The sequence below is a fragment of the Roseovarius sp. 217 genome (assembly GCF_000152845.1).
In the GTDB taxonomy this organism is placed as follows: Bacteria; Pseudomonadota; Alphaproteobacteria; order Rhodobacterales; family Rhodobacteraceae; genus Roseovarius.
Genome location: NZ_CH902586.1, coordinates 126,291 through 183,483 on the forward strand (window position 1 = coordinate 126,291; position 57,193 = coordinate 183,483).

General features: G+C 60.9%; 54 protein-coding genes and 2 pseudogenes (2 of these 56 only partly in view). 21 read left to right on the forward strand and 35 right to left on the reverse strand.

What is annotated here, in order from left to right; all coding sequences use genetic code 11:
- The 7 genes from ROS217_RS21725 to ROS217_RS21755 form a co-directional block, all read right to left on the reverse strand.
- A protein-coding gene (locus ROS217_RS21725; RefSeq protein ID WP_009819995.1) for an acyl-CoA dehydrogenase family protein crosses the window boundary here: on the reverse strand, positions 1–931 show its 5' portion. 191 nt of this gene lie to the left of the window's left edge; the window shows 931 of its 1,122 coding nt (coding positions 1–931); its start codon is at positions 929–931; its stop codon lies beyond the left edge, outside the window.
- Positions 918–1,367, reverse strand: coding sequence for a MaoC family dehydratase (locus ROS217_RS21730; protein ID WP_009819996.1), 450 nt, complete (start codon positions 1,365–1,367; stop codon positions 918–920). The genes ROS217_RS21725 and ROS217_RS21730 overlap by 14 nt, the downstream gene beginning before the upstream one ends.
- A complete protein-coding gene (locus ROS217_RS21735) occupies positions 1,364–2,083 on the reverse strand; it encodes a transglutaminase-like domain-containing protein (protein WP_009819997.1) in 720 nt (239 codons plus the stop codon). The genes ROS217_RS21730 and ROS217_RS21735 overlap by 4 nt, the downstream gene beginning before the upstream one ends.
- A gap of 66 nt (positions 2,084–2,149) precedes the next feature.
- Positions 2,150–3,286: a CaiB/BaiF CoA transferase family protein gene (locus ROS217_RS21740; RefSeq protein WP_009819998.1), complete on the reverse strand. Its 1,137-nt coding sequence runs from the start codon at positions 3,284–3,286 to the stop codon at positions 2,150–2,152.
- A gap of 10 nt (positions 3,287–3,296) precedes the next feature.
- Positions 3,297–4,154, reverse strand: a complete 858-nt coding sequence (locus tag ROS217_RS21745; RefSeq protein ID WP_009819999.1) for a MaoC/PaaZ C-terminal domain-containing protein — start codon at positions 4,152–4,154, stop codon at positions 3,297–3,299.
- Positions 4,155–4,177: 23 nt separating this feature from the next.
- Positions 4,178–5,329, reverse strand: a complete 1,152-nt coding sequence (locus ROS217_RS21750) for a thiolase (RefSeq protein ID WP_009820000.1) — start codon at positions 5,327–5,329, stop codon at positions 4,178–4,180.
- 3 nt (positions 5,330–5,332) lie between these two features.
- Positions 5,333–5,716: a Zn-ribbon domain-containing OB-fold protein gene (locus ROS217_RS21755; RefSeq protein ID WP_009820001.1), complete on the reverse strand. Its 384-nt coding sequence runs from the start codon at positions 5,714–5,716 to the stop codon at positions 5,333–5,335.
- A 96-nt stretch (positions 5,717–5,812) separates the two neighbouring features.
- On the opposite strand from ROS217_RS21755, the gene ROS217_RS21760 reads away from it, so the two are divergent.
- Positions 5,813–6,958: a CaiB/BaiF CoA transferase family protein gene (locus ROS217_RS21760; RefSeq protein ID WP_009820002.1), complete on the forward strand. Its 1,146-nt coding sequence runs from the start codon at positions 5,813–5,815 to the stop codon at positions 6,956–6,958.
- A gap of 18 nt (positions 6,959–6,976) precedes the next feature.
- Complete coding sequence (locus tag ROS217_RS21765; protein ID WP_009820003.1) at positions 6,977–8,140, forward strand: CaiB/BaiF CoA transferase family protein; 1,164 nt, start codon at positions 6,977–6,979, stop codon at positions 8,138–8,140.
- Between the two features lie 50 nt (positions 8,141–8,190).
- On the opposite strand, the gene ROS217_RS21770 is transcribed toward ROS217_RS21765, so the two are convergent.
- The 15 genes from ROS217_RS21770 to ROS217_RS21840 all read right to left on the reverse strand — a co-directional run bounded on the left by ROS217_RS21770 (position 8,191) and on the right by ROS217_RS21840 (position 24,259).
- Entirely contained in the window at positions 8,191–9,117 is a 927-nt protein-coding gene (locus tag ROS217_RS21770; protein ID WP_040652192.1) for an electron transfer flavoprotein subunit alpha/FixB family protein, read from the reverse strand.
- Complete coding sequence (locus tag ROS217_RS21775) at positions 9,117–9,875, reverse strand: electron transfer flavoprotein subunit beta/FixA family protein (protein ID WP_009820005.1); 759 nt, start codon at positions 9,873–9,875, stop codon at positions 9,117–9,119. Before ROS217_RS21775 ends, ROS217_RS21770 begins: the two co-directional genes overlap by 1 nt.
- A gap of 41 nt (positions 9,876–9,916) precedes the next feature.
- Positions 9,917–10,663, reverse strand: a complete 747-nt coding sequence (locus tag ROS217_RS21780) for an enoyl-CoA hydratase/isomerase family protein (RefSeq protein ID WP_254656515.1) — start codon at positions 10,661–10,663, stop codon at positions 9,917–9,919.
- Positions 10,664–10,710: 47 nt separating this feature from the next.
- A complete protein-coding gene (locus ROS217_RS21785; RefSeq protein ID WP_009820007.1) occupies positions 10,711–11,487 on the reverse strand; it encodes an enoyl-CoA hydratase/isomerase family protein in 777 nt (258 codons plus the stop codon).
- An 87-nt stretch (positions 11,488–11,574) separates the two neighbouring features.
- Complete coding sequence (locus ROS217_RS21790) at positions 11,575–12,825, reverse strand: ABC transporter substrate-binding protein (RefSeq protein WP_009820008.1); 1,251 nt, start codon at positions 12,823–12,825, stop codon at positions 11,575–11,577.
- 126 nt (positions 12,826–12,951) lie between these two features.
- The gene (locus ROS217_RS21795; RefSeq protein ID WP_040652107.1) at positions 12,952–13,347 is read right to left on the reverse strand and encodes a hypothetical protein; all 396 of its coding nucleotides are present in this window, start codon (positions 13,345–13,347) and stop codon (positions 12,952–12,954) included.
- Positions 13,348–13,380: 33 nt separating this feature from the next.
- Positions 13,381–14,193 carry an ABC transporter ATP-binding protein gene (locus tag ROS217_RS21800; protein ID WP_009820010.1) on the reverse strand — a complete coding sequence of 271 codons (813 nt, stop codon included), beginning with the start codon at positions 14,191–14,193 and terminating at the stop codon, positions 13,381–13,383.
- A gap of 12 nt (positions 14,194–14,205) precedes the next feature.
- Positions 14,206–15,279: a branched-chain amino acid ABC transporter permease gene (locus ROS217_RS21805; RefSeq protein WP_040652109.1), complete on the reverse strand. Its 1,074-nt coding sequence runs from the start codon at positions 15,277–15,279 to the stop codon at positions 14,206–14,208.
- 2 nt (positions 15,280–15,281) lie between these two features.
- A complete protein-coding gene (locus tag ROS217_RS21810) occupies positions 15,282–16,169 on the reverse strand; it encodes a branched-chain amino acid ABC transporter permease (protein ID WP_009820012.1) in 888 nt (295 codons plus the stop codon).
- Positions 16,170–18,089: an AMP-dependent synthetase/ligase gene (locus tag ROS217_RS21815; protein WP_009820013.1), complete on the reverse strand. Its 1,920-nt coding sequence runs from the start codon at positions 18,087–18,089 to the stop codon at positions 16,170–16,172.
- Positions 18,082–18,888, reverse strand: a complete 807-nt coding sequence (locus ROS217_RS21820; RefSeq protein ID WP_009820014.1) for an ABC transporter ATP-binding protein — start codon at positions 18,886–18,888, stop codon at positions 18,082–18,084. The genes ROS217_RS21815 and ROS217_RS21820 overlap by 8 nt, the downstream gene beginning before the upstream one ends.
- A gap of 36 nt (positions 18,889–18,924) precedes the next feature.
- On the reverse strand, positions 18,925–19,779 hold the full coding sequence (locus tag ROS217_RS21825) for an SDR family oxidoreductase (protein WP_040652112.1): 855 nt from the start codon (positions 19,777–19,779) through the stop codon (positions 18,925–18,927).
- 106 nt (positions 19,780–19,885) lie between these two features.
- Positions 19,886–21,040, reverse strand: a complete 1,155-nt coding sequence (locus tag ROS217_RS21830) for an acyl-CoA dehydrogenase family protein (RefSeq protein WP_009820016.1) — start codon at positions 21,038–21,040, stop codon at positions 19,886–19,888.
- Positions 21,041–21,048: 8 nt separating this feature from the next.
- Positions 21,049–22,263: a CaiB/BaiF CoA transferase family protein gene (locus ROS217_RS21835; protein WP_009820017.1), complete on the reverse strand. Its 1,215-nt coding sequence runs from the start codon at positions 22,261–22,263 to the stop codon at positions 21,049–21,051.
- A 652-nt stretch (positions 22,264–22,915) separates the two neighbouring features.
- Positions 22,916–24,259 (reverse strand): IS1380-like element ISRssp8 family transposase, encoded by a 1,344-nt coding sequence (locus ROS217_RS21840; protein WP_009820019.1) that lies wholly within the window; start codon positions 24,257–24,259, stop codon positions 22,916–22,918.
- Positions 24,260–24,451: 192 nt separating this feature from the next.
- Here ROS217_RS21840 and ROS217_RS21845 point away from each other — a divergent pair, with 192 nt between their 5' ends.
- The 3 genes from ROS217_RS21845 to dctP are packed head-to-tail and all read left to right on the forward strand — an operon-like array spanning position 24,452 to position 27,372.
- Positions 24,452–24,952, forward strand: a complete 501-nt coding sequence (locus tag ROS217_RS21845) for a TRAP transporter small permease subunit (RefSeq protein WP_009820020.1) — start codon at positions 24,452–24,454, stop codon at positions 24,950–24,952.
- Positions 24,942–26,264 carry a TRAP transporter large permease gene (locus tag ROS217_RS21850; protein ID WP_198134953.1) on the forward strand — a complete coding sequence of 441 codons (1,323 nt, stop codon included), beginning with the start codon at positions 24,942–24,944 and terminating at the stop codon, positions 26,262–26,264. The genes ROS217_RS21845 and ROS217_RS21850 overlap by 11 nt, the downstream gene beginning before the upstream one ends.
- A 16-nt stretch (positions 26,265–26,280) precedes the next feature.
- A complete protein-coding gene (dctP, locus tag ROS217_RS21855; RefSeq protein ID WP_009820022.1) occupies positions 26,281–27,372 on the forward strand; it encodes a TRAP transporter substrate-binding protein DctP in 1,092 nt (363 codons plus the stop codon).
- Between the two features lie 237 nt (positions 27,373–27,609).
- Here dctP and ROS217_RS21860 read toward each other — a convergent pair whose 3' ends face one another.
- From ROS217_RS21860 to ROS217_RS21880, 5 genes are all read right to left on the reverse strand, one after another.
- On the reverse strand, positions 27,610–30,693 hold the full coding sequence (locus ROS217_RS21860) for an efflux RND transporter permease subunit (RefSeq protein ID WP_009820023.1): 3,084 nt from the start codon (positions 30,691–30,693) through the stop codon (positions 27,610–27,612).
- Positions 30,694–30,725: 32 nt separating this feature from the next.
- Complete coding sequence (locus ROS217_RS21865; RefSeq protein WP_009820024.1) at positions 30,726–31,874, reverse strand: efflux RND transporter periplasmic adaptor subunit; 1,149 nt, start codon at positions 31,872–31,874, stop codon at positions 30,726–30,728.
- Positions 31,861–32,415 (reverse strand): TetR family transcriptional regulator, encoded by a 555-nt coding sequence (locus tag ROS217_RS21870; RefSeq protein WP_009820025.1) that lies wholly within the window; start codon positions 32,413–32,415, stop codon positions 31,861–31,863. Before ROS217_RS21870 ends, ROS217_RS21865 begins: the two co-directional genes overlap by 14 nt.
- A gap of 143 nt (positions 32,416–32,558) precedes the next feature.
- On the reverse strand, positions 32,559–33,155 hold the full coding sequence (locus ROS217_RS21875; protein WP_050766491.1) for a TetR/AcrR family transcriptional regulator: 597 nt from the start codon (positions 33,153–33,155) through the stop codon (positions 32,559–32,561).
- A 92-nt stretch (positions 33,156–33,247) separates the two neighbouring features.
- Positions 33,248–33,619 (reverse strand): winged helix-turn-helix transcriptional regulator, encoded by a 372-nt coding sequence (locus ROS217_RS21880; RefSeq protein WP_254656516.1) that lies wholly within the window; start codon positions 33,617–33,619, stop codon positions 33,248–33,250.
- 126 nt (positions 33,620–33,745) lie between these two features.
- On the opposite strand from ROS217_RS21880, the gene ROS217_RS21885 reads away from it, so the two are divergent.
- The 7 genes from ROS217_RS21885 to ROS217_RS21910 all read left to right on the forward strand — a co-directional run bounded on the left by ROS217_RS21885 (position 33,746) and on the right by ROS217_RS21910 (position 41,328).
- A complete protein-coding gene (locus ROS217_RS21885; RefSeq protein WP_254656517.1) occupies positions 33,746–34,510 on the forward strand; it encodes a DODA-type extradiol aromatic ring-opening family dioxygenase in 765 nt (254 codons plus the stop codon).
- Positions 34,511–34,589: 79 nt separating this feature from the next.
- Positions 34,590–34,727, forward strand: coding sequence for a hypothetical protein (locus ROS217_RS24235; protein WP_009820029.1), 138 nt, complete (start codon positions 34,590–34,592; stop codon positions 34,725–34,727).
- A complete protein-coding gene (locus ROS217_RS21890) occupies positions 34,721–35,209 on the forward strand; it encodes a luciferase domain-containing protein (protein ID WP_036050122.1) in 489 nt (162 codons plus the stop codon). Before ROS217_RS24235 ends, ROS217_RS21890 begins: the two co-directional genes overlap by 7 nt.
- Before the next feature lie 200 nt (positions 35,210–35,409).
- A complete protein-coding gene (locus ROS217_RS21895) occupies positions 35,410–36,387 on the forward strand; it encodes an HlyD family secretion protein (protein WP_009820031.1) in 978 nt (325 codons plus the stop codon).
- Entirely contained in the window at positions 36,384–39,125 is a 2,742-nt protein-coding gene (gene rbbA / locus ROS217_RS21900) for a ribosome-associated ATPase/putative transporter RbbA (protein WP_009820032.1), read from the forward strand. The genes ROS217_RS21895 and rbbA overlap by 4 nt, the downstream gene beginning before the upstream one ends.
- 3 nt (positions 39,126–39,128) lie before the next feature.
- The gene (locus ROS217_RS21905) at positions 39,129–40,241 is read left to right on the forward strand and encodes an ABC transporter permease (protein ID WP_009820033.1); all 1,113 of its coding nucleotides are present in this window, start codon (positions 39,129–39,131) and stop codon (positions 40,239–40,241) included.
- Positions 40,242–40,245: 4 nt separating this feature from the next.
- Positions 40,246–41,328: an alpha/beta hydrolase gene (locus ROS217_RS21910; protein ID WP_050766493.1), complete on the forward strand. Its 1,083-nt coding sequence runs from the start codon at positions 40,246–40,248 to the stop codon at positions 41,326–41,328.
- Positions 41,329–41,475: 147 nt separating this feature from the next.
- On the opposite strand, the gene ROS217_RS21915 is transcribed toward ROS217_RS21910, so the two are convergent.
- Complete coding sequence (locus ROS217_RS21915; protein WP_009820035.1) at positions 41,476–41,943, reverse strand: universal stress protein; 468 nt, start codon at positions 41,941–41,943, stop codon at positions 41,476–41,478.
- Between the two features lie 96 nt (positions 41,944–42,039).
- Here ROS217_RS21915 and ROS217_RS21920 point away from each other — a divergent pair, with 96 nt between their 5' ends.
- The 3 genes from ROS217_RS21920 to ROS217_RS21930 are packed head-to-tail and all read left to right on the forward strand — an operon-like array spanning position 42,040 to position 45,194.
- Complete coding sequence (locus ROS217_RS21920; RefSeq protein ID WP_009820036.1) at positions 42,040–42,504, forward strand: MarR family transcriptional regulator; 465 nt, start codon at positions 42,040–42,042, stop codon at positions 42,502–42,504.
- A complete protein-coding gene (locus ROS217_RS21925; protein ID WP_009820037.1) occupies positions 42,497–43,657 on the forward strand; it encodes an HlyD family secretion protein in 1,161 nt (386 codons plus the stop codon). Before ROS217_RS21920 ends, ROS217_RS21925 begins: the two co-directional genes overlap by 8 nt.
- On the forward strand, positions 43,644–45,194 hold the full coding sequence (locus ROS217_RS21930; RefSeq protein WP_009820038.1) for a DHA2 family efflux MFS transporter permease subunit: 1,551 nt from the start codon (positions 43,644–43,646) through the stop codon (positions 45,192–45,194). The genes ROS217_RS21925 and ROS217_RS21930 overlap by 14 nt, the downstream gene beginning before the upstream one ends.
- Positions 45,195–45,303: 109 nt before the next feature.
- Here the strand turns inward: ROS217_RS21930 and ROS217_RS21935 are convergent, their stop codons facing one another.
- The 4 genes from ROS217_RS21935 to ROS217_RS24935 are packed head-to-tail and all read right to left on the reverse strand — an operon-like array spanning position 45,304 to position 49,130.
- Positions 45,304–47,481 carry a xanthine dehydrogenase family protein molybdopterin-binding subunit gene (locus ROS217_RS21935; protein ID WP_009820039.1) on the reverse strand — a complete coding sequence of 726 codons (2,178 nt, stop codon included), beginning with the start codon at positions 47,479–47,481 and terminating at the stop codon, positions 45,304–45,306.
- 1 nt (position 47,482) lies between these two features.
- Positions 47,483–47,941 carry a (2Fe-2S)-binding protein gene (locus ROS217_RS21940; RefSeq protein ID WP_009820040.1) on the reverse strand — a complete coding sequence of 153 codons (459 nt, stop codon included), beginning with the start codon at positions 47,939–47,941 and terminating at the stop codon, positions 47,483–47,485.
- Positions 47,942–47,961: 20 nt separating this feature from the next.
- Positions 47,962–48,597, reverse strand: coding sequence for a glutathione S-transferase family protein (locus tag ROS217_RS21945; RefSeq protein WP_009820041.1), 636 nt, complete (start codon positions 48,595–48,597; stop codon positions 47,962–47,964).
- Between the two features lie 14 nt (positions 48,598–48,611).
- The gene (locus ROS217_RS24935) at positions 48,612–49,130 is read right to left on the reverse strand and encodes a MarR family winged helix-turn-helix transcriptional regulator (protein ID WP_009820042.1); all 519 of its coding nucleotides are present in this window, start codon (positions 49,128–49,130) and stop codon (positions 48,612–48,614) included.
- A 398-nt stretch (positions 49,131–49,528) separates the two neighbouring features.
- Here ROS217_RS24935 and ROS217_RS21955 point away from each other — a divergent pair, with 398 nt between their 5' ends.
- From ROS217_RS21955 to ROS217_RS21965, 3 genes are read left to right on the forward strand one after another with little or no spacing between them, the layout of a single operon-like run.
- Positions 49,529–50,197 carry a cupin domain-containing protein gene (locus tag ROS217_RS21955; protein ID WP_009820043.1) on the forward strand — a complete coding sequence of 223 codons (669 nt, stop codon included), beginning with the start codon at positions 49,529–49,531 and terminating at the stop codon, positions 50,195–50,197.
- A gap of 26 nt (positions 50,198–50,223) precedes the next feature.
- Positions 50,224–51,273 carry a flavin monoamine oxidase family protein gene (locus ROS217_RS21960; protein WP_009820044.1) on the forward strand — a complete coding sequence of 350 codons (1,050 nt, stop codon included), beginning with the start codon at positions 50,224–50,226 and terminating at the stop codon, positions 51,271–51,273.
- 5 nt (positions 51,274–51,278) lie between these two features.
- Entirely contained in the window at positions 51,279–51,845 is a 567-nt protein-coding gene (locus tag ROS217_RS21965) for a TetR/AcrR family transcriptional regulator (RefSeq protein WP_009820045.1), read from the forward strand.
- 458 nt (positions 51,846–52,303) lie between these two features.
- Here the strand turns inward: ROS217_RS21965 and ROS217_RS25150 are convergent.
- Positions 52,304–52,668: pseudogene (locus tag ROS217_RS25150) on the reverse strand (ATP-binding protein); the annotation flags it as partial.
- A gap of 291 nt (positions 52,669–52,959) precedes the next feature.
- Between ROS217_RS25150 and ROS217_RS21970 the strand changes: the two are divergent.
- The 3 genes from ROS217_RS21970 (at position 52,960) to ROS217_RS21980 (ending at position 55,799) form a co-directional block, all read left to right on the forward strand.
- A complete protein-coding gene (locus tag ROS217_RS21970) occupies positions 52,960–54,129 on the forward strand; it encodes a helix-turn-helix transcriptional regulator (protein ID WP_009820046.1) in 1,170 nt (389 codons plus the stop codon).
- Positions 54,130–54,254: 125 nt separating this feature from the next.
- A complete protein-coding gene (locus ROS217_RS21975) occupies positions 54,255–55,106 on the forward strand; it encodes a hypothetical protein (RefSeq protein ID WP_197060304.1) in 852 nt (283 codons plus the stop codon).
- 12 nt (positions 55,107–55,118) lie between these two features.
- The gene (locus ROS217_RS21980) at positions 55,119–55,799 is read left to right on the forward strand and encodes a hypothetical protein (protein ID WP_009820048.1); all 681 of its coding nucleotides are present in this window, start codon (positions 55,119–55,121) and stop codon (positions 55,797–55,799) included.
- 27 nt (positions 55,800–55,826) lie between these two features.
- Here ROS217_RS21980 and ROS217_RS23805 read toward each other — a convergent pair.
- Both ROS217_RS23805 and ROS217_RS21995 read right to left on the reverse strand, forming a co-directional pair.
- Positions 55,827–56,769: pseudogene (locus tag ROS217_RS23805) on the reverse strand (IS630 family transposase).
- A 416-nt stretch (positions 56,770–57,185) separates the two neighbouring features.
- Positions 57,186–57,193, reverse strand: partial view of an IS91 family transposase gene (locus ROS217_RS21995; RefSeq protein ID WP_009820053.1) — the 3' portion only. Its footprint extends 1,174 nt past the window's final position; the window shows 8 of its 1,182 coding nt (coding positions 1,175–1,182); its start codon lies off the right edge, out of view; the stop codon is at positions 57,186–57,188.

Sequence of the window (57,193 nt, forward strand, 5' to 3'; positions counted from 1 at the left end):
CCTTGGCACGGCTGGCAAGCCGCGTGCGGATCTTTTGGTCGGTTTCGCAGTCCATCTGCGCGAGAACTTCGCGCACGGTCGCCTGTGCAACCTCACGCATGATGTGCAGGTCCACGGCGCGGTGCTGAAGAACCTGAAACGTCCCGATGGGCTTGCCGAATTGCTCGCGGGTCTTGATGTAGTCCAGAGTAATTTCGAATGCGCGATCACTCAGGCCCACAAGCTCGGCGGCGGCCAGCGCCGTTGTATCGCTGATCGCCTCGGCGAGCGCATCCTGGACCGCGGAACCCTCAGCCAGTTGCTCTGCCGGAGTTCCGGAAAACGAAAGCTCGCCCAGCGAACTGCCGTCGGCCTGCACGCGCTTGTCGAAGGAAAGTCCGGCCGCGGTGGCCTCGGTCAGGACCAGAACCGGACCATTGTGCCCCCTAGCCACGACAAGGAAACCATGCGGCCCGGCCGCGCCGACAACCCAGGCCTTGCTGCCGGTCAGTTTTCCGTCTGCGTAGCGGCATGTCGCATCAGCGGGCGCTCCGCCCGGGCCGCGTTCCTGCCAGGCCACCGCCAAGGTAGTTTCGCCGTTGATGAGCTGCTCCATCTTCGGATGATCCGGGCGAAGGCGACGCAGAAGGCCGAGGCTCAGCCCGATCGTCAACACCACCGGTTCCGGGGCGATCACGCGGCCGACTTCCTCGGCGATGACGCCCCCGGCGGCGAGGCCCATGCCAAGCCCGCCATTTGCTTCGGGCACCGTCACGCCGAAAACGCCGGCCCCAGCCAGTTCACCGATCATGTCCGAATCCCAGCCGCCACTGGCGTCACGCAGTTTTCTGGCCCTTCCACTTCCGCCAGCCCGTTCAAACAGGGTGCGTGCGCTCTCGCGCAGCAGGCGAAGGTCTTCCTGGTCGCTGGAAAGCATATCAGTCTGTGTCATTTCGTTTTCGCTTCATCATCAATGGGGCGTCAGCTGAAAGAACGACCTCGCCCTTGGGGTTCCTGGCGCTGAGCGTATAGTGCATAACACCTCGGTCGGGCTTGCTTTTGGACGGCGTGACCGAGTTGATCGTCATTTCGATATCGAGGGGTTCATCCGGGCGGACAGGCAGCAGCCAGCGCAGATTGTCAAAGCCCATGCCGCCTATGTTCGCCATGCCGGTCATCAAATCCGTCACGACAGGTTTGAACACCTCAAGCACGGTCTGAAATCCCGAGGCGATCAGGCTGCCATGTATCGCGGTCGCATAGTCTTCGTCGGTGTGCAGCCGTTGCGGGTCCCACTCCTGGGCAAAGGCCTTTATGGACTGTGCGCTCATCGGGGCGCTGCGAAAGTGAAACACCTGGCCAGGTGCGAAATCTTCCAAATACTTCACGTCGCCGGCTCCGCTGCAAAAGCGGAATCATACCCGCTCGAATCTCTGGAAATCCGAACGCGGGTGAACTCCTCCAGTTTCGGATAGGTTTCCTTGAAGGCCTTCAGGAACTCACCTATCGGCGCATCGACATAAAGACCCCGGTCGTTCACATACTCCATGTGGCGCTGGTCCTGTTCGTCGAACTCGTGGAAAAGAGCGTCATGATAGCCGTCAAAGACCAGAGGCTTGACCCCGAATCTTTCACACATCTCTATGTTGAAAGCGGGTGTTACCTTGTAAGGTTCACCACCCAGCCACAGTTGAACGTAGCCGTGATAGATAAAGAGATCGGTCCCCATCAGCTCCTGCAGCTTGGGTGTATTCAGGTGGTTGCGCACATCTGCGAACCCCAAAGCGGCGGGGATACCGACGGCGCGCAGACAGGCTGCAAGCAGGATTGCCTTGGGGACGCAGTACGCTGCCTTCACCCCAGCGATCCGGCTGGCACGGTAGGAATCTTCATCCAGCGCAAAACAATACGGGTCGTAACGGATGTCGTCGCGAACCGCCTCGAACAGGCGGATCGCCTTGTCTCGTTTGGTCGCGCCCACAGGAAGATTGCGCAAAGCCGATGTGACGAAACCCTGCACTTCGAGGCTGTCGCTTTCAACAAAGTGCGACGGCATGACATAGCGCTCGGCCTCCGCCGGCAGGTCGTCGTGGGGCTGGGCCAATGGACCTCTCCATCTTTTTCTAACAATTGTTAGATTACAATCCGGAAACCTGCGGGTCAATGAGATTTATTCTGTCTTTCGCAAGTTCTGGCCAAAGCGGGTATTATCTTCCCCCAAGGCCGCAGCACGTCCGGCCGAACCTGCCGCAGATCGGAATTCCGGAGCAATTGGCAGCGGCAGCGCCGGTACCTCCCGACCAGAAATGTTCAGCTTTCGCGCGAATACGCCGCGTGCGATAAAATGCGGATCCGCCGCAGCTTCGGCGGGCGTTTTCACGACGGAACAACAACAGTCCGCCGCGGCCAGCAAAGACTCCCAATGGGTCGAGGGCTGGTCGCCCAGACGGCGCGTCACTTCCGCAACACTGGCATTGGGGTCGGACCAGTCATCACGAAGCTCCTGCGGCAGGCCGATGACATCGCAGAACGACTGCCAGAACTTTTCTTCCAACGCGCCAACGGCAATCTGACGTCCATCCGCAGCCGTATACAGCCGATACCGGGCCAGACCGCCTGTCAGGCGGTTGTGGCCGCTCTCGATGTTCTGCCCGGCGATCACAGCTTCGGCATGGGCCCAGTAGGCAAAGGCAAACGCCCCCTCGGACATGGCGATATCCAGATGCGTCCCCTGACCGCTTGCCTGCCGCGCAATCAGGGCCAGCAGGATATTCACCACCGCCGGATAGGTTCCGCCCCCGATATCAGCGACCAGCCCGAAGGGTATGGTTGGCTGGGCATCCGGGCCCCGGCTCAACGACAGAATCCCCGAATCGCCCACATAATTGAGATCGTGCCCGGCAGTCGAAGCCTTCGGGCCGGTCTGTCCATAGCCGGTGATCGAACAATAGATGAGACCGGGATTGATCTCGCGCACGGCCTCGTATCCCAGACCGAGCCGGTCCATCACTCCGGGGCGAAATTGCTCTACCAGAACATCGGCCTTTTCAAGCAAAGGGCGTAGAACATTCATTGCGCCCTTTAACTTGAGGTCGATTGCCACCGACCGCTTACCGTGATTCAAAACAGCGAAGCCAATGCTCTCCCCGTCTATTTTCGGCGCGGTCAGGCGCGCATCCTCGCCCGTGCCCGGACGCTCGAACTTGATAACCTCGGCCCCGGCTTCGGATAACATGAGCGTGGCCATCGGGCCGGGAAGAAGGGTACTGAAATCCAGCACCAGGATATCCTTGAGCGGCTGTGTCATCGTCCCTCCCTCACGCGAAACGCGCAGCCCCGTTGTTTAGAACCACCACGTCGCGGGCCGGGATCGAAGCGCGGAACCGGGCCTCGCCACCCTCTTCCCAGATCTCAAACCGCACGGTCTCGCCGGGATAGACCGGGGCGGAAAACCGCACGTCCAGCCCGACAAGCCGGGCGGCGTCATAATCGAGCAGCGATTTGAGGATCGCCCGCGCCGCCAGACCATAGGTCGCAAGGCCGTGCAGGATCGGGCGGTCGAACCCGACCGAACGCGCCACATCCGGGTCGGCATGAAGCGGGTTCATGTCACCGCTAAGGCGGTAAACCAGCGCCTGGCGCGGCAGTGTTTCGATATCGCAGACATGATCGGGCGCGCGGTCGGGCAAGGCCGCCGGGGCCGGGCCGGGCCTGTTTTCGCCACCGAACCCGCCATCGCCGCGGCAGAAGGCCGACATCGCCACGCGAGCCAGCTTGTCGCCGGTGTCGGCGTCAATGATGTCGCGGCTTTGATAGATGACGGCGCCCCTGCCCTCGCCCTTGTCGGAAATAAAGTCGATCCGGGGACGGCCGATGATGTTGCCCTTGACCGGCAACGGTTTGTAGATATCCAGCCATTGTTCGCCGTGCAAAACCTTCTGCCAGTTCACCCCGGTTTTCGGATTGCGCAGCCAGAAGCCCGGATACCCCATCGTGACCGCCATCGAGGGAACGGCCCTCAGCCCATCTTCATAGACGAAGGCCAACTCTTTCCTGTCGGTCGGATCCTCGCCGAACCCGAGGCCGAGCGCATAAAGGATCGTATCCCGCTCGGTCAGCGTCTGCTCGATCTCTTCGAAGTCCCAGTTCGATAGCGCGTCGAAATCCAATGGCATGATATTTCCTCCCTCGATCGCTGTCAGAGCGTGTTTTGCGAACCCAAGATTGCCGTGACCTGACTGGACAGTACACCGCCGTTCCCATGCGCCAGCGCCAGGTCGACATCCTTCAACTGAATGCCGGGTGCATCACCACGGATCTGCCGCGCCGCCTCGATCACGGTGAAAATGCCATACATGCCGGGATGCACACAGGACAAACCCCCGCCATTGGTATTCACCGGCAAGACCCCGCCCGGCGCGATGCGCCCGCCCTCGACAAAGGCACCGCCCTCGCCCTTGGCACAAAAGCCGAGATCTTCCAGAAATAGGATCGTATTGATAGTGAACGCATCGTAAAGCTCGACCGCTTGAATGTCCGAAGGCGACACGCCCGCCGCGGCAAAGGCGCGTGCGCCCGACTCGCGGGCGGCGGTCACGGTGAAATCCTTCATCTGCGATATTTGCCGGTGCGAGCTTTCCGCCGCGCTGCCCAAAACGTAAACCGGGGCCTTAGGGAAGTCCCTGGCACGGTCGGCGCGAACCATCACGATCGCCCCGCCGCCATCGGTGACAAGACAACAATCGCGCACAGTCAACGGATCGCCCACCATACGCGCGCCCAAAACATCCTCGCGGCTGAGCGGGCCGCGCTCGAATGCCTCGGGGTTGTGCTGCGCCCAGGCCCGCGCGGCCACGGCCACATCGGCCAGTTGCTCGCGGGTGGTGCCGTATAGGTGCATGTGCCGGGCCGCTGCCATCGCATAGGCGGAAATCGGATAGCGCGGATTATAGGGCGCCTCATAGGCGGGCGGGCGCGAGGCCGTCACCAGCTTGCCCGACGCGGTGCGCTGGTTGGAGCCATAAACGATCAGCGCCACATCACACAGGCCAGCCTCCAGCGCCATTGTGGCGGAGGTCAGGTAATTCACGAAGGACGACCCGCCCGTCATGGTGCCGTCGATGAACCTGGGCTGAATGCCCAGATATTCGGCCGCCATAAGGGCAGGCATGCTGTCTTCCATCATGGTGCAGAACAGACCGTCCACATCGGACAGCTTCAGCCCCGCATCGCCAAGTGCCGCAAGTGCGGATTGCGCCATGACATCATAGGCCGTCAGCCCATTTGCCTCGCCGAAACCCGCGTGCCCGGTTCCCACAATGGCGGATTTTCCCCGAAGTTTAGCGGTCATGAGTTATACCTCCACTGGCTTGAAAAGCACAGCCGGTTGGCCCTCGGCCTCGCCCACGAAGGCTGTCACGGCCATGTCGATGACAATGTCACCGGGGGCAATGCCTTCGACCCGGCTCATCATCCGAACGCCTTCCTCCAGTTCCACCACGCACACGTTATAGTCGCCGCCGCGCTCGGGCTTCTGACGCACGACAGTGGTGGTGTGGACCCGGCCCTTGCCGCTGGCGGGATGCCAAGAGATCGCGGTCCCATGGCAGTGCGGACACAGGACCCTTGGAAAGAAATGATAGGCTCCGCAATCATCGCACCTGGGCAGCATGATCTCCCCGTTTGTCAGCGCGCGTTGGAATATCTGGTCTGGTCCTGTGGCGTCCGGCACCGGCATTCTCCTCAAATGGTCCATTCCTGGTTAATCGTATTGATAATATTTCTAACAGCTGTTAGATTTTGTCAATCCCATAGGTTCACTTGAAAGAACGCCATGTCAGATTCAAGTTCAGCCCCCCTTTCCGGCAAGCTCGTCATCGCGCTCGAACAGGCGGTGGCGGCGCCCTTTTGCTCTTCGCGGCTTGCCGATGCCGGTGCGCGGGTGATCAAGGTCGAACGCAAGGGCGTGGGCGATTTCGCGCGCGCCTATGATACTGCCGCCAACGGCGAAAGCGCCTATTTTACATGGCTAAACCGGGGCAAGGAATCGGTCGCACTGGATATCAAAGCAGCAGAAGATCGCGATATCCTGCTGAAAATGCTGGAAAACGCGGATGTGTTCATTCAAAATCTTTTGCCGGGCGCCCTGGCAAAGCTGGGTCTGGATTCCGCGAGTCTGCGAGAGAGGTTCCCGCGTCTCGTGACTTGCGACATCACCGGATACGGCGAAGACGGCCCGATGCGCAACGCCAAGGCCTATGACCTTCTGGTGCAATGCGAAAGCGGCCTGGCATCGGTGACCGGCACGCCGGACGGGCCGGGGCGGGTTGGCGTGTCGGTCTGCGACATCGCCACGGGCATGACAGCCCATGCCGGGATCTGCGAAGCGCTGATCGGGCGTGAGCGCACCGGCAAAGGTAGCGGCGTTTCGGTGGCCATGTTCGACGTGATGGCCGACTGGATGTCGGTTCCGCTGCTCTATCACGACTATCTTGGCAAACCGACGCCCCGCGTCGGTCTGAACCATACGGTGATCTGCCCCTACGGCGCCTATGAGTGCAAGGACGGTCAGCTTGTCGTCATTACCGTGCAGCACAGCGGCGAATGGCAACGGTTCTGTGAACACATACTGGGCGATGCAACTCTGGCAGCCGACCCCCGGTTTCATGACAACACGGCGCGAATTGACAACAAGCCCGCGCTCGAAGCGCTCATCAAGACCGTGTTCGCCTCGCATGACCGCGCCGAGATGCTGAAGCTGCTCGACGCTGCGGGCATAGCATCCGGGGCGGTGAACGACGTGGCGTCCCTTTCCGGCCATCCGCAGCTTGACCGATCCACCATCGGCACGCCGTCTGGCGAAATCAAAGTTCCTGCGCCCCCGATTCGGCGCAGCCTCGGAGAGACGACCCTTGGCGCCTGCCCGGCTTTCGACGCGGACGGTAAAGCCATCCGCGCCGAGTTTGACCCTCGTGCATAAAACAGGATGCTCACATAGATGACTGCCGCGCAGAAGCCCGCCATCCTTGATAGCGTGAAGATTATTGATCTGACTTCGGTGGTTTTCGGCCCCCTAGCCACGCAAATGCTGGGCGATCTGGGGGCGGATGTGATCAAGGTGGAAAGCCCCGAGGGAGATCTCTTGCGCCAGGTCCAGCCGTCACGCAACAAGTTGATGGGGGCCGCCTTTCTGGGGGCCAACCGCAACAAGCGTAGTGTTATACTCGACCTCAAGACGCCAGCCGATCGCAACCGTCTCCGCAAGCTGTTGGCAGATGCTGACGTGATGATTTCAAGCATCCGACCGGCAGCGCTTGCCCGACTGTCGCTCGATCCCGACACATTGCGCCGCGAGAACCCGAATCTGATTACGGTATCCGCCACCGGCTTCGGGCAGGACGGGCCCTATGCCGCCAAACCAGCCTTCGACGACATCGTCCAGTCGGTCTCGGGGTTGGCCAGCCTGGCATCAATGCGCGACCCTGAGGCCGCGCCCGCCTATGCTCCGACGATCCTTGCCGACAAGCTTGGCGGCGTCACGGCGGCCTATGCCGTCATGGCGGCCCTGTTCCACCGCGAGCGCACGGGCGAGGCCCAGCATGTCGAGGTGCCGATGTTCGAGACGCTTTCGGCGTTCCTGCTGGTTGAGCACATGGATGGCGCCACTTTCGAGGACACACCACAGGATTTCGGCTATAATCGCATGCTGGTCCCCCACCGCCGCCCGGTTCAGACATCGGACGGGTTCATCACGATCCTGCCCTACACCAACGTGCAATGGGCGCGGTTCTTCAAGGCGGTCGGGCGCGATGACATGCTCGCCCACCCATGGGTTACCGATATGGATACCCGCAGCCGAAACATTGGCGCACTTTACGATCTGGTGGCGCAGATCGCGCTGACACGGACAACTGAAGAATGGCTTGTCCTGATGAAACAGGCCGACATTCCCGCTATGCCGGTCCGAAACCTGTCGGACCTGCCCAGCGATCCTCATCTTGCCGCGACCGGTTTCTTTCAGCAGATCAATCATCCAACGGAAGGCGCCATCTGGACGACACGCCCACCAGTTCGGTTTTCGGCTACCCCTGCAAGGCACGACTACCTCCCGGCCCCTTTGCTTGGAGAACATAACAAGAGCATACTGGGCAAAGGCGAGTAATTCCGCGCCCACGGGAAAGACCCGCCGGGTGGTGGGCCTTCCAGTATCGGTTACAGCTTTTCGGTGAGTTTTGGCAGGGCGGTGAAGAGATCCGCCACGAGGCCATAATCGGCCACCTGGAAAATCGGCGCTTCTTCATCTTTGTTGATGGCGACGATGATCTTGCTGTCTTTCATGCCGGCCAGATGCTGGATCGCGCCCGAGATGCCCACGGCGACATAGAGGTTGGGGGCCACGACCTTGCCGGTCTGCCCGACCTGCCAGTCGTTCGGCGCATAGCCCGAGTCGACCGCCGCGCGGGACGCGCCGACAGCGGCCCCAAGTTTGTCCGCGAGTTTTTCGATCAGCGCGAAATCGTCCTTGGAGCCGACACCGCGCCCACCCGAGACAACGATCCCGGCTGAGGTGAGTTCGGGACGGTCCGAGGCTGCAACCTTGTCCTCGATCCATTCAGAGAGGCCGGGGTTGGCCGCCGCTGAAATGGTCTCGACGGGGGCTGCCGCCTGTTCGCCCGCCGCGTCAAAGGTCGAGGTGCGGAAGCTGATGACCTTCTTCGCGTCGCGCGATTTCACGGTCTGAATCGCATTGCCAGCATAGATCGGGCGCTCGAATGTGTCGGCATCGACCACGCCAGAGGCGTCGGAAATCACCATCACATCCAAGAGCGCCGCCACGCGTGGCAGCACGTTCTTGGCGTCGGTGGTGGCGGGGGCCACGATATGGCTGTAGTCCCCGGCGAGCGACACGATCAGGGCAGCCGTGGGCTCTGCCAGACGATGACCAAGGGAGGCATCTTCGGCCACCAGCACCTTTTTCACACCGGCGATCTTGGCCGCAGCGGCCCCTGCCGCAGCAGCCGAGGCCCCACAGCAGAGCGCGGTCACATCGCCCAGTTTGGCCGCGGCGGTGACGGCCTTGGCTGTGGCGTCGAGCGCCAGTTCCCCATCGGTGACTTCGGCGAGAAGAAGAACGGACATCATACGGCTCCCAATTCTTTGAGTTTCGCAACCAGCTCGTCGACCGAGCCGAGGATCACACCGGCTGCGCGCGAGGCGGGCTCTGATGTGCTGGTGATTTCAAGCCGAGGCGTGACATCGACGCCGTAATCGGCGGCGGTTTTCTCGTCCAGCGGCTTTTTCTTGGCCTTCATGATATTGGGCAGCGACGCATAGCGCGGCTCGTTCAGGCGCAGATCGACGGTGACGATGGTGGGTGTCTTGACCTTGATGGTCTGCAAACCGCCATCGACCTCGCGGGTGACAAGTGCTGTGTCGCCGTCCAGATCGAGCTTCGAGGCGAAGGTCGCCTGTGACCAGCCCAGAAGCGCCGAGAGCATCTGACCCGTCGCGTTCATGTCATTGTCGATCGCCTGCTTGCCGCAGAGCACGAGGCCGGGCTGCTCTTCTTCGACAATTTTCGCCAGGATCTTGGCCACGCTCAGCGGCTCGATATCCTGATGCACATCGTCGGCTGCAATCACAAGAATGGCCCGGTCCGCACCCATGGCCAGCGCCGTGCGCAGCGTTTCTTGCGCCTGTTTTACGCCGATGGAAACCGCGATTATCTCATCGGCTTTACCCGCTTCCTTGAGGCGGATCGCCTCTTCAACGGCAATCTCGTCAAACGGATTCATCGACATCTTCACATTCGCAAGATCGACACCGCTCCCGTCCGCCTTGACACGAACCTTCACGTTATAGTCGATCACACGCTTGACAGGCACAAGCACCTTCATTGGCATGGTCTCCTTGAGTTTGCGATTTGGCTTCAATAGATCTAGCGATCTTGGAAGCAGGGTTTTCGTTTTTCGGAGAACGCTTTCATGGCTTCGGGAAAGTCATGCGCGCACAGCAGAACGCTTTGGGCATCACGCTCGATTTCCAGTGCTTCAAAATAGCTACATTCCGCCGAAGCGCGCATCACGCGCTTGGCGGTCTGCACGCCGAACATCGGATGTGGGGCAATCTCGTGAGCGATCTCAAGCGCGCGCTGCTCAACCTGTTTGGCCGGAACGCACTCTTCCACAACGCGGAGGTCCTTCGCGGTCTGCCCATCAATCTCGCGGCCCGTGAGCACAAGCATCCGCGCCACCCCCGCGCCGGCGCGTTGCTGAAGAAGCCAGCTCGATCCGGTATCGGGACACCCGCCCACACGGGCAAAAACCTCGCATATCCGGGCATCTTCGGCGGCCACTATGATATCCGCCGACAGGGCCAAGCTCAGACCGGCACCGAACGCGACGCCGCAGACTGCGGAAATCAACGGTTTGCGAAAGAGATAGGCGGCGCGCCCACCATCATGAACCTTGTCGACCATTTCGGATGTGGCCCTCGCGCCCTTGGCGATCTCAGCCTGGAAGCCGACCAGGTCACCCCCGCTGCTGAAGTGTTCGCCACCGGTCATGACCATGGCCCGGATCGTATCGTCCAGTTCGGCCTCGCGCAGATACGTGACCAATTCCTCGACGAACGCGATGCTGTAGGGGTTCCGTTTCTCGGGCTGAAGGAAGCGCAGGATGCCCACTGGGCCATCCCTGTCCAAGCGAATAAGATTGGTCATTAAGGTCTCCATCAGGTTCCTGTCCAGACCGGGGATCGCTTTTCGGCAAAAGCCTTCGGTCCTTCGATCGCGTCATTGCTGACGTAAACGGCCTCGTGCTGCCGTTTGCCCGCTTCCAGACCGCCAGCGCAGCCCAGATCCATCGTGGCGCGAACGCTGCCTTTGGCCGCCGCCACAGAGAGCGGTGCGGCGCTGGCGATCCGTTTGGCAAGATCGAACGCCCGCGCGCGCACGGCGTCCGGCGTATTCTCGAGATAGTTGGTAAACCCATACGCATGCAGCCGTTCGATGGGCATCAGATCTCCGGTTATAACCAATTCCATCAAGATAGGTTGCGGCAGCATCCACAGCGCCGGGGCCGCCCAAGGTGAGCCACGACCAATCTTGACCTCGGTGACGCCGACACTGGTGCCCTTGAGACCGACGCGAAGATCGCAATTCAGCGTCAGCATCATGCCCCCCGCCATCAGCGATCCGGTCATGGCCGCAATGATGGGCTTCTTGCAGGCGCGCATCGTTTCATGAAAAGGGTCGCGCATTTTCATCAGGATATCGACGCCTTCATCGCGCGCGATCTGCCCAGCTTCCTTGAGGTCCAGCCCGGCGCAGAACACGCCGCAATCGGTCGAGGTAAGAATGGCCACGCGGACACTGTCATCGGCTTCGATTGTCTCCCAGGCATCGGTCAGCCCGTTCGTTGCTGCGACCGACAACGCGTTCTTGCGCTCGGGCCGGTCTATGCAAACCGTTGCAATCCCGTCTTCAATCGTCACATCGATGGGGTTCATCAGCCACGCCTCTTCTAGTCGTAAATTTTTCGGGTTTGATTCCGTGAGGGGTCCCCCGCAGCTGTTGCGCTGCGGGGAAGTTGATACTCATTCAACCGTGAACTTCGCCGAACTTTCCTTGATCACTTCCCAGACCACATCGAGATAGTCGGCGCTCCAGTCGGTCATCGGAACCCAGGTGTCGCCATCCCACTGTTCGACGCGCGTCTTGCCGCCGCCGCCGTGATCCGAGGGCGTGACGGTCAGGGGGGCCATCAAGCCATTCGCATCGAAGTTTTCGATAGACTCAAAGGCCGCCTTCATGGTCTCGGGCGTCAGCGGCCATCCGTTTGCCTTGATCGCCAGCCGCGCAGCTTCGAACCCGGTCGAATAGATCGCCATTCCAGTGTTGTAATACACGTCGCGAACCAAGCTTTCAGGGCCTGAGCCCTTGCCATTGGCATAGTAAGTCTCGAGCATTGTCTTGACGATTGGCACGTCCTGGCCACCGGCAACATTGGTCCCGCGCAGGATGCCCTTGGCCTCTTTCGCTCCAATATTGCTAATATCGACCTCGTTCATCCAGTTCACCGACAGGTAGCGGTCGATCGGGAAGCGGTTGCGGCGCATTTCCTTGGACGCAACCACGTGTCCACCAGCCAGAAGCCAGCTGATCACATAGTCAGGCTTGTCGCGTCGGATATTGCTCCAAGCGCCGGATTGGTCGGACCCCGGCAACGGAACCGGATAGAGGTCCAGCTCGAAACCTTCTTTCTCGGAGATGGCCTTCAGAATCTCGATCGGTTCCTGACCGAACGGATAATCCAGATAGATGAAGCCGATTTTTGCGTTTTCGAGATTGCCACCCAGTTGCTCCTTGATGAAGGCAACATCGTTTGCCGCTTGCTGCCAGTAAGTCGGCCCAACCGGAAAGACCCATTCGAACACCTCACCGTCCACTGCGTCACCGCGACCGACGAAAGTTTGCATCAGGATATTTCCGTCTTTCATGGCACGCGGCAGCACCGCGTTGGTCACCGGCGTAGACAGGAAGTAGAAGTTGAAGACACCTTCACGCTTGAGTTGCTCATAACATTCCACGCCGCGCTGGGGTTCGTTGCCATGGTCGCGGACGATAATTTCAACGGGATGGCCTTCGATGCCGCCGTTGTCGTTGGTGTACATCGCGAGATCCTGAGCGGCCTGCGCCACCTGTGGCGAGACGAAGGAATAGGACTTGCTGAGGTCAAAGCAGAGGCCAAACCGAATTGGCTCTTCGGCTTGGGCGGATGCGACCGCAGCGCTTGATGCTAAGGCAGTGGCAAGTGCCACTGCCTTGACGTGCTGTTTGAGTTCCATTTCTCTCTCCCTTTGGACTGAGTGCAGGGTATCTTTACTTCTTCCGACGCATCCCCCGCGTGACACTGCGTCTTCTGCCGCCATACCGTCATTAAACGTATTTCGAGGACCTTCCGGGACCACGTTTCAACCGATAACGGCATGTTCGGCAATCCCATCTATTCGCGAGTCCCATACCTGGCGGCCCCATATCTCGATGCGCGCCTGGCCGCCGTCATGGGGGTCGACCGCCACTGCTATCGAGGGCATCAGACCTCTTGCATGGAAGTCTTCCAGCGCACCAACGTCTGCGCCGCAGGAAGGCGTCGTAATCGGCAGTCTGCGGAGATACACAACCTTGCGCGCGACCCCCAAGATGATCGGATCCACCGCCGCCTGCGAAATTTTCGCTGAGCCAGTGGTATTGGGCTTGCGGAGATCGTACGAAACGCCAACTTTGACAGGCGCGGCCAAAGCCTTGGCACCGGACATAAGGCCTGCAGTCACCGAAAGAACCGCTAACGCCTTCGCAAGTGCTTGCATATTATTCCCCTTTAACGTTCACTCTTTCGGATATCAGCTCAGCCAACGCTTGCGTCGACTGTAGTGCTTGACATTATGAAAATCGGTGCCTTCCCCACCGCCGAGATAAAATTCCTGAATGTCGGAATTGGCCTTCAGGGCTTCAGCGGTGCCGTGCATAACCACTCGACCATTTTCAATCAGATATCCTTCAGAAACGATCTCCAGAGCGGCGAGAGCGTTCTGCTCCACAAGAAGAACTGACATGCCCTCCTCCCGATTGATCTTTTGAAGGATGCCAAAGATCTCGGCCACCAAGAACGGCGCAAGCCCAAGACTCGGCTCGTCCAGCATCAGCAAGCTCGGCTGGGTCACCAGCGCCCTACCGATGGCAAGCATTTGCTGTTCGCCGCCCGATAGATAGCCTGACTGCGAATTTCGGCGCTCGGCAAGCCGGGGAAAATAGCTGTATATCTTGTCTTTTTCCACATTCAGCTTTGATCGGGACATTCCCATCGGTGCGGCCGCGGTAAGGTTCTCGTCTGGTGTCAGATGTTCAAAGACACGCCGCCCTTCAATAACGTGACAGATACCCATTTCCACACGATCTTGCGCGAGCATTTCGGTAATGTTGGTCCCTTCGAACGTGATCTCACCCCGGCTGATATGTCCGCGTTCGGATTTTAAAAGACCGCTGATCGCTTTCAAAGTTGTGCTTTTCCCCGCGCCGTTCGAACCCAGAAGCGCGATCATCTCGCCCTTTGGCACCTGAACCGAAACACCTTTGATCGCCAGCATCACGTTGTCGTACAGCACTTCGACACTGTTCATCACCAGAATGGACGGGGCTTCGACTTTTTCCTGCATCGGGTTCTCTCTTTACTTTCTGAGTTGATCGAAGGGCCAGACCATCAGATAGTCCCTGATGTTGCCGTAGAGCTTTCCCAGCCCAAGCGGTTCGATCAGAAGAATTATGACGATCAGCGCGCCATAGACCGCGTTCGGGATATGGGCGAGCGTTTCAACGTTGATCTGCATTCCAAGCGATTGGCTTGTCACGACGACAAACCCGTTCACCAAGCCCGGCACTAGCAGGATCAGGGCAACCCCGAAGTAGGAGCCGATTATGCTCGACAATCCGCCGACGATCACCATCGCCAGCACCTGAATTGATACGTTTACCGAAAACTGCTCCGGTGCCGCCAGAAAGAAGAAGGTCGCGACCAGCAAGGCCCCGCTGACCCCCGCGATGAAGGACGATGTCGCGAAGGCCAGGATCTTGTAGTAGAAACTGTTCACGCCTAGGATCGCGGCGGCAAAGTCCTTTTCCCGCACGGCGACCAGCGCCCGCCCCAGCCCGGTGCGCTTGAGGTTCAGCATGAAGATTGTCACCAGCACACACCAACCAAACGCGACATAATAAAAGCCGGTATCGGAGGTGATCTCCTGTCCGAGCAGCGCCAGCGTCGGCGATTGGAGCGAGGCGTGCGAGCCCCCGGAAATCGCTGGTGAGTGGTTCAGAACCCAGTCCATCACGAACTGCATCGCCAGCGTCGTAAGCGCGAGATAGAGACCTTTCACCCGCAAGGCGGCAAAGGCGAACAGGCTACCTATCACCGACGACGCCAGCCCGCCGATGATCAGAGCGAATTCCCAAGGCACCCCGAACCGCGCAGCGTGAATCGCCGAATATGCGCCGACGGCCATGACGGCGGCATAGCCCAGATGAAGCTGCCCGGCCCATCCCGTCACCAGGTTCAGTCCCAGGGCGGCCGCCGTCCAAATCAACCAAGGCAGCATGTAACTGTTCAGGTAAAGCGACGGTATGATGAACGGTGCCCCAAGTCCGAACAAAAGGAAGAACACCGCCAAATTCCGGTCTGCTGGAACCTTGAACATGCGGCTGTCCGATATGAAGTTGGCGTGATGGACACCGGAAAGTCGATAAAACATCACTACACCCTTTCGATGTCGTGGCGGCCAAACAGTCCGTGCGGACGGATCATGACCGTGAGAATCAGGACTGCGGCGACGATGAGTTCACGACTCCCGCCGCCGACAAGCGGATCGAGAAAATCTGCGCCGACGTTTTCGATGATGCCAAGGATGATCCCCGCAATCACCGCACCCAGAATGCTGTCGAGACCACCCAGAACAGCGACCGTCAGACCTTTTAGGAGCAAGAGCGAAAGCGCCTGATCGACGCCCTGAATTTCGCCCCATATGACACCTGTCGCCAAGGCCACCACCGACGCCAGTGCCCAAGAAAGCCCCACCCCGCGCTCTACCGAAATCCCGACCGACCACGACGCCATGTAATCGTCCGCAATCGCCCGTAATTTAATCCCGGTCCGGGTCCGAAAGAACAGCATGAAGGCAACAAACAGCGCGAGCGCAACTCCGGCACCAACGAGATGGATGCGGCTGATGAAGATATCGCCCAGAAACAGCGGCTCATAGCTGACGCCCAGCTCAATCGGACGCGACGTCCCACCCCAGATGGCAAGCGTCGTGCCCCGCAGGAAAATGTCGAGGCCAAGTGTCAGCATCAGGATCATGACAACAGGACGTCCAGCGAGGCGCCTGAGAGCAACACGCTCGATACCGAAGCCAAGGCCGAACATGAGAACTGCCGCCAACGGAATGGCTAGCCACATCGGCAGACCCGCGTCGCGCGCGAGCGCGAGAACCACGTATGCCCCGAGCATCGTCAGTCCCCCCTGTGCCAGATTGGGCACCGAGGATGCTTTGTAAATCAGCACGAGGCCAATGGCAAAAAGCGAATAGAGCAGACCCGTAAGGGCACCGTTGATCGCAAGCTCTGTCAGAAAGACCCAGTCCATTCATACCTCCCTTATGGGAAGAGTTCGGTCGACCTTCCCCGTTTCACCGGTTTCGTAAGTCACCTGCGCACTTACATGGACCTCGTTAGATCCGTCATAGAGTGCCGCGATAACGTCTGCATAGCGTTCCTGAACGACCTTCCGACGCAGTTTCCTTGTTCGGGTTATTTCTCCATCGTCCGGATCGAACTCCTTCGGCAGACTTACGAAGCGCTTCAGGTGTAGCGGCTCGGGGATGACCTTGTTCACCCGCTCGAAAGCCTCGCGCAGAAGCAGGGCTACCTCGTCGCGTTGCGACAAATCCGAATAGGACACGTAAGGTACACCGTTCACCTCGGCCCAATGTCCTACCGATTCGAAGTCCACACAGATCATTGCCGTCAATTCGTCCAGACCGGCGCCGATCACGGCAGCATCCTTTATATACGGGCTGAATTTCAGCCTGTTCTCGATATAGTTGGGCACATACCGTTCACCGCCTGCCGTGTGCATGACTTCGGACACGCGTCCCAGAACCACAAGATGGCCGTCCTCCTCCAGATAGCCGGCGTCGCCGGAATGCAGCCACCCGCCCTCCAGGGCCTCTGCGCTTGCTTCGGGCTTGTTGAAATATCCCTCGAACACGCTGTCAGAGCGCAACAGGATTTCCCCATCCTCCGCGATCTTCACTTCGACGCCTGGCACGGGTTTGCCAACCGTATGAAGGCGCACCTCCTCTGGTGACTGAATTGCATTGATCGCGCTGTTCTCGGTCTGACCGTAAAACTGGCGCAGCTTGATCCCTAAGGCGCGATAAAATACGAACGTGTCTTCGCCGATCGCCTCGCCGCCCGTGAACGCATTCCTCAAGCGGCTCATGCCGAATTGGTCCTTGATCGGGCCGAAGATGATCGCCTCGCCCAATAGTCGGCCCAATGGTTCCAAGATCCCGCCGCCCTGGCCGTTCAGCTTTCGTGTCTCGGCGGCAATAGCCCGGTCCATGAAGAAATGGTACAACCATTTCTTCAATGGGGTTGAGTCCTCCATTCCGACCTGGATTGTTGTCAACATCTGGTCCCAGCTTCTGGGGGCTGCCAGATAGAAGGTCGGCGCAATTTCGCGCATGTCACGAAGGACTGTTTCTTGTCGCTCCGGCACATTCACAGTGAAACGCAGAAGCAACGCGGCTGCGACCGTTATGGCGTAGTCGCCGACCCAGGCCATGGGCAGATAGGCAAGGATTTCCTCGTTTTCGTCGAATGTACCGCCAGCGTGCCCGTTGCGCGCTGCGGCCAGAACGTTCTTTTGGCTCAAAACTATGCCCTTCGGTTTGCCCGTTGTGCCCGACGAGTGCAGAAAAATTGCCGGATCTTCTGGCTTGGTCCGATGCAGGAGGTTTTCGCGCCTATGCGGATCTTCGTTGAGGACGTGCCGACCCACCGCGGTTAGATGGTCCCAGGACATCAGGCCATCAATCTCGTAAAAGCTAAGCCCGCGCGCTTCGTCATAGATAATGTGAGCAATGCCGCGAGCCCCTGCGTCTCGCACCTCAAGGATCTTGTCCACCTGCTCTTGGTCTTCGGCGACGGCCGCGACGATTTCGACCTCGCCAAGGAAATGCTGAAGCTCTTCGAGCGTCGCGCCTGGATAAGCTGGCATCGCATAGCCCCCGAGCAGCGCGACCGCGATCATGCTCATATAGAGCCGGGCACGATTGTCGCCCAGGATGAGCACGGCCTTGCCGGGCGCGACACCGAGCGTTTCAAGACCAGTCGCGCATTCAAGAACCTCTTCAGTATATTCGGCCCAGGTGGTTTCCTTCCAGATGCCGCGTTCCTTTTCGCGAAGCGCGATATCCGTTCCGTGGCGCGACGCGTTCCGCGCCAGCAATGCGCCGAGCGTATTGTCCCCCGAAGACTGCATTTTTGCCCCCTCAACCATGAGACCCTCCGATATAAGCCTCGATGACCCGGGGGTCGTTCACAACCTCCCTCGGAATGCCGCTGGCGATCATTTCGCCATAGTTCAACGCAAGCATCCGGTCACAAATGCCGATGATGACATCCATATGGTGCTCGATCAGCAACACGCTGACGCCGCGTTCCGCCCGCGCATCCAGAATGAAGCGGGACATATACCCCTTTTCTTCCTGGTTCATGCCCGCCATCGGCTCGTCGAGGATCAGCATCTGCGGCTCTGCCACCAGCGCCCGGGCCAGTTCGACCCGCTTTTTTAGCCCGATCGGAAGGCCATCGACCAGCTCGTGCCGGATGCTCTCAAGTTGCAGAAACTCGATCACCTCCTCGACGATTTTACGGTTCTCGATTTCTTCACGCTGAGCCGCCCACCAATAAAGTGCGGTGCGCAAAACGCCCGGATTCATGTGGATATGCCGCCCGAGCAGGATGTTGTCGAGAACGCTCATCCCGTTGAACAGGGCGAGGTTCTGGAATGTCCGGGCGACCCCGAGCTTTGCAACCTTGTGAGGCGTCGTGCCGGTGATGTCCTTGTCGGCCAGTCGGACTGTCCCCACATTCGGCGGGAAAAACCCGGTGATCGCGTTGACAAGCGTTGTCTTGCCACTACCATTCGGACCGACGAGGCCAAAAATTTCGCCCGCCCGAATGCAGATATCCACACCCGTGACAGCGACAATACCGCCAAACCGGCGCTCGATCCCGCTGCACTCCAGTATCGCACGATCACCGATGCCGATTGCTGATTTGCTTTTTGCTGTCATCTAATCCTGTTGTCCCCACTAGGTTCGTAGCTTGCGTCAGGAAATCCGGAAATAATCCGGTCTGCCTGTTGGCCAGGGATCTCCCCACAACTGCTGACCGCCGTCTATGTTCAAAACTTCACCGGTCACAAATTTCCCTGAATTGGCCGCCATATAAACAACGCCTTCGGCAACATCCCATTCGTCGCCTGCATGCCGCATCGGATTCGAGTCCTGAAAGGTTGCCGCACCATCCTCGGGATAGCGACTGAAACCAGTACTCTCGCAACAGCCCGGTGCCACACAATTCACACGGATGCCGTGCGGTGCCCATTCGACCGCGACCGACTTGGACAGGTAGATCACCCCTGCCCGCGCCGCACAGGTATGCGCGATGCCCGGCATCCCGCGCCAAATATCGGCCACGATATTCACGATAGAGCCGGGACGCTTTTGCTCGACCCAGCGGCGCGCGGTGGATTGCATCATCCACCAGGTTCCGTTGAGGTTGGTGTCGATGACCGCGTTCCAGCCTTTTGGGGAAAAATCCAGCGCCGCCTGGGGAAACTGTCCTCCGGCATTGTTCACCAGAACGTCAATCGAACCGAATTCCCGATTGACCTCACCGACAAAACCCTCGACCCGTTCTGGGTCGCGGATGGTCATGGGCATGGCAAACACATTGCCGCCAAAAGTTTCGAGAAATTCCTTGGCCGAGGTCAGCTTTTCCGCGTCACGTCCATTGATCGCAAGACTGGCACCCAACCTGGCGAACAGGACCGCAATGGCCAGACCCAGACCACCGCCAGCGCCGGTCACGACAACGGTTTTGCCCGCGAACAAGTCGCTGGCATATACGGTTGCGCGTGCCGCTAGGGCTCCTCGCGAAGACCCGTATTGCGTCTTATACATGACGCCTCCTCCCTGTGTCCCATTCGGGTTAGTTGGAGATAATCTAACGGGCGTTAGAAAAATAATCAAGACAAGAATGAGCCATCGTCCAGCCCATTACTTTTAGTCAGTAAGACTTTGGAAGCCCGAGTGCTTTTTCAGCGATGAAAGATAAAAGCATCTGTGGTGTCACGGGCACGAGGCGAAACAGAAGCGCCTCCCTTACCAGACGCTCCACATGATATTCCTTGGCGTATCCAAACCCGCCAAATGTAATCTGCGCTGCTTCGGTCGCTTCAACTGCGGCATCTGCGGCCAATAGCTTGGCGGCGTTGGCCTCCACTCCGCACGCCTCTCCCGAATCGTAGAGGGCGGCGGCATGCATCACCATGAGATTGGCCGCTTCCACCCGTGCCCAGGCCTGCGCCAGTGGATGCTGAACACCCTGATTCTGGCCGACCGGCCTCCCAAAAACCACACGCTCCCTGGCATATTTCGCTGCCCGCACCAAAGCATTGCGCGCAATACCAATGCATTCGCCGGCCACAAGAATGCGTTCGGGGTTAAGCCCGTGCAGGATCTGCCGGAACCCCTTGCCCTCTTCGCCGATCAGGTCTTCGGCCGGAATTGGCAACCCATCGATGAACACCTCGTTCGAGTCGACCGCTTTGCGCCCCATCTTCTCAATTTCGCGCACATCCACGAAATTGCGGTTGAGATCGGTATAGAAGAGACTCAGCCCTTCAGTCGGATCAGTCAGATCCTCAATCCGTGTCGTCCGGGCCAGAAGCAGCATCTTGTGGGCCACCTGCGCGGTGGAAATCCAGACCTTCTGCCCGTGCACGACATACCTGCCGCCCTGTCGCATCGCCATGGTTTTCAACTTCGTGGTATCTAGGCCCGTCGTCGGTTCTGTCACAGCGAAACAGGCCTTTTCATCACCGGCGATCAGGGGGGGCAGCATACGCGCGCGCTGTTCTTCTGTCCCGAACTTCACCACCGGATTGAGGCCGAATATGTTCATGTGGATAGCCGAGGCTCCGCTCGCGCCAGCCCCCGACTCCGCGATCGCCTGCATCATGATGGTCGCTTCGGTAATCCCCAGACCGGCACCACCGACCGCTTCGGGCATGGCAATGCCAAGCCACCCGCCATCGGCCATCGCCCTGTGCAGCTCATAGGGAAAACCACCGTTGCGATCCCGCTCCAACCAGTAGTCATCATCGAACCGCGCGCAAATCCGCAGGATCTGTTCGCGGATTTCTTTCTGTTCATCTGTCATTCGAAAGGTCACGGTGTGGTTCTCTTCCCGTCCAAATCCACAATACCCGCCTCGCAAAGGGCCGTGATCCTTGCATCTTCAAAACCCATATCGCGCAGTATGTTGCGGGTGTCCGCCCCCGGCGGGCGTCCCAACCATCGAACCTCACCTGGTGTGGCGCTCAAATGCGGAATAGGCCCGACGACCTGCGTCTGCTCTCCGTCGACCGATACGATGTCTCCGCGATGGCGTATCTGCTCATGCGTCGTGATCTCTTCGACGCTTAGAACCCGCGAGGCGACCGCATCATGGCGGGCGAATTCCGCCTCGACCTCGGCAAGCGTGCGCTGTGTGACGTAATCATTGATGGCATCAAAAACCACAACCATATGCCGTGACATCAGGTCTAGGGTCGCGAACCGTGGATCATCGGCCAGAGCGTCTCCGCCGACCGCCCGCAGCAGCCGCTGCGCCGTTTCTGCGCTGCCTGCGGAAACGGTCAGCCACACCCCATCGCACGTGCGGAACATGCCCCCCGGCGCAAAGTCCATCGGTTGGCGCAAGCCATTGCGTCCTGGTGAGAGCTTCGCACCCGTCAAGGCGGGAACAGGATAGTCCATCAACCGAAGCAATGCCTCGAACACCGCAAGATCGACGACCTGACCGCGCGCAATCCCCTTTTCGCGGGCAAACAGCGCGATCATGATACCCAAAGCGCCCATCAGCCCTGTCGTGCTGTCGGCTGCCGGAAATCCGGGGTGCATCGGCGGCCCATCCGCAAAACCAGTCAGATGGGCGAGACCACTCATCGCCTCTGCCGCGCGCCCGAAAGCGGGCACGTCCCGCATCGGGCCGTCCTGTCCGTAACCAGACACACGCAGGATTATCAGATTCGGGTTCCACTCGTGCAGGGTCTCCGGCCCGACACTCGCACGTTCAAGCACACCGGGCCGGAAATTTTCGACAAGTACATCCGCACCTTCAACCAGCCTGCGCAAGATGTCCCGGCCTTCGTCCGATTTCCAGTTCAGGCTCAGGGTTTTCTTGTTGCGGCCCAGCGTCTTCCACCAAACGCCCACCCCATCCTCTGCCTTGGGTCCGAGGTCGCGCATCATATCGGTCCGGTTGACTGCCTCGATCTTTGTTACATCTGCCCCGAAATCGGAGAGCAGAGCTGATGAAAGAGGCCCGGCTATGACGTGACCAAGCTCGATGATTTTCAATTGATGAAGTGGGGTTGTCATTCGATCAGCGACCTCCAGTTCTAACAATTGTTAGTTTTTGGTCTCTTCGAACGCAAGACCGTTCTTTCATCCCTGTGCCGGAGTAATACTACAGATGGAGTGGTTGCCGCCCTCCCGAGACGGCATCGCAATGTGCCAAGCTCGTGGTGTTTAAAGCCACGCAAAGAGGAGGACAGCGAGATGGAGGATATGATGATTGGTGTCGATCTGACAAAGAATGTTTTCCAGATTCATGGTGCCGTCCGGACGGAAGAGATCAATTTCGGAAGAAGCTGACGCGACCGCAGTTATCTCCATTCATGTCTCAGCAAAAGACCGGCTTGCTCTATTTTTGAAGCTTGCGGCAGCGCGCACTACTGGGGCACGGGAAAAGGAAGCTCGTGGCCAAAAGGTAAAATTGATTGCATCTGATTATAAGTCAAGCCAGACGAGTGCCGCTCACCGGCTGAACAAACCGTGAGTAGTTACCGTGTCTTTCTGCAATCCTAACCCGGATAATTCATGAAGCTGCATTAATGTGTTCCCGGGGCCGGTTTCACGGATCTCGGGTCTGTCGCGCGCATCCGATGTTTGCGTCCGGTTTGCTGGCCGGTCGTTGACGTGGTTGTTGGGTAATATGGATTGATGTTTCGGGGTTGTCGGGCCGCTCGCGTCAGGCTGCTTTCGGTGGGGCGAGCGCGTCGAAGAGAAGATGGAGGAGACCCTGTCGCGGACATGATGTCGGCAGTGTGATGCTGATCCGGGTCTTCTTCTCGACGATGGTTGCAGCCAGCTTGACGAGATGCAGCCGCAGGGTGTCGAATTGGGCGCGGCGCCATGGGGATCTCCTTGGACAGGCGGCGCGCAATTTCCACCAGAGCCAGTAGGCGCAACTGTGCAGCATCAGACGCATCTGGTTGGCGTTCGCCTTCGAGCATGATGTTCGGTCTGATGGGAGATGGGTCTTCCATGCCTTGATGTGGTTTTCCGCCTGACCGCGTGCGGAATAGAACTTCTCGTAGAGATGCTTGCCGCGACCGCCCTCGAGATTGGTGACGATGTAGCGGGTATCGCGCCCCATTGGGCCAACCTCGACGCGGGCTATCACGCGGCGCGGTTTCGACCACGACCGGGCCGCGTAGGAAAAGGTCTTGAACCGGCGCAGTTTCTGACCAGGGGTGCGTGTGTAGCGCGCTGCCGTCGATGCCTCCATAGCCGAGATGTTTTGCGCCAGACGGCCGTTCTTTGACAGACCGAAGACATAGCTCAGCCCGAGCCTGTCACACAGGTCCAGAACCTCCGGGGTGCAGTAATGGCCGTCCGCCCGCAGCAGGATTTCCGTCTCGGGCCAATGCCTGGCAATCTGCCGGATCAACCGGCGGATATGGGCCGCGCTCTCGGCTCCCTTGGGCCGGCGGGCCGGGCGCAACAGTATCCCCACGAGCCGGCCTTCACCGTCGAACACGACGATCGGCTGGAAGCCGAACTCGTCGTAGAACGCATTGAACAGGCGCAGGTGCTGGTGGCCATTCACCGCATCAAAGGTATCATCTATATCGAGCACGATCCGGCCTGGAGCGCGCGCAAAGGACTGACAGTAGAACCGGACCATCTCGCGACCCATGTGGATCAGCGCGCGAGTATCGGGCAGGTTTTCCATGCGTGGAATCGTCGGCTGCGAACATAATGCCGCCCCGGTTTCCGGGCCGCGCTCCAGTGCAATCCTGAAGCTGGGATCGTGCCGCAAGGCGTTCGCGTCATTGCCGTCTTCATACCCAGCTGCGATCATCATGATCCGGAAACGGATGATGTCGCACAGGCTATGCTGAACTTTTGCCGGATCGCGCGGATCGCACAGGCAATCTGCAAGCCGCTGCGCCAGACCCGCCTCGCGCTCGATCTCGCGCAGCAGCGTCAGCCCTGCGTCGGAGCTCATGTCTGCGCCGTCAAATCCAAGCAGGATCGGCTTGCCATTGAGGGGTGACAGGCGGGGCGTGGAGCACGTAGATTGGACCATGGCGGGGGTCGTCCTCTCAAAAGCTGCATGTTTGGCGGTAGCACCCAAAACATACAGCATTTCAGATGGTTACGATACCTCCGCCGCCTTCTCGTGAATTATCCGGGCTAAAATAGTTCTTCTTCTCAATTCCTCGCCTTGTATCCTGCCCGTGTCGGGATAGTATGCCGACGCATACTGGCGGAGGAAATCATGATCATTCGCGCCATTGACGGGCTTAACGAAACCATCGGCAGAATCGTCTCTGTGGTGGCGATCGTGTTCGCGGCATTCATCATCTATGACGTATTCATGCGTTACGTGCTCAACGATCCGACTCGCTGGGCGTTTGATGTCACAAAGCAGATGTTCGGCTTCTACTTTGTGCTGCTCGGCGGCTATGCGCTGCGGCATCAGGCGCATGTGCGGGTGGATCTGCTGACCGCCAATCTGTCCGAGACCCCGGCCCGTATTGTCGATGCTCTGGGCTATCTGATCTTCTTCTTTCCCTTCGCCTGGGTGTTCACGACCCGCTCCTATGAATTTGCGATGCGGTCCTATGCGCAGGGTGAAACCACCTATGGCTCGGTGCAATTGCCCGTCTATCCGCTCAAGATGGCGATGGCTGCGGCGGCGGCCCTGCTCTTGTTGCAGGGGATCGCAGAGGTTCTGAAACTCGTATTAAATCGTCAGGAGGTGCGCAGTGACGCCTGAAGTCATCGCCCTGTGCATGTTCGGCCTGCTGCTGCTTGGCCTCTTCATGGGCCATCCGCTGGCCTTTGTGCTGGGCGGCACCGCCGTTCTGGGCGCGCTGATCGCGGGCAAGCCGATGGTGCTGGGCATCGTCATCAATCGCATCTTCGGCGATGTGCTGGATAATTTCACGCTGATTGCCATTCCACTGTTCGTGCTGATGGCCCGGTTTCTCTCGGACAGCGGCGTCACCGACCGAATGTTCGAATCCCTCCGGCTGATGATGTCCAATGTGCGCGGCGGTCTAGCACTGGCGGTCGTGTTCATCTCGATCCTCTTGGCGGCGACCACCGGCATCATCGGCGCCTCAATCACCGTGATGGGCGTCATGGCCCTGCGCCCGATGCTGCAATATGGTTATAGCCCGACGCTTACCACCGGCGTCATCGCGGCCTCGGGCTGCCTCGGCATTCTCATTCCGCCCTCTATCATGCTCATCCTGATGGCCAGCTACTCACCGCTCTCGGTAGGCGAACTGTTTGCCGGTGCAATGATCCCCGGCATGTTGCTCGGACTGCTCTACGCCGTCTGGGTTGTGATCGTGGCCTTCGTGCGCCCCGATATGGCCCCCGCCGTTGAGCCGGACGAAAAGGTCAGCCGCAGCGCCCTGCTCAAGATGCTGGCGATTGAGGCCGTACCGCCCCTGGTGCTGATCCTCGGCATCCTCGGCTCGCTCCTGGCGGGCATTGCCACGGCAACAGAGGCCTCTGCCATCGGGGCCGCGCTGGCGCTGCTGATCGTGATCTTTCGCGGCAAGTTCAGATTGACCAGCTTCTACGGCGCAATGCTGGAGACCGGGCGCACCTCAGCGATGATCCTCTTCATCGTGATCGGGGCGACCGCCTTTACCGGCGTGTTCAACATCACCGGCGGGTTGCGTGCCACTCAGGAAATCATCCGGGGCATGGATATGGAGCCGTGGATGCTCATTACGATGATGCTGTTCATCGTGTTCATTTTGGGCGCTTTCCTCGATTGGACGGGGATTGTCTTGCTTTCCTTCCCGATCTTTCTGCCCATCGTGCAAGAGATGGATGTCAGCCTCTTGTGGTTTGTTGTTCTCATGTCGGTGGTGTTGCAGACCTCGTTTCTGACGCCGCCTTTTGGCTATGCCTTGTTCTATCTGCGCGCCATCGCGCCCAAGTCGGTCAAAACCTCACAGATCATCATCGGGGTGTTACCCTTCATTGGTCTCATCCTGATCATGTGCCTCGGCGTAGCCATCTTTCCGCAACTGGTCACTTGGCTGCCAGAGACGCTCTACACCAAGTAAAACAAGGAGACTACCCATGCTGAAGAAGACTTCTCTCGTGACCGGCCTCGCCCTGGCAGCAGGGATTGCGACGCAATCTGCCGCGCAGGAAAGCTGGACCATGACAACCACATGGCCCAGCTCTCTGGAGCTGATCGAGATCGACAAGCATTTCGTCGACCTCGCCAACAAGCTGACCGGCGATGCCCTGACCATCGAATTTTTCGAGGGCGGTGCGCTCGTGCCCGCAGGCGAAGTGTTTGGTGCGGTGGAATCCGGCACCATTCAGGCAGGCGGGGATTGGCCGGGCTATTGGGCAGGCCGCGATTCGGCGTTCTCCCCCTTGGCAACCACTGCCAGCCTCTTCAACGCCATCGACTACGTCAACTGGATCGAACAATGGGGCGGTGCCGATCTCTATAACGAGATCTACGGCAAATTCGGCATGGTCTACCTGCCCTACGGCGTGACCAACAACGAATCCGGTTTCCGTACCAATGAGGCCATCGTGACCCTTGAAGATCTGCAAGGCAAACGCCTGCGCCTGTCCGGTCTGGAACAGGGTCGCCTGCTCGAAAAACTCGGCGGCAATCAGGTCTCCATGGCCGGTGGCGAAATCTATCAGTCGCTGGAACGCGGCGTGATTGACGGCGCAGAATTCTCGACCCCCAATGTCGATTTTTCCGGCGGCTTCCATCAGGTGACCAAGTTCTGGGCCACTCCGGGCTGGCATCAGTCGGCTTCGGTCTTTGGCGTGATGATCAACAAGGCCTCGTGGGATGCGCTCTCGCCTGAAACGCAGGAGGATCTGAAAATCGCGGCTCAGGCCAATCTGATCTGGTCGCTTTCCTTTACCGAAAAGCGCGCCACCGAGGCCTATCAGCAGTTCAAGGACGCTGGCATCGAGATTACCCGCTACGACGACGAGACTTTGGCGCGTGTGCAGGAACTCGCCAATGAGGTGATCATCGAGACCGCCTGCGAAAACCCCGCCTCGGCCAAGGTCTATCTCAGCCAGCTCGAATATCTGGCCGATTACGCCAAATGGCGCGATGCGTCCGCCCCCTTCAATCTGGGTCGGTCGCCTAATGGGCCGGACATCGAAGCCATCCGCGCCTGCGCCAACTGATACACCGAGATCAACCGGAAGGCCCGCCATCCCTGGTGGGCCTTTTGCGTATACTGCGAACGGACCGCTTTGCGGCGACATTCTCTTTTCCGAGCGCAGCTGACCTTCGAACAAGCACGAAATGTTGATGGTCTAAGGAAAAGATCGCCCGCCTTCGCCACGATTTAGAAGCTGGCGTTAAGCTACAAGCGCATTTTGTTCAAGGGGCGGTTCTACCCACTTGAAGCGTGAATCACTTCAGCCAGAGGCTGTCCCGGTTTTCGAGTCGGCGCTTTCGTCTTTTGGTGGACGGATACGGAAAAGGAGTGCGTACAGCACCGGCACGGCGACAAGGGTCAGTACCGAGGCAAAGGCGAGGCCACCCATGATCGTGACCGCCATCGACGCAAAGAAGGCGTCCGGCAGGAGCGGGATCATGCCAAAGATCGTTGTGCCGGCGGCCAGCACGACAGGGCGCAGACGGCTGACAGAGCCGTCGATTACCGCCTTGTAATCCGGCACACCGTCCGCGCGCTGCACGTCGATCTCTTCGACCAGAACGATCGCGTTCTTCATCAGCATCCCCGAAAGCGACAAAAAGCCGAGCAGGGCCGTGAAAGTGAAAGGCAGGCCTGTGAAGAGCAGCCCGAGCACCATGCCTGTCACTGACATCGGCACGACAAGCCACAGGATGAGCGGCTGGCGAACCTTGTTGAACATCAGGATCGAGATCGTCAGCATGACAAGAAAGCTGAGGGGAAGCTGCTTGCCAAGGCTGGTCTGGGCGTCGGTGGAGCTTTCATACTGCCCGCCCCATTCCATGCTGTAGCCCTCGGGAAGCGGGAGGGCCTCGATCTCGGTGCGCACGCTTTTGAAGGCCTCATCCGCCGTGAGATCCCCCCGTGCGCCGCCAAGGGCGGTGATGGTGCGTTCACGGTTGCGCCGGTGAATGAGCGCCTCCACGAGGCGCGGCTCGAACCGTTCCACAAGGTTGGCCATGGGAACGTAGGCGCCAGCTCCATCGGACCAGGCCGACAGGTCACGAACGCGGTCGATTCCGTCGCGTTCGTTCGCAGGCAGCCGCAGGTGGATCGGGATGACCGCGTCGCCTTCGCGCAATTCACCGACTCGCAAGCCCGAGGTTCCGTAGCGGACGGTATCGGAGATCGCGCTGCGCGAGGTCCCGGCCAGCCGCATCCGCGACTCGTCAACGATCGGCTCGATCAGGATCTCGCGCTGCCGCCAATTGGTGCGTGAATTGGTGATTGTGCCTGCGGCCGCGTATATCCGGGTTGCATCATCGGCGAGTTGGCGCAGAATGACCGGATCGGCACCGGAGAAGCGGACCGCCACATCGGCACCGGAGGGCGGGCCGAAAACGAGTTCTTCGACCCGGACAAGCGCGTTGGGAAATGCGGCGGGCAGATCGCGGTTCAACCGATTGGCCATGGCCGGGATCGCCTCGGCGTCGGCCACCCGGACGATCAGCTGGCCATAGCTGGCATCCGCCTGCTCCGGGCTGTAGGTCAGCATGAAGCGGCTTGCGCCACGTCCCACCAGGGTCGTCACATCCGTCACGCCCTCCTCGGCCAGGAACATCTGTTCAAGTCGCCGCATTTCACGGTCGGTGACGTTGATGTCAGTGCCTTGCGGCATCTGGAATTCGACATAGAAGAGCGGGGTATTTGACGCCGGGAAAAAGGCCTGCTTGACCTGCCCGAAGGCCATCACCGACACAACTGTGATTCCCACGATTATAAGCACAACCAGCACACGGGCGCGCAGCACGAGCCAGAGCATCCCGCGATAGATCCCGTAGAACGCGCCCTTGTAGGGATCGTCCGAGGTGTTTTTTGGGGCCTTGAGCAGCAGCTTGCCGAGATAGGGCGTGACCGTGACGGCCAGAATCCAGCTCATCAGCAGCGAGATGGTGATCACCGCGAAAAGCGAGAACAGGAACTCGCCCGTGGCATCCGGCGACAGGCCGATCCCGGAAAATGCCATGATCCCGATCACGGTGGCCCCAAGCAGCGGAATGGACGTGGAACTTTCGGTCTCGGCGGCGGCTTTTTCCGCACTCTTTCCGCGCGCCATGCCGATTACCATCCCTTCGGTGATCACGATGGCGTTGTCCACCAGCATCCCCATCGCAATGATCAGGGCGCCAAGGCTGATCCGCTCCATTGCGATCCCGAACACCGACATGAAGAACAGTGTCACGAAAACCGTAAGCCCGAGGGTCGCGCCCACCACGAGACCCGCGCGCCAGCCCATTGTCAGAATAAGCGCCCCGACAACGATGGCAACCGACATCGCAAGGCTCAGAAGAAAGCTGGAGACGGCCTGATCAACGACGACGTGCTGTTCGTAGATCGGCGTGATCTCGACACCTTCGGGCAACTCAGCCTTCAACGTCTCAAGTCGAGCGGCAGCCGCCGCGCCAACCTCGACCACGTTTCGGTTTGTCAGCGCCGACACCCCGAGGGTGAAGGCCGCGGTGCCGTTCTGCCGGATGATCTGACTGGGCTGTTCCGCCTCGTCGCGGGCGACGCGGGCAATATCATGGATCGCGACCTGCCCGACCTCTCCGGCCGCGCCAAGCCGCAACTCCTCGATCCCTTCGGGGGTCACATAACCTGGCGGAACGGACAGTCCTATCCGGGCCGGCCCCTCGGTGATCTCGCCATTATCAAAGACGAGGTTCTCGTCGTTCAGCACACTCAGAACCTGGTTGGGCGGAAGGCCCAGCTCTGTCAGGCGCGCGGATGGAATCGAGATCGTGATCACCTCTTCGGTGAGGCCCTGAACCTCGACCTTGGCGACACCGTCGACGGTCACCAGCCCCAGCCGCAATCGCGTGGCCAGATCCCGCTCTTCGCGCGGGGTCAGACCTTCGGTTTTCACAGCGTAGAACATGCCGTAAACATCGCCAAAATCATCGTTGACGATGGGCGCGCGCGCGCCTTCGGGAAGCTCCCCCTCTACGTCGCGGATGCGCAGGCGCATCTCGTCCCAGACTTGCGGAATCTCATCCGGGCCATATGTGCCCTCGATCTCCACGGTGATTTGCGCCATGCCCGGCATCGACTTGGATTCGACCCGGTCAAGCTGCTTCATCTGCTGCAGCGCGTTTTCGATGACGTCAGAGACCTCTTCCTCGACCTCGACTGCTGTCGCGCCGGGATATGGCACGAAGACAAGCGCGGTCTTGAGCGTGAAACTCGGGTCTTCAAGGCGGCCCACCGTGTTCAGCCCCCAATATCCGCCAAGAAGGCAAAAGAGGATGAGGAGCCAGACCGCGACGGGCCGCTGGATGCTTGCGCCTGAAATGCTGAATGCCATGGATCTGTTCGTGTCCTGTCAAGGGGGCGGGATCAGAGCCCCGAAACCGTCACGGTCTGATTGTCCCGAAGTCGCCACCACCCGCCGGAAACGATCAATTCATCGCCCTCCAGACCTTCGAGAACCACGATCTCGTTATCGACGGGCAGCCCCAAGCGGATCGTCTGGCGTGTGACCTGTCCCGACTGTTCGTCGTAGATCCAGACTGAAGGCTCGGTTCGGCTTGAGGTATCGATCGCCGAAACCGGGACCATGACGGACTGTGCACTGGCTTCGGCGGCTGCGTTTGAAAGACGCACCCTGGCCGTCATCCCGGGCAGAAGACGCGAATCGACATCGCCCGTGATTGCGAATTCCACATCATAGGTCTGCGCCGTGCTGTTCGCATCGGTTGCAAAGGACCGAAGCACGAGCGGTGCCGTGTAGCCAGGCACCGCCGGAAAACTCGCCACGAGATCGAAAGCGTCGGGCGCGCTTCGTGCGACGGCCGCCAGTTCTTCCGGCAGAGAAATCAGGATCCTTAACTCGCTGACGTCCTGAAGACGTGCCACCGATGCCGCCGAGGTGACGTTGACATAATCTTCTATGAATGTGCGTGCCACGATCGCGTCGAAAGGCGCGACGATCTGCGTCTGGGAGAGGCGTCGCTCGGCCTCGCGCAGCGCAACTTCCGCCTGCGCGTATTCGGCGCGGGCGGTTTCAAGCCGGGATTCCGCAGCAACGCCCCGTTCGGCAAGACTCGCTGCGCGGTTGATCTCGGACTCAGCAAGGACGAAGGCCGCCCGCGCCCGATCCACGGCGAGTTCGAAATCGACCGGATCGAGCGCCGCGATCAGATCGCCCTTGCTGATCTTGTCACCCGGTTCCACCTCAAGGCGCAGGACCTGTCCGGACACCTGAAACGCGATGTCCACGGTGCGGGCCGGCACGACTCGTCCGGCAACGGTGCGACCGCGCGTAACGGTCCGGCGCGTTGCTCGGGTCACCTCGACCACGACCTCCTTGTCGGACGCGCCCGCCTGGCTTATTTCGGCACCAGGTTCAGTCGACTCCTGGCCTGTCTGGGCCAGCACTTCGCCCAAGGACACAGGAAGAAAGGACACCATCAGGAGTGCCGCCCCCGCCACAGCAATAACCGCAGCGATCCCCTTCCAGCTTTTGTCTTTTTTACTTGAGATCATCGATCAGGGCCCTCAATCGTTCGATGACGCGTTCTCTGGTGTCCGCACCGCCATCCGGTAGCTTCAACAGCTTCTGGAAACGCAGCCCCTGGATTGCCCAAAAGGCCACCATGGCACCCGGCGCGTCTTGTGTATCGGACAGGATACGCCCGAGGTCGTCGGTCAATTCCGCCCGCAGCGGATCGAGCAGTTGCGGATCTGATGCAGCGGTCGCGAGAATCGCCATCGACAGGTCACCATCCACCTCTTCCGACTGTAGAACCGTTTCGAGATGGCCCCGGAGCGTGCGTGCGGGGTGCCGCTCGGGCACGCTCTCGAGCAATTCGCGGTGCTCGGCCAGCATCGCATCCAGCAGCCCCGAGAGCAGGGCCTTCTTTGTCGGGTAATTGTAAAGCACGCCGCCCTTGCTGAGACCTGCCTCCTTTGCAACCGCCTCGATCGTTATCTTTCCCGCACCTGCACGCGCGGCGATCGCGCGCGCCGCAGACAGTATCCTGCGAGACGCGCTTCCGGTTTCCGCTGGGGTTATGTGCTCACTCAAAACTGTACCGTCCGGTCGGTGCACCTCCACAGGTAGCTAGTGTCTGGCACCATCCGGGTCAAGTGTTCAACCGGACCCGTCACCGCGAGGCGCGGCATGGCGCCTGTCGAAGCACCAGAAGGCAGGCTGTTGGACGTCCCACGCTATAAGCCATTGCGCCAGCCATATACCCCCAGAAAAGCGTCAACCGCCCTCTTTGAATGCTCAGGTGCATCGACGGGTTGGTCGACGGCCAACAATCGCGGCATGATGACGCCGGAGATGGATAGGTGAATAAACTGACTGGCGGCGTTTTGAATGTTTTCAACGCTCAGTGATCTCGTTTCGTGCAAGTCTCTGAGTATTTGCGCAACGTGTTTGATGGCGCGCGTCGGGCCTGCGTCCATGTATATTTCACCTGCCTCCGGCAGAACCGAAACCGCGCCGATGCAAACACGCAGGAGGCGAATATAGTCATCATCCATGACCAACCCGATCATCCGCCGAGAGAGTTCTTCAAGGACACCTCGTGCATCGCCCGCGTTTGAAAGAGGACGGCAGATTTCTTCTGAAAGTCTGTCGCATTCAGCTTGTAAAACGCTCAAGAAAAGCCTGTCCTTGCTTGGGAAATGCGCATAAAGGGTCGCCTTCGACACCTTGGCTTTTTCGGCAATCGCGTCGACGCTGGCACCTTCAAAACCGCACTTCAGAAAGACCTCCCTCGCCCCTCTAAGCACATCGGCAACTTTACTTTCCCTCATGGCGATCACCTGATTCCAGAACGTGATATCGAATGCACGGCGCAACGTGTCTGACCGCGCTCACAGGCAAAAGCCGGGTGGCGCAGCCTAACTCACACACGCGAGTTTGGTGAAGCGGCCCCGCCCAAGTCATCATCTTCAAATACCCCCTCGGTCTTCCATCGTTCCGCGATCTCGCCCATTGCGTCGAGAACGCCGCGCAGGTCGTTGCCGCGCGGCGTCAGGCCATAGGTGACTGCGGGCGGGATCGTCTCGGCCTGTTCGCGCCAGACGACCCCGGCGCGCTGTAGCATCCGCAAACGCTCGGTCAGCATTCGGGTCGATATTCCCGGCACGGCGCGTTTCAGCACCCCAAATCTTTGTGGCCCCTGATCGCTCAGCACCCAGATGATGTGGGTTGTCCACGGTCCCATGAGCAGACGCAGGATCGAATCCATCGGGCATTGTGGCGGCGTTCTGGGCATGGGATCGGCTCGATTTTATAGTTACTTTTTCGTCCCTACTTTAAATAACGACATTACTCAACTACTCCTTATCCATACAACGAAAGGCAAGGTCTCGAATGGCCTGACCGGTGAGGATGATGCGATATGCCCCGTATGCCCACGATGTTCATTCCCCATGGCGGCGGCCCGTGCTTCTTCATGGACTGGAGCCCGCTCGATGAATGGGACCGGCACCGGAAATTCCTGGAGGATCTGCCTTCCACATTGCCCGAACGTCCCCGCGCGCTTCTGGTGATCTCTGGCCACTGGGAGGAACCCGCCTTTACCGTCCAGACCAACCCCGCCCCGCCGCTTCTGTTCGATTATGGCGGTTTTCCACCCCATACCTATGAATTGACCTGGCCCGCCCCCGGCGATCCGGCGCTGGCCGAGCGCGTGCATGAGCTGATCCGCGCCGCCGGGCTTGCCGCTGCGAAGGATGCCACGCGCGGGTTTGACCACGGCGTTTTCGTGCCGCTCAAGGTCGCCTTTCCCGATGCCGACATTCGCTGTGTCCAGCTTTCGGTTGCCAGCGATCTCGACCCCGCGCGCCACATTGCGCTTGGCCGTGCCCTGGCCCCCCTGCGCGACGAGGGCGTGCTGATCCTCGGCAGCGGCAACACCTATCACAACATGTCCGTGCTGATGCAGAGCCTGCGTGGCGGGGCGCGAGACGACATCGTTGGCGGCGCGTTCGATGCCTGGCTGACCGAGGCCGTGACCTGCCCCGATCCCGAGGAACGCAACCGCAGGCTTGCGCGCTGGTCCGATGCCCCGGGCGGCCGCGAGGCCCATCCGCGCGAAGAGCACCTGATCCCGCTGCACGTTGTGGCGGGCGCAGCAGCGCGGACATTGGGCGCAAGACGCTAGAAGACCCCGTTATGGGCGCTGTCGAAAGCGCCTTTCGGTTCGGTTGAGTTGAAAAGACACGAAAGGAGCACCACGAAAAATGCCCGACATCACCGGACCCAAGCCGGTCAGCCCTGCCAAGATCGCCGGCAGGGAAATTCCCCATGTCCCGACCATGCGCGCCGCCCTGGTAAAGGCGATGAAGGAACACGACCTGCCGGAGGCGATACCGTGCTGAAGATACCGCCGCGCGAGGGGCCTAGGCCTGCGACCACGCCTTGTGCCCCGCATACCCAGATTTCCCAGAACCCGGATGCCGCAACGGTTCGGGCGTTCAGGGAACGGGCCTTTGATTTTCCCTTTGTCATCCGCCAGCCCTCGATGATCTCGGTGCCGGGCGCAGAGGCGCTCTGCCTCGAACACGGGCGCGGATGCGGTTGCCGTGAGGCGTTCATGGTCGGCAGGGAATTCGCCCATGTCCATCCACCGCAGGACGGCAGCCTGCACATGATGCTGCCCGAGGACGCAGTGCCGAAAATCATTGATCTGGGCTGGGCAGAACCGCATCCGATGGCCGCGGCGGGCATGATCCCGCCAACCGCTGTCATGGTCTATGCGCCCAGAAACGCAGCAGAAATCGAAACCGTTCTCGGCCTTCTGGGCCTGTCCTATGACTTTGCCAGTGGTCGGCTCGGACGGGTGGACAACGTCGTTCTGTGACGGGATGCGCCGTTCAATCCGGTTGTGAAGCCCTATGCGGATGATCTAGGGTTTAAGCGCGTCGCAAGAACAATAAGGACGCCCGAATCATCACAGCAAGCGAGTATACAGTGGCAAAACCCAGCCCCGTTATCATAGCCGCGATCGTCATCGCTGTCGCCGTATCCGGCTTTTTGCTCTGGCAAAGCACCCGCTCCGATATGGACGCGGAAGGATTCGCGCGCGGCAACGGGCGGATCGAAGCGGTCGAAATCGACGTTGCGGCCAAGCTGCCCGGGCGGATTGACACCGTGCTTGTGAACGAAGGGGAACTCGTCGCGGCGGGCGCGCTGCTGGCCGAGCTCGACACGCGGCAATTGCAGGCCAATCGCAACCAGATGGTGGCAGAACTGCGCCGCGCCGAAATCTCCGTGGAAAACGCTACGCTGCTTGTCGAACAGCGCGCGGCCGAAGTGCGCGCGGCCGAGGCCGTTCTGGAACAGCGCCGCGCGGAGGAGGATGTCGCGCGGCGCCAGTATGAGCGCTCCGAGTCTCTGACGCAGAACAGCATCACATCCGAACGGCAGTTCGAGATCGATCGGGCCAATGCCTTTGGCGCCGCGGCGGCGGTTGCCTCGGCAGAGGCGTCGCTTGCGGCGGCGCGGGCCGGGGTCTCTTCGGCGAAAGCCTCGGTCATTGGGGCCGAAGCTTCGGTGACCGCGGCCCGGGCGACGATCGAGGCAATCGACGTGCAGATTGAGGACAGCACATTGAAAGCGCCGCGTGCCGGACGGGTGCAATATATCGTCGCGCGTGCGGGCGAAGTCGTGGGTGCCGGCGGGCGCGTTGTCAACATGGTGGACCTCAACGACGTTTACATGACGTTTTTCCTTCCGACGGCGGATGCGGGGCGTATCGGGCTGGGAACCGAGGTGCGTCTGCTGCTGGATGCGGCACCCGGCATCGTCATCCCCGCGCACGTTTCCTTCGTGTCGGACGTGGCGCAGTTCACGCCCAAGACGGTCGAGACGGAAATCGAGCGCGAGAAGCTGATGTTCAGGGTGCGGGCCAGGATCGCGCCGGAGCTGCTGGAAAAGCACCTCGATCAGGTCAAGACCGGGCTTCCCGGCGTCGCCTGGGTGCGGCTTGACCCGACCGCGCCCTGGCCGGCTGAGGCGCAGGGGCAGGTGCTGGAATGACCGATTCCATGCCTGCGGTGCGTGCCGAGGGGCTCTCGCTCCGCTATGGCAAGACCCGGGCCGTGGACGATGTTTCGATCGACCTGCCGTCAGGCCGTTCCGTCGGCGTCATCGGGCCGGACGGCGTGGGAAAGTCGAGCCTTCTGGCGCTGATCGTCGGGGCGCGGCGGATGCAGAAAGGGCGGCTCGAGGTGCTGGGGGGCGACATGGCCCGCGCCGGGCATCGCGCGCGCATCGCCCCGCGCATCGCCTATATGCCGCAGGGGCTGGGGCGGAACCTTTACCCGACGCTTTCGGTCCGCGAAAATGTCGATTTTTTCGGGCGCCTTTTTGGCGAGGGCGCGCAGGAACGCGCGCAGCGGATCGACGAACTGCTCAAGGCGACCGGTCTCGCCCCGTTTGCCGACCGCGCGGCGGCCAAGCTTTCGGGCGGGATGAAGCAGAAGCTGGGCCTGTGCTGCGCGCTGATCCACGACCCCGACCTTCTGGTTCTTGATGAGCCGACCACCGGCGTCGATCCGCTGTCGCGGCGCGAATTCTGGGCCCTGATCGACCGAATCCGCGCTGATCGCCCACATATGAGCCTGCTGGTGTCGAGCGCCTATATGGAAGAGGCCGCGCGCTTCGATCACCTGGTGGCGATGGACGCGGGCAAGGTTCTGGCGACCGGCAGCACGGCCGAAATCCTGGAACGCACCGGTGCCGCTGATCTGGATGCGGCCTTCATCGCACTTCTGCCCGAGGAAAACCGCAGCCGCCACAAAGACCTGAGCATCCCGCCGCGCGATCCGGCGTCCGACGGGGAAAACGTCATCGAGGCCGAGAACCTTACCGTGCGGTTTGGCGATTTCACAGCTGTGGACCAGGTGAGCTTTCGCATCAAGCGGGGCGAGATCTTCGGCTTTCTGGGCTCCAACGGGTGCGGCAAGACCACCACCATGAAGGCGCTGACCGGGCTGCTGGATCCGAGTGACGGCACCACGAAGATTTACGGTCGCAAGGTCGATGCCCATGACATGGCCACCCGCAAGCGCATCGGCTACATGACGCAATCCTTCTCGCTTTATTCCGAGCTGACGGTGCGGCAGAACCTTGATCTGCACGGGCAGCTTTTCGACATGACATCCGCAGAGATCGTGCCGCGGATCGCGGAACTCGCTGAGCGGTTCGATCTTGAAGACGTGCTCGACAGCCTGCCGATGCGCCTGCCGCTGGGTATTCGTCAGCGCCTGTCGCTGGCGGTCGCGCTGATCCATCGCCCCGAAATCCTGATCCTAGACGAGCCGACATCGGGGGTGGACCCTGTGGCGCGCGATATCTTCTGGCAATCGCTGATAGATCTGTCCCGAAACGATGGCGTGACGATCTTCATCTCCACCCATTACATGGCCGAGGCCACGCGCTGCGACAGGATTTCGCTGATGCACCAGGGCCGCGTGCTTGTCAGCGACACGCCCGAGGCGATCCGCGAGGAGGCGGGCACAGAGACGCTGGATGATGCCTTTGTCCACCATCTGAAACGCGCGCAGGATCAGGACAGCCCGCCCGCGCCCGAGACGAAAGAAGGGCTTTCCGCCGGGCCTGCCACTTCCGGCCGGCGGCGGCGCGGGGGATTCAGCCTGGCGCGGCTGCTGAGCTTTTCATGGCGCGAGTCGCTGGAGTTGCGCCGCGATCCGATCCGCCTGACGCTTGCCAGCCTCGGCAGCGTGATTCTGATGATCGTGCTGGGCTATGGTGTGTCCATGGATGTCGAAAACCTCAAATTTGCGGTGCTCGATTTCGATCAGAGCATCCTTAGCCAATCCTATGTCAACGACCTGGCCGGGTCGCGTTACTTTGACGAGGAACCGCCGCTTGTCGATCATGCCGATCTGGACTACCGGATGCGGGCGGGTGAAATCAGCCTGGCGCTGGAATTTCCGCCGGGGTTCGCCGCCGATCTTGAACGCGGCCGCCCCGTCGCCATTGGCGCGTGGTTCGACGGGGCCATGCCGATGCGCGCCGATACGGTGCGCGGGTATATCCAGGGGATGCACGCCCACTGGCTGACCGAGCAGATCCGCCAGGCCTTTGGCGATCAAGCGGGGGCGGGAAACTTCACGCTTGAGGTGCGCTACCGCTACAACCCCGATGTCGAGAGTCTGGCGGCCATGGTGCCCGCGATGATCCCGCTGTTGCTGATGTTGATCCCCGCCACGCTGGCTGTCCTGTCCGTGGCACGCGAAAAGGAGACCGGCTCGATCGTCAATCTTTATGTCACCCCGGCGCGGCGGCTGGAATTCCTGCTGGGCAAACAGGTGCCCTATGTCGTTCTGGGTTTCATGAATTACCTTTTGCTGCTGGCGCTGGCGGTGGTGGTCTTCGGGGTGCCGGTCAAGGGCAGCCTGCTCGCGCTTTCGCTCGGGGCGCTGATCTATGTCGTGCTGGCCACCGGGCTGGGCCTGCTTATTTCCGCCTTCACCCAAAGCCAGGTCACGGCCCTGTTCTTCACCTTCATGGCGACGCTTATCCCGGCGATGCAATATGGCGGCATCATCGATCCGGTTGCGTCAATGGACGGCCTGGGTCGGATGATCGGTGAAATCTATCCCACCAGTCATTTCGTCACCATCTCGCGCGGAGCCTTTTCTAAGGCACTGGGGTTCGATGATCTGGGCGGGTCTTTCCTGCCGATGCTGGCGCTTGTGCCGGTGGTGGTGGTGCTGGGTGCCATCTTCGTGCGCAAACAGGAGAAATAACCGATGCGGCTTTCGCATGTTCTGCAACTGTCGCTGAAGGAAATTCGCGGGCTGTTGCGCGATCCGCTTCTGATGGTGCTGGTCGCCTATGCCTTCACGCTCGACGTCTATGTCAGCGCGACCGCCATCCCCGAATCGCTCAACCGCGCCACGATCGGGATCGTGGACGAAGACGCCTCGCCGCTGTCGCGGCGCGTGGCCGATGCCTTCCTGCCGCCGTATTTCATGACGCCCGCCCAGATCGACATCGCGCAAATGGATGCGCGGATGGATGCCGGGATCGACACCTTTTCGCTGGTGATCCCGCCCGAGTTCCAGCGCGACCTGCTGGTCGGGCACCGGCCCGAGTTGCAGCTCAATGTCGATGCGACGCGGGTCAGCCAGGCCTTTACCGGGGCGGGCAGTATCAGCGCCATTGTCAATCAGGAGATTGCCGGATGGCTGGCGCGCGATGCCGCCCCGGCCGGGATGCCGGTTGATCTGGCCGTTCGAGCCCGTTTCAACCCCTCGCTCGACCCGGCCTGGTTCGGGGCGGTGACCTCGGTCATCAGTACGGTGACCATGCTGTCCATCATCCTTTCGGGTGCCGCCTTGATCCGCGAGCGCGACCACGGCACGCTGGAGCATCTGCTGGTCATGCCCGTGACCACCGCCGAGATCATGACGAGCAAGGTGCTCAGCATGGGCAGCGTGGTGCTGGTGGCGACGGCGCTTTCGCTCACTCTGGTGGTTCAGGCGGGGATGGGTATCCCGATCGGGGGATCGGTTGCGCTCTATCTTGTGGGCGCGGCGTTGCACCTCTTCGCGACGACCTCGATGGGGATCCTGCTGGCCACCATCGCAGGCTCTATGCCGCAGTTTGCCATGCTGCTTTTGCTGGTGCTGTTGCCGCTCGATATCCTGTCGGGCGGCGTCACCCCGCGCGAGTCGATGCCCCAAGCCGTGCAATACATCATGCTCGCGGCCCCCAACACGCATTTCATCGCGCTGGCACAGGGGGTGTTGTTCCGTGGGGCCGGGCTGTCGGTGGTCTGGCCGCAGCTTGTGGCACTGATGCTGATCGGGTCGGTGATGTTCACTTTGGCGTTGCGGCGTTTCCGCAAATTCCTGGGATAATCCGATGCGGGCTGTCATATTTTCTCTGATGTGGATCATGCTGCTCTCGGCCTGTTCAGCGCGGCCCGCGCCCGACCTGTTGCGACCGCAGATCGTGGCGGAACCTGCGGGTGCGCGCGTCGTGCGGGTTCACAGCGTGACGACCCGCGCGACCTATCCGGACGCCCCCTGGGCGTATGGGGCCAATCGCTCGGGCACGGTGCAATACGGCGCCTTCGACATCTCGATCCCGCCCGCGCATAAAACAGGGCAGATCGAATGGCCAAGCAGTTTCGGCAAGTCAGACCCGGCAACCGATTTCATCACCCGCCAGCAGCAACGGATGGGGCGCGCCAGCTTCCTTTCGCAGGTGGGGCGCGGCCAGATTGGCCTTTATGTTCACGGGTACAACACCAGCTACCAGGAGGCGCTTTATCGGCTGGCCCAACTGGCGACGGATGCCCAACTGGACGGAACTCCGGTCCTGTTCTCATGGCCGTCCGAAGGGCAGGTCGCCGCCTATCTGGCAGACCGCGACGGGGCGGATTATTCACGCGATGCCTTTGTCGCGCTGTTGTCCGACCTGACTGCCGGACGCAGTCGGAACGACCCGGTGATAGTGCTTAGCCACTCCATGGGCGGGCGGCTTACGATGGAGGCGCTGCGGCAGTTGAAACTGACCGGACGCGGCGATGTTCTTGATCGGGTCGAGGTCATCCTTGCCGCGCCGGATATAGATATCGACCTGTTCCGCAACCAGATCGCGACGGTTGGAAAACTGCGCCACCCGATAACGGTGCTGACCGCGTCTGATGATCGGGCGTTGAGGCTTTCGGCGCGGTTGGCTGCCGGCCGCACACGGCTTGGGCAGTTGGACGTGCGCGATCCCAACGTGCAGAAACTGGCCGTTGACACCGGGATTCGGATCGTGGACATCACCGCCTTGCCTGCCGGGGAAGACACACACACCCGTTATGTTGATCTGATTTCCTCGCAGAAGAGTATTTCGACCCACAATCCCTTCGCAGGTTTTCGGCGCGCGGGTGTCTTCGTTTTCAACCAGGCTGGCAATGCGCTCCGAGGCATCGGAACCGTCCTGGCCAACTGATCCTGGCCGACTGAATCGTCATTGCCGGTTGCTGCGTTCCGGCATGAACGGCGATCGGTAATACCGTGCCGCCGTTCATTTTGGCGTTGCGGCGTTTGCGCAAATTCATGGGATAATGCAAGGCGGGCGCGGCGTACCCGCCTTTGGCTACTTCTTCTCAGCCTTTGCGGAAAGCTCAGACTCCTTGACGACCTTTTGCGCCAGAAGCAGGCTGCATCCCAGTGCGTCGCTCAGTCCGGCAGCCACTGACCGGCTCATCCAGCGGGTCCAGAGGCTTTGCTGGTGATGCCCGACGACGACCAGATCTGCCCCGGATTCGACCGCGACATCTGTGATTTTCGTGACGGGATCGCCGACATCCATGCGGATCTCGGGTGCCAGCCCCATGGCGGCAAGTCTTTGATGGCCCTCGTCAAGGATCGTCTTGAAATCGGCCTGCTGGTGGGCAAGCACGCTGGTATCCGCGCCCTGCGCCAGCGCATTGCCCGCGACTGTCTCGACCACAGCCAGCAGGACCACCCCTGCTCCCGTGATCTGCGCAAGCCGCGCCCCCTCGCGCAGCGCCAGCCGGCCCTCGCGTGAGCCATCGTAGCACAGCAGGATCTTGTCATACATCTCTATATCTCCGGTGTCGGAATGGCGCTTGAAATATCGCTGTATCCATATTAATTAGCTATGCAACTATTTGCAAGCTGATGAAAGAAAAGAACGATGCAGGTCGACCCTGACAAGACCGAGATCCAGGAGCTTTTCGCACTCTCCCTGGCGTCGTCGTCGCGCATATGGAGGAGGTATCTTGACCTCCAGTTTCGAGAACTCGACCTGTCCCAGGCAAGATGGAGCGTATTGTTGGAGCTGTCGCGGAATGAAGAGGTGACGCAGGTCGAACTGGCGCGCACCCTGGGGATCGAGGCGGCGACGCTGGTCCGCCTGCTGGACGGACTTGAGAAGGCGGGGCTGATCCAACGTCGGCCCTCCGCTGAAGACAGGCGAGCCAAGACGCTGCACCTGACAAAGGCTGCGTGTCCTCTCATCATCAGGATGAAAGAGATTTCGGCGGCCAGCCGAGCAGCAATTCTTGAAGGAATTTCCCATCAGGACTTGCGTATTGCAACTCAAGTCCTGAGCCGCATCACGGCCAGATTGGAGGTCTTGAGCGATGGTCAGAATGGATGAAATAAAGACGGGCGCGGCCATTTCAGACGAGGCTTCGGTGAACGAACCGTTGCGGCATTCCCCGCCCAGGCGCAGCCGCATAAGATGGGCCAGACTGACCGTGATCGGCGCCGTGATAGCCGTTGCCGTCTGGCTGGCCGCACCTTGGGCGATCGCACGATTCACGACGGTGCACATCAACGATGCCAGGATCGCGGCCAGGGTCGTCACCGTATCAAGCGAGGTTGCCGGAAGGGTCACGGCGATTCCGGTGCTGCTGGGGGACTTTGTCAAGAAAGACGATCTGATCGCCGCAATTAACCGCGAATCCTCGCAGACGCAGCTTGATGCCGTCCTTTCGAAACTTGCCGCAACCGACGCGCAGCTTTCCGAGCTTCAGGCGCGCAAGGTGTTGCTCGACAAGCAGCTTTCGGCGCGGCGGGACGCGGCACTGGCGGGTATCGCCGCCGCAGAGGCAAACCATGAGGCATCGCTTGCCGTGCTGACGAACGCCCGGACCCGTCATCAGAGGGCGATCAAGCTTGCCGAGCAGAATATCACGTCGCAGCAAGCCCTCGACGAGGCCCGGGCGGCGCTGGACACCGCTGCCCAACAGGAGCGCGCGGCTTTCGCGGCGATCGAAAGCGCACGGGCCAGTCTGGCTATCGTCGAGGCCGATGCAGAGCAGTTGAATGTGCTGGAGTCCCAGATTGCATCCCTTCTCGCCGAACGATCCGGCACCGAGGCCGACCGCAGAATAAAGGAGATCGACCTCTCGCATCGCCAGGTAACTGCGCGGTTCGACGGCATCGTTGACGCGACCTTTGTCGATGTTGGTGAATATGTGACACCGGGGACACGCATAGCGATGTATCACGCGCCCGATGATGTCTGGATCGACGCCAATGTCAAGGAGACCGAGTTCGGCAGGATTCATGTCGGGTCGCGGGCAAGCATAACCGTCGACGCCTTTCCCGGCCGGACCTTTGAAGGCAAGGTGATCGGAATGGGCGGGGCCGCGACCAGCGAGCTTGCGCTTCTGCCCAGCCCCAACCCTTCGGGCAATTTCACCAAGGTGACCCAACGCCTGCCGATCCGGGTGGTGATCGACACCGACGGCAGCATGCTCAGGCCCGGCATGATGGTCGAGGTTTATGTCGATGTCGCAGATTGACCGGTATTTCGAACGTTACGGTCCCGCCTACAAGTGGTTGGCGACGGGCAGCATCATGGTCGCCACCATCTCGGTCGTGTTGTCCACGACGATCGTGAACGTCGCCATCCCGGCGGTCATGGGCGCCTTCGGCATCAGCGCGGTGCAGGCGCAATGGATCTCGACCGGCTTTCTGGCAGCCATGACCGCGACGATGCTGCTGGCCGATTGGGCCAACCGCGCCTTCGGGATGCGGCTGACCATGATCACCGCGATGGGCGTATTCCTTGCCGGTTCTGTCCTGGGCGGCCTCGCACCGAACGAAACCGTCCTGACACTGGCGCGCGTGGTACAGGGGGCTGCCGCGGGCATCGTCCAGCCGCTGGCCATGATCATGCTGTTCAAGGTGTTTCCGCCAGACAAGCGCGGCGCCGCCATGGGGATCTATGGCGTCGGCGTCGTGCTGGCCCCGGCACTGGGCCCCTGGATCGGCGGCGTGCTGATGGATGCCTTCGACTGGCGGTTCGTCTTCTATCTGGGCCTGCCCTTCGCCGGCCTGGCGATCCTGCTCGCGAACCTGTTCCTGCCGACCCGCGAAGAAAGCGGTCCGATCCCGGCCTTCGACTTTGTCGGGGTGGCGATCCTGTCAATCTTTCTCGCCGTCCTGCTCAGCACGCTATCCAACGCGCAGCGGCTTGGATGGGATACGAACATCATCCTGTCGGGTTTCACGATTTCCGGTGCTTCGGCCATCGCCTTCATTACTTGGGAGATGCATACCGACAGGCCGATGCTCGACATGCGGCTTTTCGCGAATTTTGCCTTTTCCTCGGCGTCGGTTGTTGCCTTCATCATGGGGGCGGGACTGTTCGGCTCGACCTACCTGCTTCCGGTCTTCGTGCAGCAAATTCAGGGTATGACGCCCACCCAGGCCGGCCTGCTTCTCATGCCATCTGGCTTTGCCATGCTGGTGGTCTTTCCCATCGCGGGGAGATTGTCCGACAAGGTGCCCCCACCGGTCCTGATCGGCAGCGGCATGTTGGTCTTTGCCTGGTCCTCGTGGCTGATGGCTGAAGCAAATGTCCATACGGCCTTCTGGGCCCTGGCCTGGTGGACGGTCCTCTCGCGTGTGGGGCTGGGTCTGGTGTTTCCCGCTATCTCGTCAGGAGCGCTCAAGGTGCTGCCGCCGCACCTTATCGGCCAAGGTTCGGGGGCTTCGAATTTCATCCGTCAACTTGGCGGCGCCTTCGGGGTGAACCTTCTGACCGTGTTCATCGAGCGGCGCACGATCATGCACGCGGATGCTTTTGCCGCAACCCAGACCAGCGACAACGCCGCGACAATGGAATTCTTGCGCGAGGTCGCCGGCCTCATGCACAGCTCGGGGCTGCCGGACACTCAGATCATGCCCGCCGCGGCATCGTTCCTGGGCCAGGTCGTGGTGATCCAGTCCTCGAACGCGGCCTTCCACGACAGTTTCCTTGTCGTATGCGGTATATTCCTGCTCGCGCTGGTCCCGACCTGGTTTATGTGGCATGCCCCTTCGCCGGCCGCATGACAGGGGGCTGAAGCAGCCCCCAAAACGCAGGTTTTTGCTCCTGATGTCACGCGCGCCATCGGGTGGTGGCGCGCGCTTTTGCCGGGACGGGCCGCCGATCAGACCCCGGTCAGGCCAGCCCGTGCCGCGAGAAGGGCAGCTCGCGCACCGCAATGCCGGTGGCGCGGCGTGCGGCATTGGCGACGGCAGGGCCGATCGGCGGGGTGCCGGGCTCGCCGATGCCTGTCGGCGCCTCGGTGGAGCGGACGATATGCACCTCCACCTGCGGCATGTCGCTGATGCGCAGCGGGGTGTAGTCGTAGAAATTCGATTGATCCACCTCGCCATCGGTCAGGGTGATCTCTTCGCGCAGGATCGCCGACAGGCCGTAGCCAAGCCCGCCCTCGATCTGGGCCACGATGTTGGAGGGGTTGATCGGCACGCCGCAATCAACGCCGCAGGTCACGCGTTCGACCTTGACGGTGCCATCCTCGCGCATCCGCACATCCGCCACCTCGGCCACATAAGAGCCAAAGCTCTTGTGAACCGCTATGCCCCGCGTCAGCCCCTCGGGCACCGCGCCGGCCTTTTCGACCGCCAGTTCCAGCACGCCGCGCGCGCGCGGATCGGCTAGGTGGCGCAGGCGGAATTCCACCGGATCGGCCCCGGCGGCCTCGGCCAGCTCGTCCATCATCGTCTCGACGACATAGGCGGTGTGGGTATGCCCGACCGAGCGCCACCACAACACCGGCACGCCGACGCGCGGATGATGCACATCGACCGTCCAGCCGGGAATGGCGTAGGGAGAGCTTTCGCCCAGCCCCTCGACAGAGGAGGCATCGACACCGCCATGCACCATGTATTGCTCGAACGCGGTGCCCATGACGATGCTCTGTCCGACAAGGCGCTGCTGCCAGAAGGCGATCTTGCCCTCGGCATCCAGCCCGGCGCGCACCCAGTGCATGTGCATCGGGCGATAATAACCGCCGCGCACATCGTCCTCGCGCGTCCAGACCAGCTTGATCGGGCGGGCCTGCCCGTGGGCCGCAAGCCAGGCCTTTGCCACCATCGCGGCCTCGGCCACGTAATGGCTGTCATAGATCGCCCGCCGCCCAAAGGAGCCGCCGCCCCAAACGGTATTGACCTTGACCGAGGCCGGGTCGAGCCCCAGCACCTGCGCGCCGATCATATGATCCAGCGTCTGAAGCTGCGAGCCGGTCCAGAAATTCGCTGTCTCGCCATCAAACAGCACGGTCACGTCGAGCGGCTCCATCGGAGCATGGGCGAGATAGGGAAAGAAGTAATCCGCCTCGATCACCTGCGCGGCCTCGGCGGCCGGGGCCTCGGCGCTGTAATGCTCAATGCCTTTTTGATCCAGAAGCGCGGTGTATTCCCTACGCAGCGCCTCGGTGCTGCGGTTCTCGGCCTTGGAGAAATTCCACTCCGCCGAGAGCGCATCGCGCGCCTGAATCGCCTGCCAGGTCGAGGTGGCGATCACGGTGGCACGGTCGGGCAGGCGGATGATGTCGATCACGCCGGGCATCTCGCGGGCCTTGGCGTCATCCAGACCGGCCAGCGTGCCGCCGAAGCGCGGGCTGCGCAGGCTGACGGCATAGGCCATGTTTTCAAGCTTCACGTCCATGCCAAACATGCCGACCGCGCCTTCTGTCTTGCGCGCCACATCGACGCGCGGGAAGGACTTGCCAATATAAACCCACTGATCGGGTGTCTTGAGCGTCACGCTTTCGGGCACCGCCTGTGTGGCGGCAACCTCGGCCATCTCGCCAAAGCTGGCGCTGCGATCCCCGGCGCTGATCCGGCCGCCCGAGATGCTGACATTGGCGGGATCGACGCCCCAGGTTTTGGCTGCGGCGGCGACCAGCATCGCACGCGCGGTGGCCCCGGCCTCGCGGTATTGCTGCCACGAATTGGCCATCGCGGTGGACCCGCCAGTGCCCTGCACGCCCAGAAGCGTGTTGACGTAAAGTTCGGCATTGGCGGGCGCGAATTCGGTCGTGACCTGGGCGGCATCGGCGTCCAGCTCGTCTGCCACCAGCGTGGCAAGGCCGGTGGCAGACCCCTGCCCCATGTCGAGGTGCTTGACGATCACCACCACGGTGTTGTCGGGGCGGATATGGACGAAGGGCATGGCAAGCACGCCATCAGCGCCGCCCTGTGCGTGGGCCAGTTTGGGCTGCAATGCAGCGCCCAGCATCAGGCCGCCCGTGGCCCCGGCAGAGAGTTTCAGAAAGCCCCGGCGCGACAGGGGCGCGGACGGGGCAGCGTTAGCAAACAATCGGTCCAGCATCTCAGCCCTCCATGATTTCGGATGCGCGGTGAATCGCCTTGCGGATGCGCACATAGGTGGCGCAGCGGCACAGGTTGCCATCCATCGCCGCGTCGATGTCGTCATCGGTTGGTTTCGGCGTCTCGCGCAGCAACGAGGCCGCTGAGATGATTTGCCCCGACTGGCAATAACCGCATTGCGGCACCTCGAGCTCGCCCCAAGCCTTGCGGATCGCCTGCGCGGCGGCATCCTGCGCGCCCTCGATCGTCGTCACCTCGGCCCCGTCAAGATCGCCTACAAAGGTCTGGCAGGAACGCACTGGCACCCCGTCCAGAAGCACCGTGCAGGCCCCGCAGGACGCGACCCCGCAGCCAAACTTGGTGCCGGTCAGGCCCAGCTCGTCGCGCAGCGCCCACAAAAGCGGCGTGCCCGCATCCGCCGCGATCTCGCGCGGGGTTCCGTTCACTGTCAATTTGATCATCGCTCTGGTCTCCTTTTCCGTCAGCCCAGATCCGGCGCGGTCGCCGCGAAGGTCTCATCCGCGCTCAGCCGGTCCCACCAGGACTGCATCCCGTCCACCGACAACAGCGCCGGGCCATCCTCGGTCATGGTCGCGTAGGCCATAAGCGGCCCCAACAGGTAATCCGCATAACCGGGAGCATCGCCGCCACCAATGAAGGGGGCATCGCCCTTGTTCTCGATCACGAGCTTCGCCAGGGTCCGGGCAGAGCCGAGGTTGGCTTTCCGGGCCTCATCATCCTTGCCGCCGACAAGATCGGGGAACAGGTGATAGGCAACAAAGCCGATGATCGCGCCATAGCCGTAACTGTTGATGAGCGCGACGTTCTCGTCGGCCTTGGCGCGCGCCCTAGCATCAGCGGGGAACATCGCCGGTTCGGGATTGCGCGCATCAAGGTAACGCACGATCGCGTCCGTCTCGCGCAGGCGCATTCCGTCGATGTCCAGCACCGGCACCTTTCCGAAGGGATGGCGCGCCAGATGCTCGGGCTCGCGCGGCTCGCCCGTCAAGACATTGACCGGCACCTGGTCATAGGCAACGCCCTTGCGCGTCAAGACGCAGCGCACCGTCCGCACATAGGTCGATCCATCAAAGCCGTAGAGTGTCGTATCGCTCATGATTACCTCTTTTCTCATGGGGTTGAAGGGAAACTTGACCCAGTTCCGGACCCGCCCGTTGCAGATCCGTCAAGGCTGTCAGACAGGATGCTGACAAGGCGCAATGTCTCGTCGCGCAGCGTTCGCGCTGCGTCGATGCCAAAGTGTTCCAGAATATTATCCGCAAGAGTCGCCGGCACTTGCGCCGCGCGCCCATGCAGGGCCGCACCATCGGACGTCAGTCGCACGACAACGCGCCGCTCGTCCCGCGTGTCGCGGGTGCGGTTCAGCAGGCCGAGTTTCTCCATGCGTTGGAGTAAGGGGGTTATGGTGCCACTATCCAGGTAAAGCCGCCGAGCAAGATCGCCGACATAAACCTGCTCAGACTGCCACAGTACCAGCATCACCAAATACTGGGAATAAGTCAGCCCAAGCGGCTCGAGAAGCGGGCGATAGGCGCGCCCCAGCAGGTTGGTCGCTGCATAAAGCGGAAAGCAAAGCTGAGTGTCGAGACACAGCATATCCCCTTCGGCGATCCGGGTCGAACCGCTCATTGCGACACAGCCCGATCGGATATCAAGAGGGCATAGGGATCATCCCGCGCACCGCACAAGAGCGCGCCGTCCCGCTGCCTCCCGTTACGCGGGATGTGCCTGGGCCTGCCGAGGCCCGTGATCCTGGTATCACAATGAGTAACGAGCATATGGGACCTTTGGCTGATTTTTTGACCGTTGATGAAGTATGTAAGTCTCAAAGTTTATCTGGCAAGCCAGTTTATGGTATTCCAGATATATGCTCGCATTAGGGACCGACCTTGAGCGAAACGCCAGGCGCGGGTTTATGATTTCGTGTATTGCGCCACCAACGCCTATCTACTAGAAGGTAGTCCATTATGCAAGGCCTCGGAGCATCTCGTTCGACCGGGTCATCACAAGCAAAAGGAGACGACAGGATGGAGCTCAACGCGGATTTTTCCCGGCGCGTCATCGTGCATTCGGACCGGATCGACTGGCAGCCCTCGCCGATGAAGGGCGTGGATCGGCGTATGCTCGACCGGATCGGTGACGAGGTGGCACGCGCCACGACGATCGTGCGCTATGCGCCGGGCAGCAATTTCTCGGCGCATACCCATACCGGCGGCGAAGAATTTATCGTCCTGGAGGGCGTGTTTCAGGATGAACATGGCGACTATCCCGCAGGCACCTATGTGCGCAACCCGCCGACCACATCTCACACGCCGCGCTCCGACGAAGGCTGCATCATTTTCGTCAAACTGTGGCAATTCGATCTCTCGGACCGGACCCAGTTCCGCAAGGATATGGCGGCAGAGCTTGGCGCGATGGTCGATGGTGTGGCCACGGCGACTCTCCATGCGGATGACCGCGAGGTGGTGACCTTCCACAGGCTCGATGCCGGCGCGACGCTGACATACAAGGCACCCGGCGGGACAGAGATGCTGGTCATCGACGGCAGCGTCACAGGAGGGGGCGAAGTTCTGGAAAAAAATGCTTGGCTGCGCCTGCCCGACGGCGACGAACTCGCTGCGACGGCGGGCACCACAGGCGCGTCGCTCTGGATCAAGACCGGACACCTGCGCCATGCCACGGTGGCGGGCCAATGATCCGTTATCCGAAGACGGTCTGACACATGCAGACCGAAACCCTCATCATCGGCGGCGGGCTGTCAGGCCTGGGCGTTGCCGCGCGCCTCACGGCCGATGGCCGGGATTTCCTGCTGGTGGAGGCCAGGGATCGGTTGGGCGGGCGCATTCTGACCGAACGGTTGAATACCGCGTATTTCGATCTTGGCCCGACTTGGTTCTGGCCCGGACAACCGCGAATCGCAGCGCTGGTCAACCGGCTGGGACTGTCCCGGTTCGACCAACTCGCGCATGGAGATATAATCTATCAGGATGAGCAGGGTCAGGTCTTGCGCGGGCACGGTCGTGCCGCGATGCAAGGCTCGTTTCGGCTGCGCGGCGGTCTGGCCGCGTTGACCAACGCGCTCGCGCGAGAGATCCCGAGCGCGCGGATTCGCATGGCGACCCCGATTCAGGCCCTCGCGCGAACCGACGGACTCATCGTCGCAAGCGCGCAAGGCGGCACCGAGATTCGCGCACGCAACGTGGTGCTGGCCTTGCCACCGCGCATAGAAGCACAGCTGTCGTTTTCGCCAGGCCTGCCCGACGACGCGCTGGTCACGATGAAGGGTATTGCCACCTGGATGGCCGGCCAGGCCAAGGTCGTTGCGGTCTATGATCGCCCCTTCTGGCGCGAGGCGGGCCTGTCGGGCGACGCGATGAGCCGGGTAGGTCCTATGGTGGAACTCCACGACGCCAGCCCTGCCGAGGGTGGGCCCTATGCCCTGTTCGGCTTAATCAGTGTACCAACCGATGCGCAATTGCTGCGTCAGCAGGTGCAGGCGCAACTCGGCCGCCTGTTTGGGCCTTCCGCGGCCGAACCAAGGCAACTTCACCTCAAGGACTGGGCCTTTGACCCCTTCACCGCCACCGGGCGGGACCATCAACCGCTTTTTGCGCATCCGAGTTATGGCCTGCCCCGATCCCTTGCGCGGCTTTGGGGAGGAGACCTGATCCTTGCCGGCACCGAGGTCGCCCCGCAATTTGGCGGCTTTCTGGAAGGAGCACTGGAAGCGGCAGAGCTTGCGCATCTGCATCTCAACGCAGTAGAGAGTTGAGCCCGATGGTCAGTGACACCAAAACCGCCCTGATGGATATCGCCGAGCACGCGGCCCGGTCGCGGGGAGTCGACGGGTTCAGCTATGCCGACCTCGCCGGGGCCATCGGTATTCGAAAGGCTTCGGTTCATTACCATTTTCCCACCAAGGACGATCTGGCCAAGGCTCTCGTTGAACGATACCAGGCCAAGCTTCGCGCTGAATGCAACGCCATCGATGCCGTCCACGCAACCGGCGGCGCGCGCCTTCGGGCAGTGATCGCGTTTTACCGCTCGGCCCTGGCGGACGGCAAAGAAGTCTGCCTGTGTGTTGCCCTTTCCACCAGCCGCGAAAGCCTGTCCAAGCAAGTGACCGAAAGGATCGGTGACATAAGGGCCATGATGGTCAGCTGGCTCAAGACCGTTTATCTGCGCGGGGCAGACGATCATACGATCGAGTGTGTGCAGGACCCGCTGGCTGAGGCGTACGCGACGCTTGCGCTGCTTGAAGGGGCGCATCTCGCCGCGCGAACGAACGGAAATATCCTCACATTTGATGCCGTAACCGAACTGATAAGTGACCGTTGCCGATAGAACACATTTCGCCTTTGCGGCGAATTCGACCCCGAGGTTGATCTGATCCCCAGAATGTGGACCTTATTAATCGGGCATTTTCCGCTACGATTTTCTGGTCGGAGGAAGAGCGGTCTCAACATCACGTGCGTAAGGTCTGGCCAACGGAATCGCCAACATAAGCAAAGGAAAGAAATGGCGGATGCGTGGTCATCAGACGGCGCACAGCTCGTGGCATCCGTGCCCGCGGGCGGTAAGGATGGCGGGTGCCATTTGGAAGGCTCAGAGTCTCCCGCTGTCCCTAATATTTTCCCACCTAAACGCGAAGAAAGCAAGTCTCGTGAGGCAGATCAATGATGCATGTCAATGACCCGAAACCACGCTTCGTACAAGCGTCACGTGTCAATGAGCGTTCAAAACTGACCCCGTGTTTAATTTTGACCCACCTATGCGGTGCAAACCCCCCAGGCGCACCGTCCTCATGTAGCGAGTCCGTCTGGGCGCTTTGGCAGTGTCCCAACGATTGCTGTAAGAGGCCGCGCGCGGAGTCCCCGGCGTAGCTTGTTTTGTGCGAACCGGTATGACGTGTTGCCGGTTTCGATAATGGTGCAATGATGGGTTACGCGATCCTAAAGCGCGGTTGTCATCTTGGCATCGCCGAAGACTGAGACCCACTCGCCGAACTCCAGATCGGTGGTGATGATGACGCTGGTCTTCTCACAGAGCTTGCTAATCAGATGGATGGAGGAGGATTAAGAAACCGGTTTGGTAGACTGTTTTCCTGACGACCCAATGCGCCGCCGGACTTGGGGAACGGGATGTAGCCCAACTCGTCGATTATGACGCAGCCCAGGGCCGAGAGCTGTTGCTTCACATTCTGAATGTCGATTGACGCGATATAGCCGAATTCATAGAGATGTGCCAAAGACCTTTTAACGGCATGCGAAGGCACGGCGGATCGTGTGCGCCGGAAGTAACGGGTATAGTTGATATACTTGCGCGAAAACGACTTCTGGCTCAACCTTGAAGCTGAGGCGGCACAAGGCTTTCGGTACGCCTCTTGCAGTCTGCGGCATGGATTTTGGCGTCGTTTTCGTCTTTACTTCGGAAGACGACTGACACGGCGGATGGAATATTGTCGAAGACTGTTATCGATGCACGGGTTTCCGGCCTGATCGGGCGCTTCTATGAGGCGATTGTGGATGATGTGCTTTGGACGGGGATCGCCGCCGATATTTCGGAGACGCTGAACTCCACGAGCGCCGTGCTGAAATGGCACGGGGCGGATGACGATATCCGGTTGCTTGAGCACACCGATAATTTGCGCATTGCCGATGATAAGCAATCCTGGGCAATGCACTGGCACCGGCAGGATTTGTGGGTGGAACGCTCGTCTCGTTTCGGCGTGTCGCGCATCGTCACCGACCATGATCTTGTGACGCCGGCGGAACAGCAACAAAGCGGCTTTTATCAAGAATGGCTGCGCGCCCTTGATATATTCCACATGGTCGGCGGGGTATTTCTCGGCGGCGACGGCGCACTTGGCGTGCTCGGCATTCACCGCCCGGAACGCGCGGGCGCGTATACCGATGCAGATCGGCACAAAGTGTCGATCTTATTGCCTCATCTGCAACGCGCCTTCTGGCTGGGCCGGCAATTCTCGAAGGCGGCGGCGCAAAGGGCGCTGGCCGATGAAGCCCTTTCGCGCATTGATGCGGCGGTCTTCGCCGTGGATGCGCGCTGCAACATCGTCACGGCGAATGCGCGCGCGGACGCGCTGCTGCATGCGGGAATCCATATTTCAGGCGGGCGCGGGCGATTGAGACTGGCAGATGCAGGGCTGGATCAGCGCATGGCACGGCAAGTGCGATCCTGTATCCGGACCGCGCTAGGTCGCGCGGCCCCTCTCGGGGCGGCTTTGACGATCCCGCGCACGGAGCGTCTGCCGCTCACGATGATCATCGCACCCCTGCCACCGTCCGGTTTCTTTTTGTCCGGTAACGCAGCCGATGCCCGGCCTTTGGCGCTGGTCATTGTGCGCGATCCGGAAGCGCCCGTGCTTGCGATTTCCTGCTTGCGCGATCTCTTCGGATTCACCCGCATGGAAGCTGTGATAGCGGCCGATCTTGCAAGCGGTCTGTCGCTCGATGCCGTCGCCGAGCGGCGCGGAATCGGCGGCGCGACCGTGCGCTCCCACCTCAAACGCATTCTCGCCAAAACCGGCACGCACCGGCAGGGGCAAGCCGTGGCGCTAATCGCCCGCTGCGTAGCGGGGTTACAGACGGAACATGCATTTCTCCCCTGAAAAGGGGACGAAACCCGCCACACACAAGCTTATCGTAGAGCGAGCGGGACCGCCTTGCGACAGTCGGAGCGCACGTCACAGCGCCCCCCGGTCAAGTTGTCTTGTATTTGTAAGCGGAGAGCGCCTTGGACTCGAACACCGCCGCGCGGCAGCACGCAAACCCTGCTCATCAGCGCCCCGCTTGGTTGCGCGTATTACTGTGGGTCGGTGTGGCCTTCATCTTGTTCAATACGCTGGGCGCGGCGCTGTTCTTTGTCTCGAGGCCAAGCATCAACATCGGTACACTGGTGCGGCTGGCGCTGGTTGGCGCGGTGGTGGCGCTGCCTTTGTGGAAGTGGCACGGCATGCAAGTGCTACGCACGTGGAACAATCCGAAGGTCGCCAGCTTCACGCGCCGCGACGATCCCGCAACAGGCGGCATTCTGTTCGACGTGGAACCCGCCCGCGCGGCGCGTGTGCCTGCGCTGCCGCTGTTCGCGTTCGCCGTGTTCCTCCTGCTGAATGCGTTGTTGGTGGGCACGCGCTCCACCGGAGCCTTCGTGGGTCTATATGTCGTAGCGCTCGTCTGCATCGGCGTTGGCTGCACCTTCGTGCTGCCCGGCGCGCGCGACCGCAAACCCGTCAAGGTCTCGGTCGCGCGGCACGGCTTGCAGAGCGGCGACATCGGCATGCCGCTCAACGTCGTCACCGATTTGCGCGTGACGCTCGGCGGACTGGTCGTTGACCGCGACTCGCTCATGCCGGGGCGTAACGGCGTTTCCACCGCTGCCATGGCCGGACGCCACATGGGGCGACGGCAAGCCGCGCGCGGCTATGCGGTCACAATCCGCGCCGATGGGGAAAGCCAATCCATCCTGCTTTCGGGCGGTCTCACGGAAGATTGCGCGCACGCCTTGACTGCCGATCTTGGCAAGGCGATTGAGATTGAGCGGGGGAAGCTGGCCGCCGTACCTGCGGCGGCCAGCGTTGCCAGATAGACGGGCAAACATATGATGAAGCAAAGCATGATCGTGGCCGCACTCGGCCTCTTGATCGCCGGGTGCAACGCAGCGGCGGCTGATCCCGCGCCCATCGAAGATGAAGCGGGTTTTCTTGCCCGCTGCAAGGCCGAAGGCGGCTATGACTGCGGCGTTAAATGGCGCTGGGCAGGCAATGCCGCGCAGATGGCCGACGCCCTGCTCGCGCTTGCGCCCGAGACGGACGGCGCGGCGGCGACCGATCTGCGCGCGGGTCTTTCTGCCGTGCAATGGTCATCCGCAACGGAAGGTATGCTGGGTGATCTGAACGTAACGCTGCCCGCCAACGGCAAGCTCGCGTTTCGCTGGATGAAGCAAGGCGCGGAAGGTCATTACGATCTGATCGAGGCGCTGCGCATGCGTGGGGTTGCGTTCGACTCCCTCGGTTGCCCGCAATATCCGGGCGCGTCCATGGGGCAGGAAAAGGTGATGATCGCCCGCGCCGATGGGCGCGCACCTTTCGTATTGACGGTGTATCACCGCGCTGCGCCCTTGAGCATGGAATACGGCGTTTATGAGGTGGATGCGGATTTCAGCGGGACGGTGCCGGATCGCGTAGCGCTCGTGGCGGGACGCTATCCCGGCGGCGGGGGCCGCGCCTTCACCGTCGATCCGACAGGATGGGCGCAGACCTGTCCCGATCCGGGCCTGTAACCAGACGCGCCCTAGAGCGTTTCAGGTTTAGACGGAAGCATAGCCTGCGTTCTTAAGGTAGTTGGCACACTCGTCGGGGGTGAAGCGGTTGAGGATCGTTCCGACGGAGCGCCAGAGCGTGTCCCGCGATCGGGGTGCTGCGGTGCGCATCCAGTGTTTGAGCTTTGCGAACGCCTGTTCGATCGGATTCAGATCCGGGCTGTAGGGCGGCAAGAACAGAAGGTGGGCACCGGCCGAGCGGATTGCCTGCCGCACCGCTTGGCTCTTGTGGCTGCCGAGGTTGCCCATCACCATAACATCGCCGGGTCTGAGGGTGGGACCAGAACCCGTTCGACATAGGTTCGGAAGATGTTGCCATTCACGGGACCGTCGAACACCCAGGGCGCATCGATGCGGTCATGGCGCAGGGCGGCGATGAAGGTAGAGGTCTTCCAATGCCCGAAGGGCGCCGCGCCGGGCAAGCGTTCGCCTTTGGGTGCCCAGCCCCGCAGCGGGGCCATGTTCGTCTTCACCCAGGTTTCATCAATGAAGACCAGCCGCGTCGGATCAATGCGCCCCTGATGGCGCTGCCACCTGTCGCGACGACGCTTCACATCGGGGCGCTCACGCTCATCGGCGACCATTGTCTTTTTTTGAAACTGAACCCACAGCCGCGCAGAAACCGCCAGACGGTGTCGTGGCTCACCGCGATCCCGCGCCCGGCCAACATCTCTTGCAGCATCCCCAGCGTGATGTGCGGACGGGACTGCACCTGATCCAGAAGCCAATCCCGGTGCGGTTCAAGAATGGGGCGGCGATAGTCGCCCATCCGCGCGGGGCTCACCGACCCGGTCTGCGCCGCGCGTTGCATCCATTTCACCACGCTCGACGGCGCGACCCCGAACCGCGCGGCAACGCAACGGCAGCTCGCCCCAGACTGCATCGCTGCGACAACACGCTCCCGAAGGTCGTCTGAATACGGTTTCGTCATCCATGCTGTCCTCCTTCACCAGTATGGAGTCTGAATCACAAATCAGCCATCAAGGGAATCTGGAGGGTTCTGTGAGGTCGCGGGAGACAACGGTGGGATCACACATGCACTGTCCGCGACCTCATTGAAGCCGGATTGAACGAACCCGCGGGTTGGTTTTGCGCTATGGGGATTGTGGTTCTGGCGCGGGCCCGGGGTGGAGGGCGCGAGGGCGGATATGCAGTTCGATGGGGCCGGCTGGGCGGCCGCCGGGGTCGGTCTCAGCCTCTGGGGATCGGTGTAGCGATCCGGTTGGTGTTTTATTGCCTCGTGGAACGGTCGGAGCCACCATGATCGCGGTGCCAGCCTGCAAAGCACATAGCCGGTCCTCGGGGGAGCCGGTTTGCGATCATGTACCAGTAATCTGCCGTAGACGTTCATGTGC

Bases quoted from the DNA above. Each gene is read 5' to 3' on its own strand.
- ROS217_RS21740 (WP_009819998.1), bottom strand. From the start codon at position 3,286: ATGACACAGCCGCTCAAGGATATCCTGGTGCTGGATTTCAGTACCCTT.
- ROS217_RS21745 (WP_009819999.1), bottom strand. From the start codon at position 4,154: ATGCCATTGGATTTCGACGCGCTATCGAACTGGGACTTCGAAGAGATC.
- ROS217_RS21750 (WP_009820000.1), bottom strand. From the start codon at position 5,329: ATGACCGCTAAACTTCGGGGAAAATCCGCCATTGTGGGAACCGGGCAC.
- ROS217_RS21755 (WP_009820001.1), bottom strand. From the start codon at position 5,716: ATGCCGGTGCCGGACGCCACAGGACCAGACCAGATATTCCAACGCGCG.
- ROS217_RS21760 (WP_009820002.1), top strand. From the start codon at position 5,813: ATGTCAGATTCAAGTTCAGCCCCCCTTTCCGGCAAGCTCGTCATCGCG.
- ROS217_RS21765 (WP_009820003.1), top strand. From the start codon at position 6,977: ATGACTGCCGCGCAGAAGCCCGCCATCCTTGATAGCGTGAAGATTATT.
- ROS217_RS21770 (WP_040652192.1), bottom strand. From the start codon at position 9,117: ATGTCCGTTCTTCTTCTCGCCGAAGTCACCGATGGGGAACTGGCGCTC.
- ROS217_RS21775 (WP_009820005.1), bottom strand. From the start codon at position 9,875: ATGAAGGTGCTTGTGCCTGTCAAGCGTGTGATCGACTATAACGTGAAG.
- ROS217_RS21785 (WP_009820007.1), bottom strand. From the start codon at position 11,487: ATGAACCCCATCGATGTGACGATTGAAGACGGGATTGCAACGGTTTGC.
- ROS217_RS21790 (WP_009820008.1), bottom strand. From the start codon at position 12,825: ATGGAACTCAAACAGCACGTCAAGGCAGTGGCACTTGCCACTGCCTTA.
- ROS217_RS21795 (WP_040652107.1), bottom strand. From the start codon at position 13,347: ATGCAAGCACTTGCGAAGGCGTTAGCGGTTCTTTCGGTGACTGCAGGC.
- ROS217_RS21800 (WP_009820010.1), bottom strand. From the start codon at position 14,193: ATGCAGGAAAAAGTCGAAGCCCCGTCCATTCTGGTGATGAACAGTGTC.
- ROS217_RS21805 (WP_040652109.1), bottom strand. From the start codon at position 15,279: ATGTTTTATCGACTTTCCGGTGTCCATCACGCCAACTTCATATCGGAC.
- ROS217_RS21810 (WP_009820012.1), bottom strand. From the start codon at position 16,169: ATGGACTGGGTCTTTCTGACAGAGCTTGCGATCAACGGTGCCCTTACG.
- ROS217_RS21815 (WP_009820013.1), bottom strand. From the start codon at position 18,089: ATGGTTGAGGGGGCAAAAATGCAGTCTTCGGGGGACAATACGCTCGGC.
- ROS217_RS21820 (WP_009820014.1), bottom strand. From the start codon at position 18,888: ATGACAGCAAAAAGCAAATCAGCAATCGGCATCGGTGATCGTGCGATA.
- ROS217_RS21825 (WP_040652112.1), bottom strand. From the start codon at position 19,779: ATGTATAAGACGCAATACGGGTCTTCGCGAGGAGCCCTAGCGGCACGC.
- ROS217_RS21830 (WP_009820016.1), bottom strand. From the start codon at position 21,040: ATGACAGATGAACAGAAAGAAATCCGCGAACAGATCCTGCGGATTTGC.
- ROS217_RS21835 (WP_009820017.1), bottom strand. From the start codon at position 22,263: ATGACAACCCCACTTCATCAATTGAAAATCATCGAGCTTGGTCACGTC.
- ROS217_RS21840 (WP_009820019.1), bottom strand. From the start codon at position 24,259: ATGGTCCAATCTACGTGCTCCACGCCCCGCCTGTCACCCCTCAATGGC.
- ROS217_RS21845 (WP_009820020.1), top strand. From the start codon at position 24,452: ATGATCATTCGCGCCATTGACGGGCTTAACGAAACCATCGGCAGAATC.
- dctP (WP_009820022.1), top strand. From the start codon at position 26,281: ATGCTGAAGAAGACTTCTCTCGTGACCGGCCTCGCCCTGGCAGCAGGG.
- ROS217_RS21860 (WP_009820023.1), bottom strand. From the start codon at position 30,693: ATGGCATTCAGCATTTCAGGCGCAAGCATCCAGCGGCCCGTCGCGGTC.
- ROS217_RS21865 (WP_009820024.1), bottom strand. From the start codon at position 31,874: ATGATCTCAAGTAAAAAAGACAAAAGCTGGAAGGGGATCGCTGCGGTT.
- ROS217_RS21875 (WP_050766491.1), bottom strand. From the start codon at position 33,155: ATGAGGGAAAGTAAAGTTGCCGATGTGCTTAGAGGGGCGAGGGAGGTC.
- ROS217_RS21880 (WP_254656516.1), bottom strand. From the start codon at position 33,619: ATGCCCAGAACGCCGCCACAATGCCCGATGGATTCGATCCTGCGTCTG.
- ROS217_RS21885 (WP_254656517.1), top strand. From the start codon at position 33,746: ATGCCCCGTATGCCCACGATGTTCATTCCCCATGGCGGCGGCCCGTGC.
- ROS217_RS24235 (WP_009820029.1), top strand. From the start codon at position 34,590: ATGCCCGACATCACCGGACCCAAGCCGGTCAGCCCTGCCAAGATCGCC.
- ROS217_RS21895 (WP_009820031.1), top strand. From the start codon at position 35,410: ATGGACGCGGAAGGATTCGCGCGCGGCAACGGGCGGATCGAAGCGGTC.
- rbbA (WP_009820032.1), top strand. From the start codon at position 36,384: ATGACCGATTCCATGCCTGCGGTGCGTGCCGAGGGGCTCTCGCTCCGC.
- ROS217_RS21905 (WP_009820033.1), top strand. From the start codon at position 39,129: ATGCGGCTTTCGCATGTTCTGCAACTGTCGCTGAAGGAAATTCGCGGG.
- ROS217_RS21910 (WP_050766493.1), top strand. From the start codon at position 40,246: ATGCGGGCTGTCATATTTTCTCTGATGTGGATCATGCTGCTCTCGGCC.
- ROS217_RS21915 (WP_009820035.1), bottom strand. From the start codon at position 41,943: ATGTATGACAAGATCCTGCTGTGCTACGATGGCTCACGCGAGGGCCGG.
- ROS217_RS21920 (WP_009820036.1), top strand. From the start codon at position 42,040: ATGCAGGTCGACCCTGACAAGACCGAGATCCAGGAGCTTTTCGCACTC.
- ROS217_RS21925 (WP_009820037.1), top strand. From the start codon at position 42,497: ATGGATGAAATAAAGACGGGCGCGGCCATTTCAGACGAGGCTTCGGTG.
- ROS217_RS21930 (WP_009820038.1), top strand. From the start codon at position 43,644: ATGTCGCAGATTGACCGGTATTTCGAACGTTACGGTCCCGCCTACAAG.
- ROS217_RS21935 (WP_009820039.1), bottom strand. From the start codon at position 47,481: ATGCTGGACCGATTGTTTGCTAACGCTGCCCCGTCCGCGCCCCTGTCG.
- ROS217_RS21940 (WP_009820040.1), bottom strand. From the start codon at position 47,941: ATGATCAAATTGACAGTGAACGGAACCCCGCGCGAGATCGCGGCGGAT.
- ROS217_RS21945 (WP_009820041.1), bottom strand. From the start codon at position 48,597: ATGAGCGATACGACACTCTACGGCTTTGATGGATCGACCTATGTGCGG.
- ROS217_RS24935 (WP_009820042.1), bottom strand. From the start codon at position 49,130: ATGAGCGGTTCGACCCGGATCGCCGAAGGGGATATGCTGTGTCTCGAC.
- ROS217_RS21955 (WP_009820043.1), top strand. From the start codon at position 49,529: ATGGAGCTCAACGCGGATTTTTCCCGGCGCGTCATCGTGCATTCGGAC.
- ROS217_RS21960 (WP_009820044.1), top strand. From the start codon at position 50,224: ATGCAGACCGAAACCCTCATCATCGGCGGCGGGCTGTCAGGCCTGGGC.
- ROS217_RS21965 (WP_009820045.1), top strand. From the start codon at position 51,279: ATGGTCAGTGACACCAAAACCGCCCTGATGGATATCGCCGAGCACGCG.
- ROS217_RS21980 (WP_009820048.1), top strand. From the start codon at position 55,119: ATGATGAAGCAAAGCATGATCGTGGCCGCACTCGGCCTCTTGATCGCC.